Origin of the sequence: Streptomyces sennicomposti (genome assembly GCF_019890635.1) — a bacterium.
Lineage (GTDB): Bacteria > Actinomycetota > Actinomycetes > Streptomycetales > Streptomycetaceae > Streptomyces > Streptomyces sennicomposti.
Genome location: NZ_JAIOAB010000032.1, coordinates 1 through 55320 on the forward strand (window position 1 = coordinate 1; position 55320 = coordinate 55320).

At 74.3% G+C, this 55320-nt stretch carries 52 protein-coding genes, 2 tRNA genes and 1 riboswitch; of the genes, 19 read left to right on the plus strand and 35 right to left on the minus strand.

Annotation, left to right across the window (positions count from 1 at the left end; all coding sequences use genetic code 11):
- The coding region (locus K7787_RS18700; RefSeq protein WP_372456657.1) for an RNA polymerase sigma factor at positions 1-595 on the minus strand (595 nt) is incomplete at its 3' end.
- A gap of 11 nt (positions 596-606) precedes the next feature.
- Positions 607-2046: a S8/S53 family peptidase gene (locus tag K7787_RS18705; RefSeq protein ID WP_223002256.1), complete on the minus strand. Its 1440-nt coding sequence runs from the start codon at positions 2044-2046 to the stop codon at positions 607-609.
- A 150-nt stretch (positions 2047-2196) separates the two neighbouring features.
- On the opposite strand from K7787_RS18705, the gene K7787_RS18710 reads away from it, so the two are divergent.
- Positions 2197-4761, plus strand: coding sequence for a CHAT domain-containing protein (locus K7787_RS18710; protein WP_247721060.1), 2565 nt, complete (start codon positions 2197-2199; stop codon positions 4759-4761).
- A gap of 728 nt (positions 4762-5489) precedes the next feature.
- On the opposite strand, the gene K7787_RS18715 is transcribed toward K7787_RS18710, so the two are convergent.
- The 11 genes from K7787_RS18715 to K7787_RS18765 all read right to left on the minus strand — a co-directional run bounded on the left by K7787_RS18715 (position 5490) and on the right by K7787_RS18765 (position 16657).
- The gene (locus tag K7787_RS18715) at positions 5490-6617 is read right to left on the minus strand and encodes an LLM class flavin-dependent oxidoreductase (RefSeq protein WP_223002258.1); all 1128 of its coding nucleotides are present in this window, start codon (positions 6615-6617) and stop codon (positions 5490-5492) included.
- Between the two features lie 11 nt (positions 6618-6628).
- The gene (locus K7787_RS18720; protein WP_169436308.1) at positions 6629-7783 is read right to left on the minus strand and encodes an LLM class flavin-dependent oxidoreductase; all 1155 of its coding nucleotides are present in this window, start codon (positions 7781-7783) and stop codon (positions 6629-6631) included.
- Entirely contained in the window at positions 7780-9153 is a 1374-nt protein-coding gene (locus K7787_RS18725) for an NtaA/DmoA family FMN-dependent monooxygenase (protein WP_164389816.1), read from the minus strand. Before K7787_RS18725 ends, K7787_RS18720 begins: the two co-directional genes overlap by 4 nt.
- Positions 9154-9173: 20 nt before the next feature.
- Positions 9174-10379 (minus strand): LLM class flavin-dependent oxidoreductase, encoded by a 1206-nt coding sequence (locus K7787_RS18730; protein ID WP_223002259.1) that lies wholly within the window; start codon positions 10377-10379, stop codon positions 9174-9176.
- A 42-nt stretch (positions 10380-10421) separates the two neighbouring features.
- Positions 10422-11447 carry an ABC transporter substrate-binding protein gene (locus tag K7787_RS18735; RefSeq protein ID WP_223002260.1) on the minus strand — a complete coding sequence of 342 codons (1026 nt, stop codon included), beginning with the start codon at positions 11445-11447 and terminating at the stop codon, positions 10422-10424.
- Positions 11448-11531: 84 nt separating this feature from the next.
- Positions 11532-12335: an amino acid ABC transporter ATP-binding protein gene (locus tag K7787_RS18740; protein WP_223002261.1), complete on the minus strand. Its 804-nt coding sequence runs from the start codon at positions 12333-12335 to the stop codon at positions 11532-11534.
- Positions 12332-13351 (minus strand): amino acid ABC transporter permease, encoded by a 1020-nt coding sequence (locus K7787_RS18745; protein ID WP_169436313.1) that lies wholly within the window; start codon positions 13349-13351, stop codon positions 12332-12334. The genes K7787_RS18740 and K7787_RS18745 overlap by 4 nt, the downstream gene beginning before the upstream one ends.
- Before the next feature lie 185 nt (positions 13352-13536).
- The gene (locus K7787_RS18750) at positions 13537-13680 is read right to left on the minus strand and encodes a hypothetical protein (protein ID WP_158694059.1); all 144 of its coding nucleotides are present in this window, start codon (positions 13678-13680) and stop codon (positions 13537-13539) included.
- 34 nt (positions 13681-13714) lie between these two features.
- Positions 13715-13824, minus strand: a riboswitch (SAM riboswitch).
- 75 nt (positions 13825-13899) lie between these two features.
- Complete coding sequence (locus tag K7787_RS18755) at positions 13900-14781, minus strand: glutathione S-transferase C-terminal domain-containing protein (RefSeq protein ID WP_223002262.1); 882 nt, start codon at positions 14779-14781, stop codon at positions 13900-13902.
- 101 nt (positions 14782-14882) lie between these two features.
- The gene (locus K7787_RS18760) at positions 14883-15053 is read right to left on the minus strand and encodes a putative leader peptide (RefSeq protein ID WP_223002263.1); all 171 of its coding nucleotides are present in this window, start codon (positions 15051-15053) and stop codon (positions 14883-14885) included.
- 266 nt (positions 15054-15319) lie between these two features.
- A complete protein-coding gene (locus tag K7787_RS18765; RefSeq protein ID WP_372456658.1) occupies positions 15320-16657 on the minus strand; it encodes an MFS transporter in 1338 nt (445 codons plus the stop codon).
- Positions 16658-16719: 62 nt separating this feature from the next.
- Between K7787_RS18765 and K7787_RS18770 the strand changes: the two genes are divergently transcribed.
- Complete coding sequence (locus K7787_RS18770; RefSeq protein ID WP_223002265.1) at positions 16720-17703, plus strand: GlxA family transcriptional regulator; 984 nt, start codon at positions 16720-16722, stop codon at positions 17701-17703.
- Between the two features lie 43 nt (positions 17704-17746).
- On the opposite strand, the gene K7787_RS18775 is transcribed toward K7787_RS18770, so the two are convergent.
- From K7787_RS18775 to K7787_RS18790, 4 genes are all read right to left on the minus strand, one after another.
- Positions 17747-17986, minus strand: coding sequence for a GNAT family N-acetyltransferase (locus K7787_RS18775; RefSeq protein WP_247721054.1), 240 nt, complete (start codon positions 17984-17986; stop codon positions 17747-17749).
- Positions 17987-18232: 246 nt separating this feature from the next.
- A tRNA-Pro gene (locus K7787_RS18780) sits at positions 18233-18306 on the minus strand.
- 90 nt (positions 18307-18396) lie between these two features.
- A complete protein-coding gene (locus K7787_RS18785; protein WP_169436317.1) occupies positions 18397-18924 on the minus strand; it encodes a MarR family winged helix-turn-helix transcriptional regulator in 528 nt (175 codons plus the stop codon).
- Positions 18925-19190: 266 nt separating this feature from the next.
- Entirely contained in the window at positions 19191-19703 is a 513-nt protein-coding gene (locus K7787_RS18790) for a hypothetical protein (protein ID WP_164389801.1), read from the minus strand.
- Positions 19704-20054: 351 nt separating this feature from the next.
- Between K7787_RS18790 and K7787_RS18795 the strand changes: the two genes are divergently transcribed.
- Positions 20055-20414 carry a cupin domain-containing protein gene (locus tag K7787_RS18795; RefSeq protein ID WP_223002266.1) on the plus strand — a complete coding sequence of 120 codons (360 nt, stop codon included), beginning with the start codon at positions 20055-20057 and terminating at the stop codon, positions 20412-20414.
- Positions 20415-20465: 51 nt separating this feature from the next.
- Here K7787_RS18795 and K7787_RS18800 read toward each other — a convergent pair whose 3' ends face one another.
- Positions 20466-21104 carry a GPP34 family phosphoprotein gene (locus K7787_RS18800; protein WP_203622518.1) on the minus strand — a complete coding sequence of 213 codons (639 nt, stop codon included), beginning with the start codon at positions 21102-21104 and terminating at the stop codon, positions 20466-20468.
- A gap of 259 nt (positions 21105-21363) precedes the next feature.
- Entirely contained in the window at positions 21364-22266 is a 903-nt protein-coding gene (locus K7787_RS18805; protein WP_223002267.1) for a sugar phosphate isomerase/epimerase family protein, read from the minus strand.
- A gap of 327 nt (positions 22267-22593) precedes the next feature.
- On the opposite strand from K7787_RS18805, the gene iolC reads away from it, so the two are divergent.
- The 3 genes from iolC to iolD all read left to right on the plus strand — a co-directional run bounded on the left by iolC (position 22594) and on the right by iolD (position 26572).
- Positions 22594-23640, plus strand: a complete 1047-nt coding sequence (gene iolC / locus K7787_RS18810; protein ID WP_223002268.1) for a 5-dehydro-2-deoxygluconokinase — start codon at positions 22594-22596, stop codon at positions 23638-23640.
- 85 nt (positions 23641-23725) lie between these two features.
- Complete coding sequence (iolB, locus tag K7787_RS18815) at positions 23726-24619, plus strand: 5-deoxy-glucuronate isomerase (protein WP_223002298.1); 894 nt, start codon at positions 23726-23728, stop codon at positions 24617-24619.
- 63 nt (positions 24620-24682) lie between these two features.
- A complete protein-coding gene (gene iolD, locus K7787_RS18820) occupies positions 24683-26572 on the plus strand; it encodes a 3D-(3,5/4)-trihydroxycyclohexane-1,2-dione acylhydrolase (decyclizing) (protein WP_223002269.1) in 1890 nt (629 codons plus the stop codon).
- Positions 26573-26665: 93 nt separating this feature from the next.
- Here iolD and K7787_RS18825 read toward each other — a convergent pair whose 3' ends face one another.
- From K7787_RS18825 to K7787_RS18845, 5 genes are all read right to left on the minus strand, one after another.
- A complete protein-coding gene (locus tag K7787_RS18825; protein ID WP_027758717.1) occupies positions 26666-27529 on the minus strand; it encodes a TauD/TfdA dioxygenase family protein in 864 nt (287 codons plus the stop codon).
- A gap of 192 nt (positions 27530-27721) precedes the next feature.
- Positions 27722-28540, minus strand: coding sequence for an ABC transporter ATP-binding protein (locus K7787_RS18830; protein ID WP_223002270.1), 819 nt, complete (start codon positions 28538-28540; stop codon positions 27722-27724).
- On the minus strand, positions 28527-29576 hold the full coding sequence (locus K7787_RS18835; protein ID WP_223002271.1) for a taurine ABC transporter substrate-binding protein: 1050 nt from the start codon (positions 29574-29576) through the stop codon (positions 28527-28529). Before K7787_RS18835 ends, K7787_RS18830 begins: the two co-directional genes overlap by 14 nt.
- 65 nt (positions 29577-29641) lie before the next feature.
- Positions 29642-30496 carry an ABC transporter permease gene (locus tag K7787_RS18840; RefSeq protein WP_009191704.1) on the minus strand — a complete coding sequence of 285 codons (855 nt, stop codon included), beginning with the start codon at positions 30494-30496 and terminating at the stop codon, positions 29642-29644.
- Between the two features lie 679 nt (positions 30497-31175).
- A complete protein-coding gene (locus K7787_RS18845) occupies positions 31176-32636 on the minus strand; it encodes an MFS transporter (protein ID WP_223002299.1) in 1461 nt (486 codons plus the stop codon).
- A 185-nt stretch (positions 32637-32821) separates the two neighbouring features.
- On the opposite strand from K7787_RS18845, the gene K7787_RS18850 reads away from it, so the two are divergent.
- Positions 32822-33256 carry a winged helix-turn-helix transcriptional regulator gene (locus K7787_RS18850; RefSeq protein ID WP_223002272.1) on the plus strand — a complete coding sequence of 145 codons (435 nt, stop codon included), beginning with the start codon at positions 32822-32824 and terminating at the stop codon, positions 33254-33256.
- 300 nt (positions 33257-33556) lie between these two features.
- Here the strand turns inward: K7787_RS18850 and K7787_RS18855 are convergent.
- Positions 33557-33630 (minus strand) — tRNA-Pro (locus K7787_RS18855).
- Between the two features lie 103 nt (positions 33631-33733).
- On the opposite strand from K7787_RS18855, the gene K7787_RS18860 reads away from it, so the two are divergent.
- Together K7787_RS18860 and cobF are read left to right on the plus strand one after the other, a co-directional pair.
- Entirely contained in the window at positions 33734-34327 is a 594-nt protein-coding gene (locus K7787_RS18860; protein ID WP_223002273.1) for a DUF309 domain-containing protein, read from the plus strand.
- A 91-nt stretch (positions 34328-34418) separates the two neighbouring features.
- A complete protein-coding gene (cobF, locus tag K7787_RS18865) occupies positions 34419-35189 on the plus strand; it encodes a precorrin-6A synthase (deacetylating) (RefSeq protein WP_223002274.1) in 771 nt (256 codons plus the stop codon).
- 191 nt (positions 35190-35380) lie between these two features.
- Here cobF and K7787_RS18870 read toward each other — a convergent pair whose 3' ends face one another.
- The 3 genes from K7787_RS18870 to K7787_RS18880 form a co-directional block, all read right to left on the minus strand.
- On the minus strand, positions 35381-36223 hold the full coding sequence (locus K7787_RS18870; protein ID WP_223002275.1) for a polysaccharide deacetylase family protein: 843 nt from the start codon (positions 36221-36223) through the stop codon (positions 35381-35383).
- A 171-nt stretch (positions 36224-36394) separates the two neighbouring features.
- On the minus strand, positions 36395-37402 hold the full coding sequence (locus K7787_RS18875; protein ID WP_223002276.1) for a DMT family transporter: 1008 nt from the start codon (positions 37400-37402) through the stop codon (positions 36395-36397).
- A gap of 10 nt (positions 37403-37412) precedes the next feature.
- Positions 37413-38261 (minus strand): SDR family NAD(P)-dependent oxidoreductase, encoded by an 849-nt coding sequence (locus tag K7787_RS18880; RefSeq protein WP_223002277.1) that lies wholly within the window; start codon positions 38259-38261, stop codon positions 37413-37415.
- A gap of 291 nt (positions 38262-38552) precedes the next feature.
- On the opposite strand from K7787_RS18880, the gene K7787_RS18885 reads away from it, so the two are divergent.
- Positions 38553-39740 carry an MGDG synthase family glycosyltransferase gene (locus tag K7787_RS18885; protein WP_223002300.1) on the plus strand — a complete coding sequence of 396 codons (1188 nt, stop codon included), beginning with the start codon at positions 38553-38555 and terminating at the stop codon, positions 39738-39740.
- A 115-nt stretch (positions 39741-39855) separates the two neighbouring features.
- Here the strand turns inward: K7787_RS18885 and K7787_RS18890 are convergent, their stop codons facing one another.
- Together K7787_RS18890 and K7787_RS18895 are read right to left on the minus strand one after the other, a co-directional pair.
- On the minus strand, positions 39856-40326 hold the full coding sequence (locus K7787_RS18890) for an RpiB/LacA/LacB family sugar-phosphate isomerase (RefSeq protein ID WP_164391239.1): 471 nt from the start codon (positions 40324-40326) through the stop codon (positions 39856-39858).
- A 185-nt stretch (positions 40327-40511) separates the two neighbouring features.
- On the minus strand, positions 40512-41645 hold the full coding sequence (locus K7787_RS18895; protein WP_223002278.1) for a serine/threonine-protein kinase: 1134 nt from the start codon (positions 41643-41645) through the stop codon (positions 40512-40514).
- 296 nt (positions 41646-41941) lie between these two features.
- Between K7787_RS18895 and K7787_RS18900 the strand changes: the two genes are divergently transcribed.
- Positions 41942-42130, plus strand: coding sequence for a hypothetical protein (locus K7787_RS18900; RefSeq protein ID WP_037726222.1), 189 nt, complete (start codon positions 41942-41944; stop codon positions 42128-42130).
- A 96-nt stretch (positions 42131-42226) separates the two neighbouring features.
- Here the strand turns inward: K7787_RS18900 and K7787_RS18905 are convergent, their stop codons facing one another.
- Together K7787_RS18905 and K7787_RS18910 are read right to left on the minus strand one after the other, a co-directional pair.
- The gene (locus K7787_RS18905) at positions 42227-43735 is read right to left on the minus strand and encodes a long-chain-fatty-acid--CoA ligase (RefSeq protein ID WP_223002279.1); all 1509 of its coding nucleotides are present in this window, start codon (positions 43733-43735) and stop codon (positions 42227-42229) included.
- Between the two features lie 165 nt (positions 43736-43900).
- Positions 43901-45088: a thiolase family protein gene (locus tag K7787_RS18910; RefSeq protein WP_223002280.1), complete on the minus strand. Its 1188-nt coding sequence runs from the start codon at positions 45086-45088 to the stop codon at positions 43901-43903.
- A gap of 183 nt (positions 45089-45271) precedes the next feature.
- Between K7787_RS18910 and K7787_RS18915 the strand changes: the two genes are divergently transcribed.
- The 5 genes from K7787_RS18915 to K7787_RS18935 all read left to right on the plus strand — a co-directional run bounded on the left by K7787_RS18915 (position 45272) and on the right by K7787_RS18935 (position 48194).
- Positions 45272-46087 (plus strand): alpha/beta hydrolase, encoded by an 816-nt coding sequence (locus K7787_RS18915; RefSeq protein ID WP_223002281.1) that lies wholly within the window; start codon positions 45272-45274, stop codon positions 46085-46087.
- A 281-nt stretch (positions 46088-46368) separates the two neighbouring features.
- Positions 46369-46626, plus strand: a complete 258-nt coding sequence (locus K7787_RS18920) for a WhiB family transcriptional regulator (RefSeq protein ID WP_164388582.1) — start codon at positions 46369-46371, stop codon at positions 46624-46626.
- A complete protein-coding gene (locus tag K7787_RS18925) occupies positions 46623-47105 on the plus strand; it encodes a Dps family protein (RefSeq protein WP_019985535.1) in 483 nt (160 codons plus the stop codon). Before K7787_RS18920 ends, K7787_RS18925 begins: the two co-directional genes overlap by 4 nt.
- Positions 47106-47178: 73 nt before the next feature.
- Entirely contained in the window at positions 47179-47526 is a 348-nt protein-coding gene (locus K7787_RS18930) for a DUF3140 domain-containing protein (protein WP_009191693.1), read from the plus strand.
- Positions 47523-48194 carry an HhH-GDP family DNA glycosylase gene (locus tag K7787_RS18935; RefSeq protein WP_009191692.1) on the plus strand — a complete coding sequence of 224 codons (672 nt, stop codon included), beginning with the start codon at positions 47523-47525 and terminating at the stop codon, positions 48192-48194. Before K7787_RS18930 ends, K7787_RS18935 begins: the two co-directional genes overlap by 4 nt.
- 84 nt (positions 48195-48278) lie before the next feature.
- Here the strand turns inward: K7787_RS18935 and K7787_RS18940 are convergent, their stop codons facing one another.
- Positions 48279-49178, minus strand: a complete 900-nt coding sequence (locus K7787_RS18940) for a Cof-type HAD-IIB family hydrolase (RefSeq protein ID WP_223002282.1) — start codon at positions 49176-49178, stop codon at positions 48279-48281.
- A 469-nt stretch (positions 49179-49647) separates the two neighbouring features.
- Here K7787_RS18940 and K7787_RS18945 point away from each other — a divergent pair, with 469 nt between their 5' ends.
- From K7787_RS18945 to K7787_RS18955, 3 genes are read left to right on the plus strand one after another with little or no spacing between them, the layout of a single operon-like run.
- Complete coding sequence (locus tag K7787_RS18945) at positions 49648-51051, plus strand: type I glutamate--ammonia ligase (RefSeq protein WP_223002283.1); 1404 nt, start codon at positions 49648-49650, stop codon at positions 51049-51051.
- A complete protein-coding gene (locus K7787_RS18950; protein WP_223002284.1) occupies positions 51051-52280 on the plus strand; it encodes an amidohydrolase family protein in 1230 nt (409 codons plus the stop codon). Before K7787_RS18945 ends, K7787_RS18950 begins: the two co-directional genes overlap by 1 nt.
- Before the next feature lie 24 nt (positions 52281-52304).
- Positions 52305-52832 (plus strand): NUDIX hydrolase family protein, encoded by a 528-nt coding sequence (locus tag K7787_RS18955; protein WP_019985540.1) that lies wholly within the window; start codon positions 52305-52307, stop codon positions 52830-52832.
- A 194-nt stretch (positions 52833-53026) separates the two neighbouring features.
- Here K7787_RS18955 and K7787_RS18960 read toward each other — a convergent pair whose 3' ends face one another.
- Positions 53027-53731 carry a response regulator gene (locus K7787_RS18960; RefSeq protein ID WP_247721055.1) on the minus strand — a complete coding sequence of 235 codons (705 nt, stop codon included), beginning with the start codon at positions 53729-53731 and terminating at the stop codon, positions 53027-53029.
- The gene (locus K7787_RS18965; RefSeq protein WP_223002285.1) at positions 53728-55161 is read right to left on the minus strand and encodes a sensor histidine kinase; all 1434 of its coding nucleotides are present in this window, start codon (positions 55159-55161) and stop codon (positions 53728-53730) included. The genes K7787_RS18960 and K7787_RS18965 overlap by 4 nt, the downstream gene beginning before the upstream one ends.
- Between the last annotated feature and the right edge of the window lie 159 nt (positions 55162-55320).

The window sequence follows — 55320 nt, forward strand, 5'->3', positions numbered from 1 at the left end:
CCGACACCTCCTGGTAGCTCGGCGGCGGCGAGGCGATCAGCACGCGCAGCAACTGGCGGCAGCGGTCGCCGAGTTCCTCGAACTCCTGCCACAGTCTGCGGATCCGCTCGCTCTGCGCGGCGGCCTCCTCGGACTCCAGCACCGCCTGTTCGGGGGTGCTCTCCTCGCTGACCCGGTCGAGCAGGCGCGGATCGCTGGTCACCGTGAGCCGGCTCAGGCTTCGCAGGGTCCTCAGGCACTCGTTGCGGGCGGTGCTGGCGAGCCAGGAGCCCGCCTTGTCGGGTTCGCGGATGCGTGCGAGGTGCTGGGCGAAGCGGAGCCACACGGTCTGGTAGACCTCGTGCCCGTCGGCGTCGGAGAGCCGGTGCGCGCGCACCACCGACCACACCAGCGGGCTCAGCCCCTCCACCAGCGCTTTCCAGGCCGCCGCGTCGCCGTCGACTGCGGACCGGACGAGCGCGCCGACATCTGCACGGTCCACGGACTCACCTCTCGGGTACGGCAAGCCATCGTACGCCGTGGAGGGGAGGGCTCCGGTCCTCGCGAGGGTGACGGTGCGCGCCGGGCGGGCGGCCGTCATGGCCGTGGTCCTCATGGCCGTGGTCCTCATGGCCGCGGGGCGAGCCGGGCGACGGTGGCCGGGCGCCAGGTCGGCGGGCGCAGCGCGGGCACGTGCGCTCCGCGCACCTCGGCGTACTCGGTGTTGGCGGCCAGGAGTTCACGCCGGGCCGCGCGGGCGTCGCGCTCCCGGTGCGCGGTCATGTGCGCGGCCACCATGCCGGCGGCGACGGGGGTGGCGAAGGAGGTCCCGCTCCAGTGCGCGTACCCCTCGAACATCACCTGGTCCGCCTTGGCGGAGCCGTTGTCCTGTCCCTCGCTCAACAGGCCGGTGTGGCGCGGGGACTGGCAGGTGCAGGCGTAGGCGAAGCCGAACCGGCAGGCGTCGTAGGTGGAGTGCTGGTAGACGTAGGGCACCGGGGCGGTGAAGCCGGTGAGGACTCCGGTGAGCCGCTCGCCGGGGGCGTACGCCGTGACCCAGGCGCCGTGGTTGCTGAAGCAGGCGCCGTGTTCGCCGTCGCCGCGCAGCGCGCCCACCGAGAGCACGGTGTCGGCGTACTCGGGCAGGCCCGCGTAGGCGGCGGGCCAGAACGGGGTGGCGCTGGCGTTGTTGCCGGCGGCGGCGACCAACAGGGTGCCCCGCGCGCGCAGTTCGCGCATGAACGCGTCGATGCCGAGGAGGCCGTCGGTGCGGCCGTTGGAGGTGCCGGCGGAGAGGCTGATGATGTCGGGCCAGCCGTCCGCTTCGACGGCCTCGAAGAGCTTGTGCCCGAACTCGGACTCCAGGATGGCGCCGGCGTCGTTGAGGGTGCCGCGGACGGTGATGTCGGTGTTGGGGGCGACGGCGGCGACGAGTCCGGCGATGAACGTGCCGTGTCCGACGTACTGCTGGAGGACGCCGTGCTCGTCGGTCTCCTGGAGCTGCGCGTCGCCGCGGACGTGGGCGAGCAGCGGGACGGAGCCGTGGTCGCTCATGAGGCCGGTGTCGATGACGAGGACGCCCACGGCGGTGGCGGCGTCGTAGGGGGTGCCGGCGGGCGCGGGGTTGACGCCGCGGCGGCGCGGGGCGGGCACGGGCTCGTCGCCGGGGCAGGCGTTGACCGAGGTGATCGACACGACGTGGTTGCGGCTGACCAGGCGCCGGCCGGCCCGGCCCTCGTGCGGGCGCAGGGCGCGCAGCGCGTGGGCGACGGCGTGGTCGCCGTCGCGGCCGCCCTGGCCGGGGTCGCCGACCTGGATGCGGGTGACGCCGGTGCGGTTGGTGTCCGGGCCGGCCCGGCGCACCCGGTCGGCGGACAGGCCCTCGGTGGCGGTGAAGTGGCCGCGGACGGCGTCCTCGACGAGGCGGGCCTCCTCGCCGTCGCGGGCGAGGACGACGCCCTTCTCGTAGAGGAACTCGGCGGCGTCGTCCGGGCCCATCGCCAGGGGGACGTCGGGCATCGAGCGCTGGATCTGGTCGAACTGCTCGTGGAATCGCTGGGGCGCCATGGAGTGTCCTCCCGGTGGGCGGCGGTCGTCAGTCAGAGTCTGGGACGGCCGGATTGATACAGCTGCGGCCGGTGCGGCGGTGTCGCGCCGACCACTACCATCCGAGGGGTGACAGCGGGAAGCAGCGATTCGGCCCTCGATCTGCTGCCGATGGTGTTCGCCGCCCCCGGCGAGGCGCTGGAGCGGGCCCGCGGCCTGCTGGCGGCCGGGCCGCCGCCGTTGCACGGTTCGGTGGCGCACCAGGTGATCGGCATCTGGCAGCGGGACTTCGGCGACATGCGCCTGGCGCTGCGGCATCTGCGGCGGGCCCGCGATCTGGCCGCCCGGGCCGATTCGGCCGAGCGGGAGGCCGACGTGCTGGCCACGCTCGGGGTGGCGCTGGTGCACGCGGGACGGACCCGGCTGGGCCTCGCGGCGTTCGAGCGGGGGGTGGCGCGCGGCACCGGGCACACCCGGGCGCGGGTGCTGTTCCGGCGGGCGTACGTGTGGTGGGTGCTGGGCCGGCACCGCGAGGCGCTGGAGGACGTACGGCGCGCGGTGCCGGTGCTGCGGCAGGCGGACGACGTGATCTGGACGGCGCGGGCGCTGACCCTGCGGGCCACGGTGCATCTGGCGCTGGGGGCGGTGGAGCGGGCGGACGCCGACTTCACGGCGGCCGAGGCGCTGTGGGACACCACCGGCCAGGAGCACGACAAGGCGGACGCGGTGGAGAGCCGGGGGCTCGCGGCGTTCCGCAAGGGCGACATCCCGGCGGCGCTGCGGCTGCTGGACGAGGCCGAGGAGCGGTACGCGAAGCTGGGCACGCCGACGTTCATGCTGAACATCCGGCGCTGCGAGGTGCTGATGGCGGCCGGGCTGGCCCCCGAGGCGCTGGCCGAGGCGGACGCGGCGATCGCCGAACTGGACCGGCTCGGCGGCCAGTCCACCCGCAAGGCGGAACTGCTGCTGGCGGCGGCGCGGGCGGCCCGCCTCGCGGACGACCCGCACACGGCGACCGCCCGGGCGGCGGTGGCGGTGCGGCTGTTCGCGGGGCAGCGGCGCACCTGGTGGGAGACGCACGCCCGGCTGGTGCTGATCGAGGCGCGGGCCGCGGCCGGGCGCCGTTCGGGGCGGCTGGTCGCGGACGCCGCCGCGGTCGCCGAGGACCTGGCCGCCTTCGGATCGCCGGCCGCTCCCGAGGCGTCGCTGCTGGCGGGCCGGATCGCGCTGGCGCTCGGCCGGTCGGCGGAGGCAGAGCGGCATCTGGCGCGGGCGGCCCGCAGCCGGCACGGCGGTCCGCCGCTGGCTCGGATGACGGGCTGGGCGGCGCAGGCGCTGCGGGCGCGGGCGGCCGGCTCGGGCCGGGGGGTACTGGAGGCGTGCCGGCGCGGTCTCGACGTGCTGGACGACCACCGGATGACGCTGGGCGCCTCGGAGTTGCGGGCGCGGGCGGCCGCGCAGGGCGCCGAGCTGGCCGCGCTGGCGCAGGAGGCGGCGGCCGCCTCGGGGCGGCCGCGGCGGCTGCTGGTGTGGAGCGAGCGGTGGCGGGCCACGGTGCTGTCCGCGCCGCCCACCCGGCCGCCGGCCGACCCCGCGCTGCTGAGCGCGCTGACCGCGTTCCGGGAGATCGCCGCCCGCGCGGAGGCGGCTCGCCGGGACGGGCCGCCGGTGGTGGCGCTGGAGCGCGAACAGCGGCGTTTGGAGCGGGAGATCCGCTCGCGCACCCTGCGGCTGCGCGGGGCCGCGCCCGGCGGCGGCGACCGGTTCGAGCCGGGGCGGCTGCTGGACCGGCTCGGCGAGGCACGGCTGGTCGAACTGGCCGTGCTGGACGGGCGGGTGCACGTGCTGCTGTGCGGGCGCGGCCGGGTACGGCGCTTCACGGCCGGGCGGCTGGCCGACGCGGTGCTGGAGGCCGAGCACGTGCAGGCGGGGCTGCGGCGGCTGGCCCATCCCGGGGCGGCGGCCCGGCTGCCGCTGGTGGAGGCGGCGGGCCGGCGTCTGGAGGAGCTGCTGCTCGGCCCGGCCGTACGGGAGTTGGGCGACGGGCCGGTCGTGGTGGTGCCGCCGGGTTCGCTGCACCGGGTGCCGTGGGCGCTGCTGCCGTCGCTGCGGGAGCGGGTGCTGAGCGTGTCGCCGTCGGCGAGCAGTTGGCTGCGGGCGCGGGAGACCGAACCGCCGCGCTCCGGGCGCCGGGTGCTGGTGCGCGGGCCGGGTCTGGCGACCGGCGGCGCGGAGGTGCCCGAGCTGGCCGGGCGGTACGGCGCTCCGGTCGTCCTGGAGGGCGACGGCGCCCATGCCTCGCGCGTGCTGCGGGAGTTGGACGGGGCGGCGCTCGCGCACATCGCCGCGCACGGCGTCTTCCGCGCGGACAGTCCGCTGTTCTCGTCGCTGGGCATGGCCGACGGTCCGCTGATCGTGCACGACTTCGAACGCCTCGACCGCAGCCCGTACCGGCTCATCCTGTCCTGCTGCGACACGGCCCGGTTCGCGTCGGTCGGCGCGGACGAACTCCTCGGCCTGGTCACGGCGTTGCTGCCGCTGGGCACGGCCGGGGTGGTGGCGTGCAGCGCGCCGGTCAACGACGAGGCGGTGGTGCCGCTGATGTTGGCCCTGCACCAGGGGATCGCCGCGGGTCGCTCGTTGGCCGAGGCCCTGCGCGACGCCCGCGCGGCCCTGCCGGCCGACGCCACCCACTTGGCGACGGGCTGGGCCTTCACAGCCTTCGGCGCGGCCTGAACCACCCGACGGCGGCAGGGCCAGCGGCACGGGGCCGCGACGGGGCATCGCCCACGACGGTCCGCCGAGCGCGCGGGTCGCCGCCGGGCAGGCAGGTCGCCGCCGGGCAGGACGCCGACCGGGCAGGCCACCGGTCGGGCACGACGCCGACCGGCCAGGCACCTACCGGGCACGGCACCGGACGGGCAGACCTCAGCCGGGCAGGGCGCCCGGCCGGGTACCGCGCCGATCGGCCAAGCCACCGACCGGGCACGGCACCGGTCGGGCAGACCATCGGCCGGGCAAGACGCCGACCAGGCAGAGCACCGGCCGGGCACCACCTACCGGCCAGGCCACCTACCGCGCGCGGCACCCGTCAGACAGGCCACCGGCCAGGCAGGACGCCGCCCCGGCGCGGCACCGACCGGACAGACCGCCAGCCGGACAAGACACCGGCCAGGCAGAGCACCGGCCGGACAAGCCACCTACCGGCCAGGGTGCCGGCCGTCAGGCCATCGGCCGGGCAAGGTGCCGTTCGGGCGGGGCGCCCGGCCGGGCGGACGGGGGCGCGACCGCGTGAGGCAGCCCGCCCGGCCGGGAGCGCGCCAGCGCCGGGCGGCTCGTCGGGCCGGGAGCGCGGCCGGTCCGGCGAGTGCGCCCTGCCGGAAGGCCTCGGGCCGGGCAGGCCCGGCCGGGCGGGGAGGGCGGGCCGGGGACCGTCGGTGGTCGCGGTTCCGCCCCGCCGTTCCTCACCGCCTGCTCCACTCCTCGGCCAGGAGTGCGTACGACCGCACCCGGGCGGCGTGGTCGTGGGTGATGGTGGTGACGAGGAGTTCGTCCGCGCCCGTCGCGTCGCGCAGTTGTTCCAGCTGGTCGGCGACGCGGCCCGCGGAGCCCACGAACCGGGTGTCGAGGCGGTCCTGGACCAGCTCCTGATCCTCCTCGCTCCACTCGTGGCCGCGCGCCTCCTCGGGCGTCGGGTACGGGATCGCGCCCTCGGCGGTGCGGATGCTGCGCACCCACAGCCCGTAGCCTGCGGCGAGTTCCCGGGCCGTGGCGTCGTCCTCGGCGACCACCACGTCGGCCGAGACGCTGACGTAGGGCTTGTCGAGGTGGTCGGAGGGCTGGAAGAACGACCGGTAGCCGTCCACCGCCTCCAGCACGGTGGCGGGGCTGACGTGGTAGTTCGCGGCGAAACGCAGGCCCCGGCGGCCCGCGACCCGCGCGCTCTGCCCGCCGCTGCTGCCCAGGACCCACACCTCCACCTCGGCGCCCTCGCCGGGGATCACGTGCGCCTCCACGCCCTCCGGGGAGCGGTAGGCGCCCGCCAGCAGGGCCAGAAGGTCGTCGATCTGCTCGGCGTAGTCCTGGGACTCGGCGCCCGGCAGCTGGAGCAGCCGGCGCTGCAGGGCGATCCGCGGCGAGCCGAGGAGGCGTTCGAAGGAGAACCGGGGCGGGATGAGCAGACCGTTCGGGGCGCGGCCGTCCACGACGGGCGTGACCGTCGCCGGGGTCTCCGTCTCCCCGGACGGACGGCCGCCCGAGCGGCCGAGGCCCAGGTCGAGGCGGCCCGGGTGCAGCGCGTCGATCAGGCCGAACTCCTCGACCGTGGACAGCGCGGTGCGGTGCCCGAGCTGTACGGCGCCGGAGCCGAGCCGGATGGTGGAGGTGGCGGCGGCGGTCAGCGCGAGGAGCACCGCGGGCGAGGTGCCGGCCACGCCCGGGTTGAGGTGGTGCTCGGCGAACCAGTAGCGGGCGTACCCGAGTTGCTCGGCCTGCCGGGCGAGGTCGAGGGAGTTGCGCAGGGCCTCGCCGGCCGTGGCGCCGGACGGGACCGGCACCAGGTCGAGGACGCCGAGGGGGGTGGGGAAGGACAACGCGGGCCTCCTCAGCGGGCGGTGGCGGACAGGGACGCGGGCTGCCGCGAAGCGGCCTCCCCGGACACGGACGCACCGGAGACGGGCTCCTGCGCAGGCGCTCCGGGCTCGGCGGACACCGGCCCCCAGGCGAACGGCGGGTCGGGTATCTCGGTGCGCAGCACGGGCGCGACCTCGCCCTGGAAGAGCTCCAGCGAGTCCCGGTGCTGGGCGTCGGTCAGCCCGCTCGCGTCCGCCTGCACATGCAGCACGGTGTGCCCGAACCGCTCGTGGTAGCGGTGCACCTTCTCGATCACCTGCTGCGGGCTGCCGATCAGCGCGGAGCTGCGTTCCGCGTAGTCCTCCAGCGTCTCGAAGACGACGGGCAGGCCGTGCTCGCGCTGGAACGCCAGGTTGCTCTCGAAGACGGGCCGGTAGGCGTCCAGGGCCTCCTGGGAGGTGCGGGCGACGTAGAGGCCGGCCGAGCCCGCACCGACGGCGATGCGGGCCGGGTCGTGACCGTAGTGCTCCCAGCGCTCGCGGTAGTGGTCGATCAACTCGGCGTAGGGCTCGATGGGGTGGGTGACGTTCGCGGAGAACAGCGGGTCGCCGTAGCGGGCGGCGAGGTCGACGCTCTCCTTGCTGGTCGCACTGCCGTGCCAGACCCGGACCGGCTGCTGGTAGGGGCGCGGCCAGACCTCGGCGTCGGTCAGTTCGGGCCGGAACCGGGTCTTGGCGGTGACCTTGTCCTTTCGCCACAGCTGCCGGAACACCTCGTAGCTCTCGGCGTTGCGGTCCCACTGGTCCTCGGGTGTGACGTGGAACAGCTCGCGCTGGGCGGTGCCGTTGCCCTTGCCGATGATGAGGTCGAGGCGGCCGCCGGAGAGGTGGTCGAGCGTCGCGTAGTCCTCGTAGGCGCGGACCGGGTCGAGCAGGCTCAGGGTGGTGACGGCGGTGAACAGGCGGATGCGCCGGGTGAGCGCGGCGACGTGGCTGAGCACCACCGTCGGCGAGGAGGAGATGAAGGGCCGCTCGTGCCGCTCCCCCACGCCGAAGCCGTCGAAGCCGAGTTCCTCGGCGAGCTGTGCGTTGTCGAGGACTTCCCGGAAGCGTTCGTGGGTGGACTTGAGGACGCCCGTCACGGGGTCGGGGCGGTGCACGATCAGGGTGATGGCGAGGAACTTCACGACGCCACCCGCCGCTCGCGCGCCTCGTCCGGGTGGTCGAGGCCGAGGTGGTCGCGCAGGGTCGTGCCCTCGTAGTCGGCGCGGAAGACGCCCTGTTCCTGCAGGAGCGGGACGACCTTGTCGGCGAACGGGTCGAGGCCGCCGGGGGTGATGTGCGGGACGAGGATGAACCCGTCGGAGACGTCGCCCTGGACGAACTCGTTGATGGTCTTGGCGACGGTGGCGGGCGAGCCGACGAAGGTCTGCCGGTTGCCGGTGTGGATGACCAGGTCGCGGATGGACCAGTTGTTGGCGGCGGCCAGTTCGCGCCACTCCCGGGCGGTGGCCAGCGGGTCCCGGTACATGCGGACCTGGGCGCGACCGCGCGCGATGTGGTCCTCGCCGGTGTCCGGGTCGATGTCGGGCAGCGGGCCCTCCGGGTCGTACGAGGAGAGGTCCCGGTTCCAGACGAACTCCAGGTGCTTGATCGCGGTCGCGCCGCTGACCTGCTGCCGGCGCACCTCGTGGGCGAGTTCCTCGGCCTCGGCGTCGGTGTCGCCGAGCACGAACGTGGCGGCGGGCAGGATGAGCAACTGGTCGTCCCTGCGGCCGTACTTGGCCAGGCGGGACTTGACGTCGCGGTAGAAGGCGCGGCCGTCGTCCCAGGAGGCGTAGCGGCTGAAGATGGCGTCGGCGCCGGAGGCGGCGAACTCGCGGCCCTCCTCGGAGTCCCCGGCCTGGAAGATCACCGGCCGGCCCTGCGGCGAGCGCGGCACGTCGAACTGCCCGTGGATGTCGAACTGCGGCCCCTGGTGGACGAACGCGCCGGCCTTGGCGTCGCGCAGGAAGACTCCGGTCGCCTGGTCGGCGACGATCTCGTCCCCGTGCCAGGAGTCGAAGAGTTCGCCCGCGGTGGCCAGGAACTCCTTGGCGCGCGCGTAGCGTTCCTCCTTCGGCAGGAAGCCGCCGCGCCGGAAGTTCTCGCCGGTGAAGGCGTCCCAGGAGGTGACGACGTTCCAGGCGGAGCGGCCGCCGGAGAGGTGGTCGAGGCTGGCGAACTGGCGGGCCACCTCGTAGGGCTCGTTGAAGGTGGAGTTGATGGTGCCGGTCAGGCCGAGCCGGTCGGTGACGGCGGCCAGCGCGGCGAGGACGGTGAAGGTGTCCGGGCGGCCGACGACGTCCAAGTCGTATATTTTTCCGCCCTGTTCGCGCAGGCGCAGCCCCTCGGCGAGGAACAGGAAGTCGAACTTGGCGCGTTCGGCGGTGCGCGCGAAGTGGGCGAAGGAGCTGAACTCGATATGGCTGCCGGCGGCCGGGTCGCTCCACACGGTGGTGTTGTTGACCCCGGGGAAGTGCGCGGCCAGGTGGATCTGCTTGAGCGGCTTGCTCATGGTCGTCTCTCTCCTCCGGCTCAGACGGTGGCGGCGTAGCGGTTGGCGGGGCGGGTCAGGCCCAGCAGGCCGCGCAGGGTGTCGGCCTCGTAGGCCTGGCGGAAGGCGCCGCGGCGCTGGAGTTCGGGCACCAGCTTCCGGCTGACGGCCGGCAGGTCGTGACCGGCGGCGGCGGGCCGCAGCCGGAACCCGGTCAGCCCGGCCTCCGCCAGCTCCTGGAGGGTGTCGGCCAGTTGCGCCGGGGTGCCGGTGAAGACCGGTGCGTCGCTGCTGTACGGCTCGCCGGCCAGCTCGTCGAGCCGGTCGCGGCGGGCGCTCGCGGTGGCGGCGTCGTCGTCCAGGAAGACGACCAGGTCGCCGAAGACGTGCAGCGGTTCGCCGTCCCGGCCGGCCGCCTCCTGTTCGGCGCGGATCTCGGCGACGATCGCGCGGGCCTCGTCGGCGTCCTGCGGGGTGACGTAGCCGATGTCGGTCTGCCGCGCCACCAGCCGGTAGGGCACGGTGTGGTGGGCGAGGGCGCTGACGGGCGGCTGGCCCTGCGGCGGGCGGGGGGTGATGGAGGGGCCCTTGACGCTGAAGTGGCGGCCCTCGAAGTCGATGTAGTGGAGTTTGTCGCGGTCGATGAAGCGGCCGGTGGCCACGTCGCGTATCTCGGCGTCGTCCTCCCAGCTGTCCCACAGCCGGCGGACGACCTCGACGTAGTCGGCGGCCTCCTCGAAGAGTCCGGCCACCGCCTCCCGGGCGGCGGGCAGATCGTCCAGATCGATCGCCGGGACGGTGCGGCGGCCGAAGTGCGCGGCCTCGTTCGGGCGGGCGTCGACCCGGACGCGCAGTCCGGCGCGGCCGGAGCTGACGTAGTCGAGGGTGGCGATCGCCTTGGAGATGTGGAACGGCTCGGTGTGGGTGACGACGACGGTCGGCACCAGGCCGATGTGCCGGGTCAGCGGGGCGATCCGGGCGGCGGTCAGGACGGCGTCGAGCCGGCCGCGGACCTGGTCGGTGCGCTCGTCGGGTTCGAAGGGGTGGGAGGACTGCAGGCCGAGGCCGTCCTCGAAGGTCACGAAGTCGAGCAGGCCGCGCTCGGCCTCGGCGACCAGAGCGGCCCAGTATCCGGCGGTGAACAGCTCGCGGGGTCGGGAGACCGGCTCCCGCCAGGCGGCCGGGTGCCAGCCGGCGCCGTCGAGGGCCACGGCGAGGTGGAGGGGTGCGGAAGGGGTGGAGGACACGGGTGGGTTCTTCCTTCCTACGGGATCGGGGGGCGCGCCGGGTCAGGAGTTGTCGAGCGGCAGGCCGGGCGGGTTGATCTGCGACTTGGCGACGGCCTCGTTGGAGAGGTTCCAGGCGGCGAGCCACTTGGCGTACGTACCGTCGTCGATCAGGTGGTTGATGGCGTCGGCGACCGGTTTGGCCAGGCCGCTGTCCTTCTTCGCGGTGGCCGCGATCAGGCCCTGGAGCGAGGCGCCGGCCCCGGAGAACGTGCCGGCGGTGCGGGTGGCGCGCGGCGTGTTCGCGACCTGCCGGGTGTGGTAGGCGATGCCGGGGTTGGGGCCGAAGTAGAGGTCGATCTTGCCGCTGGCCAGGGCGAGGTAGATGCTGTTGGAGTCCTGGTAGTACTTGACGGTGAGCTTCTTGCCCTCCTTGGCGAGCTTCGCCTTCCACTCCAGCAGGATCTTCTCCTGGTTGGTTCCGGAGCCGACGGCGACGGTGCGGCCGGCGAGGTTCTCGTAGTCGCCGCCGAAGTTCCAGGTGCTCTTCTTGGGCGCCTCGAAGGCGAGGTTGTCCTGCCGGTAGGAGGCGAACTCGTACTTCTTCTTGCGCTCCTCGGTGTCGGTGACGTTGGAGAAGGCGACGTCGACCTTGCCGCTGTCGACGCCGACGAAGAGGTTCTCCCAGGTGGAGTTGCGCAGTTCGGGCTCAAGGCCGAGGGTGGCCGCGACGAGGCGGCCGAGGTCGGGTTCGGCGCCGGTGAGGGTCTTCTGGTCGCTGCCCACGTAGGCCAGCGGCGGGAAGCCCGCCGGCAGCGCGCCGACGCCGATGACGAGCTTGCCGCTCTTGCGTACGGCGGCGGGCAGTTCGGCGTTGAGGGACTTCACCTCGGACGCCTTGAGGGTGGTCTGCTGTGCGGCGCCGTTGGACAGCTGCCCCACGGTGACCGTGCCGTCCGCGGCGCTTCCGGCGGTGGTGGCCGCGTCGCTGTCGCCGCCGCAGGCGGTGAGGGACAGGGCGAGGGAGGCGACGGCGGCGGTGGCGGCGAGGTGGCGCGGGAACCGGCTGGGGAGGCGGGAGGCGGGCATGGCTGTCCTTGTCGGGGTGTGGCGATGAGGCGTGGGGGGCGCGGCCCGGCGGGCCGCGGTGGGGATGTCGGCGGAGGGCGGAGGTCAGAGGACCTTGCTCAGGAAGTCCCTGGTGCGCGGGTGGCTCGGGTGGTCCAGCACCTGGGCGGGCGGCCCCTGTTCGACGATGCGTCCGCCGTCGAGGAAGACGATCCGGTCGGCGACCTCGCGGGCGAAGCCGATCTCGTGGGTGACGATGACGAGGGTGGTGCCGCCGGCCGCCAGGTCCTTGATGACGGACAGCACCTCGCCGACGAGTTCGGGGTCGAGGGCGGAGGTCGGCTCGTCGAAGAGGATCACGCCGGGGCGCAGCGCGAGGGCGCGGGCGATGGCGACGCGCTGCTGCTGGCCGCCGGACAGCTGCCTGGGATAGGCGCCGGTGCGGTCGCCGAGTCCGACGCGGTGCAGCAGGTTCCGGGCGAGTTCGCGGGCCTCGCCCCGGCCGAGACGGCCGGTGGCGACGGGCGCGGCGGCGACGTTGTCGAGGGCGGTCAGGTGCGGGAAGAGGTTGAAGTTCTGGAAGACGAAGCCGATGCGGCTGCGCTGGGCGAGGATGACCCGCTCGCTCAGCTCCTTCAGCCGCTTGCCGTTGCGGCGTACGCCGATGGGCTCGCCGCCCACGCTGACATGGCCGGCCTCGGGCTTCTCCAGGTGGTTGATCACCCGCAGCAGGGTGGACTTGCCGGAGCCGGACGGGCCGAGGACGACGGTGACCTCGCCGGGCCGGATCGTCAGGTCGATGCCGTTGAGCACCCGGTGGGCGCCGTACCACTTGTGCACGTCGTGCACTTCGACGGCGGCCGGGGCGCTCCGGTCGCTGTCCGCGGGAATCTGGACGTCGGTGCTCATATCGCGGCCTCGCTGCGCAGGCGGGTGCGCGCCGTGGTGAGGGCGGTCCGCAGTCTCTGCAGGGGGGTGGGCGGCAGGGTGCGGGTGGCGCCGCGGGCGTAGTGGCGCTCGACGTAGAACTGGGCGACGGAGAAGAGACTGGTCAGGATCAGGTACCAGACGGTGACCACCAGCAGCAGCGGCACGATGTCGCCGGGGTAGGTGGAGCCCATGGTCTGGGCGGTGCCGAACAGGTCGAGCAGGGAGACGTAGAAGACGAGCGAGGTGGCCTTGACCAGGCCGATGAGCTGGTTGACGTAGTTGGGCACGATGGAGCGCAGGGCCTGCGGGAGGACGATCCGGGTGAAGCGGTAGCCGCGGGGCAGGCCGAGGGCGGCGGCGGCCTCGTGCTGGCCCTGGTCGACGGAGAGGACGCCGCCGCGGACGACCTCGGCTGCGTAGGCGGCCTCGTTGAGGCTGAGTCCGACGACGGCGACGACCATGTCGGTGGCCAGGCGGGACTCGTCGAAGCGGAAGAAGGCCGGGCCGAAGGGGACGCCGACGCTGAGGGTCTGGTAGAGCGCGGAGAAGTTGTAGAGGAAGATCAGGACGACGATCAGCGGGATGGAGCGGAACGCCCACACGTACAGCCAGCCGACCGCGCGCAGGACGGGGCTGCGGGAGAGCCGGGCCAGCGCGAGCAGTACGCCGCCGAGCAGGCCGAGCACGGCGCTGAGGGCGGTGACCTCCAGGGTGACGAGGAGGCCGTCGAGGATGGTCGGGCGGGTGAACCAGTAGGCGAAGCGGTCCCACTGGTAGAACTTGTTGGTCGCCAGCCCGTGGACGAACTGGGCGGCCAGGACGAGGACGACGGCGGTGGCGATCCACCGGCCGGGCCGGCGCAGCGGCTGGACGCGCTGGGCGTGCGCGGGGCGGGCGGGTTCGCCGGCGGCGAGGCCGGTGGCGGCCCCGGCGGACGGATCGGGGATCTTGGCTGCGGCGTCGAGGGACACGACGGCCCCCGGGGGTTCACTCATGGCGGCTCCAGCGGAGTCGGGGACCCGGGACCCGTCGTGGTGGGGCGGCCCACGGCACCGCGGAAACGGGGAAACGTTTCGCGGACGGGGCGGCGCGCCAGGGACGTACGGGACCGGGGGCTGGGCGGACAACGGCACACCGCTCGGGCGGTGTTCGTCGGGGAGCCGGGGGCTGCGGTGGGTCGTCAGCCCCGGCTGCGGCCGGACGCCGTACACAGGGCGCTGTTGACCCGGAGCAGGTCGACGGCGCGGTTGGCGACGAGGAGCTGGGCGGCGGGGGGTACGCAGCCCTGGGGGCGGCGCGGGGCCGTCCGGGGAGCTGCGTACATGTCCGTCACCTGTCACCGTTCCGGCCCCGTGGGGCCCTCGCGCTTACCGAATCGTCGTCCGGTCCGGTCGTCACCTGGGGCACCCCACCGCGGCGCGAGGGTTGCCGGTCAGCGAGCCAGGGCTTGTCGCTGACGCTCATGACCGTTCTGGCGTAAGTAAGTCAGGCGTCCCCGCCGAAGTCAACGGTCGTCCACCTGATGGAACGCCCGATGAGACGATCAGGGCCGGTGGGCGCGTCGGGCGGCGTCGGCGTGGGCGTCCCAGTCCAGGATCTGGACGGCCGAGCCGGCGGCCTCCAGGCCCCGGCAGCCGGCGTGGTGCCGGCGGGCGATGCCGTCGAGGTCGAGGTGGGCGCCGAAGGCGGGGTGGGCGGTGAGCCGGCGGGCGTGCGCCCACAGGGCCGGGTGGTCGGCGACGCGGTGCACGGCGCGGGCGTCGAGGTGATGGCGGTGCACGGTGTCGAGCTGGACCAGCGCCACCCACAACACCACGTCGGCGGCGGTGAGTTGATCGCCCGTCACATACTCGTTCCCGGTGAGCAGCCGGTCCAGTTGGCCCAGTGCGCCGAGCAGTGCCGCCAGCGCCTCGGCGCGCTCTTCGGGCGCGGCGTCGGCCCGGCCGGCGCGCTGCGCGGCCTCGTCGACGTCCTGCGCGCACAGCCGCTCGACGGCGCGGATGCCGGCCGCCGCGGCGGTCGGGTAGAGGGCGGCCCGGCCGTCGCCGAAGTGCTCGTCCAGGTCGCGCATGATGTCGGGGGCGTGGGTGCTGACGATCCGGCCGGACCAGTCGTCGCTGAGCACCGGCGCCAGGGCCGGCCCCTGGTAGCGGTGGGCGCTCGCCTCGTACAGCGGGCGCAGTGCCGTGTGCCCGCCGGGACAGTCGGGGACGGCGGGCAGGAGGGTCACCGGACAGGTGTCGCCGATGCCGAGCAGGCTGTGCGTGACGGCGATGGCCAGCCCCTGCGGGCAGGCGGTGGACAGATGGAGGCGGTAGCGGCGCGGCACGGCGTAGTGGCCGCTGCGCGGGTCCCGGCCGATACGGCCCCGGAAGGCGGGGGCGGTCCGGGCGACGGGGTGGGCGGCCTGCGGTGTGACGGACATGGGTCTCCCCGGGTACGGGCGCGCGGACGCGCGCGCTGCGGAAGCGATGACGGAGTCGTGACGGCCGCGGCGGCCGGGCCGGCGGGGGCGCCGCCCCGCGATCAGCCCAGCGGGATGGCGCTGCAGACGCGCAGCAGATCGATGTGACGGCGGGAGGTGAGCAGGGGCGCGGTGCGCGGGGAGGAGATGCGCGAGGACGCGGTGCGCGGGGAGGAGGGCCGCGCCGTACGGCTGCGGCTCGCACGGCCGGTGACCGGCTCAAGGCGCCCCATGATTCCCTACCTGTTCACTAGGATTCCTCACTGGAGTGTCATGCCGCCCCGGGCGCCAGTCAAGAGGAGCGCACGCCGCCGTCCGGTGGGTGAGACGGGCGCGGGGGCCCGAAGGACGGCTCCCGCAGCGGAACGACCGCAGGCGGCCCGGGGAAAGGCGCGGGGACATGGCTGGAGGCCGCGCCGGATGCTCCGACACGGCCTCTGCATCACGTCTCACTGGTCGGGACGCCGGGAGGTGCGCCTCCAGCCGCCCGCGGCCGCCGTCACTGCCGCGCGGCCGACGACGCGTGCGTCTTCTCGTCGGTCTCGTCCGCGGCCGAGGAGGGCGGTGAGGGCGCGGGGCGGACACGGATGCTCAGGGACAGCAGGGCGGCGGCCGCGCAGGCGGCGCCCAGGGCGAGCCAGACGGGATCGTAGGTGCCGAACGCGTCACGAGCCACACCACCGAGGAAAGATGCCGCCGCCGCGCCGATCTGGTGGGCCGCGTTGGTCCAGCCGAAGACGATGGCGCTGTCGTCGCCGTAGAAGGTCCGGCACAGGGCGATGACCGGGGGCACGGTCGCCAGGTCGAGCAGGCCGAAGGCGGCCACGAAGACCAGCATGGGCGGGCTGACGGTCGCCGTCATGATCAGCGGCAGGCTCACCATGAGCAGGCCCCGCAGCAGGAAGTAGGCGGCGAGGAGCCGGCGGGCGTCCCGTCGGTCGGTGAGCCAGCCGGAGGCGATCGTGCCGACGACGTTGAAGACGCCGATGAACGCCAGCAGGGTGGAGGCCGTGGTGACGGGCATGCCGTGGTCGTGGGCGGCGGGGGCGAAGTGGGTCCACATGATGCCGTTGGTGGACGCTCCGCAGATGGCGAACGTACCGGCGAGCAGCCAGAAGGGCACGGTGCGCGCGGCGTCGCGCAGCACGGTCACGGTGCGGCGGGCGGCGCCGGGAACGGGTTCGGGGCGGGGGACGAAGGTGTCGCCGCCGTAAGGGCGCCGCCCGATGTCGGCGGGGTGGTCGCGCAGGACCAGATGGACCAGCGGGGTGACCGCGACGGCGGCGAGGGCGAGGGTGACGAGGGCAGGCCGCCAGTCGTAGTGGTCGATGGTCCAGGAGAGGGCGGGCAGGAAGACCATCTGTCCCAGGACGCTGCCGGAGGAGAGGATACCGGTCACCAGGCCCCGGCGGGCGGTGAACCAGCGGTTGGTGACGGTGGTGCCGAGGGTCATCGACAGCGATCCGGTGCCGAGGCCGACCAGGAAGCCCCAGAAGAGCGTGAACTGCCAGGCGGCGCTCATCGTCGTGGTGAGCATCGCCCCGGCCGCGACGGTGCCGAGGGCCGCGACGACGACCCGGCGGATTCCGAACCGGTCCATCAGGGCGGCCGCGTAGGGGGCCGTGAGCCCGTAGAGGACCATGTTGGCCGAGGCCGCCAGGCCGATGGAGCCGCGGGACCAGTGGAACTCCTCGCGCAACGGGTCCTGCAGGATGCCCGGCATCGTGGAGAAGGCGCCCGCGACGACGATCGCCACTCCGGCGACGGCGGCTGCCCACCAGGCGCGGTGCCCGGAATCCTTGGTTTGCTGGCCGATCGTGTCATCCATGTGTTCCATCCTTCGGCGAGAGGGGCGCCGGAACCACTGGCCGTCTGGACAGGTAGTGAAAGAATCCGGTCATGACGGTGAGCGATGAGTCTGTGCACAGGGTGGCGGTTCTCGTGCGTTCCGGTCTGCTGCCCATGGAACTGGGGATCGTGCACCGCCTGTTCGGGACCGCGACGGACGCCGACGGCCGGCCTCTGTACTCGGTCGTGACGTGTGCCGTGGAACCGGGCGAGGTCTCCACCGACGCGGACTTCACCGTCAACGTGCCGTATGGGCCGCAGGCGTTGCGCGCCGCGGACACGGTGATCGTGCCCGCGGCGGTCGAGGACTACCGCCCGCAGCGGCGCGGTCGGCTGAGCCCGCTCGTCCGGGCCGCCCTCGCGGAGATCCCCCCGACGGCCCGACTGGCGTCCATCTGCACGGGATCGTTCGTGCTGGCGGCGGCCGGCCTGCTCGCGGGCCGCCGGGCGACCACGCACTGGAAGTCGTGTCCCGAATTGGCCGCCCTGTACCCGGAGATCGACGTCGACCCCGACGTGCTGTACACCGACGACAACGGTGTGCTGACGTCCGCGGGCGTCGCCGCGGGAATCGACCTGTGCCTGCACATGATCCGCGGCGACCATGGCGCCGACGTCGCCAACACCGTCGCGCGCGGCACCGTGGTCCTCCCGCACCGCGAGGGCGGCCAGGCCCAGTACATCGACCGCCCGGTGCCCGAACCCGACGGGAGCTCCACCGCCGCCGCCCGCGCTTGGGCCTTCGAACACCTGGATGAGGCCCTCACCCTGGAGGACCTGGCGTGCCGGGCGGCGACGAGCGTGCGGACGCTGACCCGCAAGTTCCGTCAGGAGACGGGGATGACACCGATGCAGTGGCTCGGCCAACAGCGCCTGCAGTACGCCCGCCGGCTGCTGGAACGCACGGACGAGCCCGTGGACCGGATCGCGGCCGAGGCCGGCTTCGGCACGGGAACGGCGATGCGCCAGCACTTCCGGGAAGCGCTGGGCGTGTCACCGCGCGCGTACCGCAACACCTTCCGCGGAGTGGGGTGAGGCACGCGCGCGGTGAGACCCCCTCGACGGAAACGCTCGCCGCTCAGCCGGGGGTCGGCTCGATCGGGCCGATCCGGTAGGGCACCTCGTCGTGGTGGGCCTCGGGGAAGAGGGAGGCCGGGAACAGCACTTCGGTGTGCACGGGGGCCCGGTACCGCTTGGCGCACTTCTTCAGCACCATGATGATGGCCTTGTTGTCGGCCGACACGGTCGCCTCGATGGAGCGCGCGCCGCGGGCGACCGCACGCTCGGCCGCCCGCTCGAAGAGCTGCACTCCGAGCATGGGGACGCCGTGCCGGGGCTTCGCGGCCTCCTGCCAGACCAGATACGTGTCGGGCTCACCGTCCGCACCACGGGCGCCACAGCCGATCGGCGAGCGGGGCGCACCCGGGCGCCGTAGCGGCGCGCCGGTCCGGCGGGTACCGGCGTGACAGGGCGAGGGCGTCGCCCGGACCACCCTGGCCCCGGGAACGACCGAGGCCGGTTCCGGATGCCTCCGAAACCGGCCCTGATCTGCGACTCTCACGAGTCGGGACGACAGGATTTGAACCTGCGACCCCTTGACCCCCAGTCAAGTGCGCTACCAAGCTGCGCCACGTCCCGATGCGTTCGTGCGGTGAACCGTGCGAACGCGCAGGTAAACCTTACCGCACGCGAGCGGGTGCCCCCGCGCGGGTCACGGCCGGCGGATGCTCAGCGGGGGCTCGCGGTCGGTTCGGGGGCGGGTTCGGACTCCGGGTCCACGTCCTTGGCGTACGCGACGAAGTCGTCGACCATGCGGTGGAACAGGGTGGCGAGTTGGTGCAGTTCGCCGGCCGACCAGCCGGACAGGGCGGCCTCCATGCCGCGGGCGCCCACCTCGCGGATCCGGGCGATGGCGTCCCGGCCCGCCTCGGTGAGCCGGATGCGCTGCGCGCGCCGGTCGTCCGGGTCGGGGACCCGGGTGACGTAGCCGGACTTCTCCAGCTGCTGCACCGTCCGGGTGACATGGGAGGCCTCCACGCCGAGGCGGTTGGCCAGTTCGCCGGGGCGCTGCGGTTCGGAGTCGGCGATCTGGCGCAGCAGCGCCACGGCCGCGCGGTCCAGCGGAACGCCCGCCAGGCCCATCAGCTTCTCGTGCTGCCGGGCCCGCGTGCTCAGATAGGTGATCCGGGTCAGCGCTCGCTCGATCTCGGCCACCTCGGGTGAGACGGGTCCGGTCGGCGATGATGCAATGGGCATGCGTCCCAGCCTACCATATCGTTGCGTTACTCAAGTAGTTTGCGGATGCGCACAGCGTGAGCAGGGTGCCGCCGGCCGTCCCCCTCGGACGGCCGGCGGCACCTGCGGTGTGGCGCCCGGCGGCTGCCGCCTCCAGCGGGGCGATGCCCAACCAAAGGGCGTCGCAGGCCAGTTCGCACCGCACCTTCGGTGTCGCGGATACCCCGTCCGGCACCGTACGCACCACCGGTGGCGCCCTCGGGACCCGGACGCCCCGCGCTCCCCCGCTACTTGATGATCGCGTTGGCCACGACCACGAACAGCCCCAGCAGGGCGTCTCCCACACCCGTCGCCAGCGCGATCGTCCAGCGGCGGCCCGCCCAGCGGGCCGAGAGCAGGCCGAGGACGAACAGCAGGGTGATGTTGAGCGTGAAGGCCGGGTACTCCACGCCGTCGGCCGGCCACCAGCCCCAGCCCGCGCCCGCCAGGATCAGGACGGTGGGCAGCATCGCCGCCACCAGCGGCCACTCGGCGGCCAGGGCGCGCAGGACCTGCCCGCGGCGGTGCGGGCCCCGGTCCGCGATGTAGTGGGCGTAGCCGTGCGCGAGGGCGGACGCGAACGCCGTCACCAGCAGCCAGGCGGCGTCGTAGCGGCGGCTCGCGCCGGACTCGTGGCCGTGGAAGGTGAGCGCGGCGACCATCGCGCTGGCCACCACGGCCCCGTAGACCCCGCCGAACAGCAGCATGGAACGGGCGTCGTGCGCCGGCCGCCGAGCGCCGGCCGCCGTGAGGTCCGCCATGGGCTGCTCTCTTCGCGGGCGTGGCGTGCGGGGACGGTCCCCTCAACGATCACCCGGGCCGCCGACGGCCGCCACTTCGCACGGTCCGCAGCGGCGCACGGCCCGCAGCGGTGCGCCAGCGGTGCGGTGCGTCCGGGCGGCGCGGCAGCGGTGCGGTGCGTCCGGGCGGCGCGACACCGGCGCAGTGCGTCGGGCAGCGAGACGGCGACGTGGCGCGCTCGGCCGCGCGGCAGCGGTGCGGTGCGCTCACTCCGTATCCTCCGAGCGCACGACGAAGTGTCCGTCCCGGTGGCCCGCTCCCCCACACTCTGTCCAGGTCGCGCGGGCGGTGGCCGCCGTTAGGGTCGGCGCATGACCGACAGCTTCCCGCTCGCCAGCTTCTCGCTCCACGTGCCCGACGCCGACCTCGTGCCCGAACCGCTCGACCCGGAGCAGATCGTCTCCGGGGCGCCCGAGGTGACCGGCAAGGTCGTGCACGAGTCGGCGGACGGCCGCCAGGTGCGCGGCATCTGGCAGATCACCCCCGGCGTCGTCACCGACACGGAGGCGGACGAGATGTTCGTGGTGCTCAGCGGTTCGGCGACCATCGAGGTCGAGGGCGGCCCCACCCTGCGCGTCGGGCCCGGGGACCTGGCGGTGCTGCGCGCGGGCGACCGTACGACGTGGACGGTGCACGAGGCGCTGCGCAAGGTGTACGCGATCAGCCTCTGACGGGACTCCGGCGGCGCGCCCGATGCCGCCCGGCGGCCCCGGCGGTCCGGCTCACGCGCCCCGCCACACGTTCGCGAAGGCCGCGGCCTCGAGCGCGCGGCGCTGGCGTACGGCCTCCAGTTCCATCACCGCGTCGTGGACGGCGGCCAGGACTGTGAGGGCCGTGTCGTCGGTGACCGCCGGGTCCGCCGGGGTCAGTTCCTCGCGGATCCCGACGGCCGCGGCCAGCGCGAGCAGCACCGGTTCGTCCGCCGCCCACCGGTACGCCGCCCGCCGCCGGGCCTCGGTGTCGCTGAGCACGGTGCGTCCGCCCCGGAAAGGCAGCCAGCGGCTGCGCTCCCAGGTGATCTGGCCCTCCGCCTCCAGCGCGGCGAGATACGCCGACGACAGGCCGCGGCCGCGCCGCCAGAGCCAGTCCGGCAGCGGCTCGTACGGCTCCTCCCGCACGAGCGCGGCGGCGGCCTCGGCCAGCAGACCGTCCTGCGGGCCGGGAGGGGGCAGGGGCGCGAGACGGTCCGGGCCGGGGCCGGTCAGGGGCGCGAGACGGTCGCCCCGCAGCCGGACGGTCCCGGTCCGGAGCAGGTCGTAGGCCTCGGCGCCGGCCAGGGCGAGCGAGAGGTCTCCGCGTCCCAGGGGCCGGCTGGGCGCCACGTCCAGGGCGACGATCATCAAATCCCGCGGTGTGCTCATGGTGCTCCCCGTCAAAGGGCGTGTCCGACACTGCGCCGCCGGGTCGCCGGCGTGGGACATGGCGCTCGGTTCTCTTACCGGGCCGACTGTAGCGCGGCAAGGTCACGGGCGTAGGGCGGGCGTGAGCGAGCTCGGGCGGGCTCCCCGTCCCGGCGCCGCCTCGCACACGCCCCGCCGGAACCGCCCGCTCACCTCCCGCGAGGCCGCCCGCTCGCACCCTCGCGGAAACCGCCCGCTCACACCTCGCGGGAGCGCCCCCTCACGCCCCGCAGGACCGCAGGAAACGCCGGGTGCGTACGGCGACGGGCAGCGGCCGGTCCGGGTCGCAGGGGTACATGTCCTGCTCCACGATGGCGAACAGGTCCACCCCCAGCCGCTGCGCGGCCACCAGCACCGGCTCCAGCTCCGGTACGCCGGACGGCGGTTCGCACATCACCCCGCGCTGGACGGCCGGCCCGAACGGCAGCCCGTCCGCGACCACTTCGGCGAGGACCGCCGGATCGACCTGCTTGAGGTGCAGATAGCCGATCCGCTCGCCGTAGGTCTCGATCAGTTTGACGCTGTCGCCGCCGCAGTAGGCGTAGTGCCCGGTGTCCAGGCACAGGTTGACCAGTTCGGAGTCGGTGGAGTCGAGGAAGCGTTCGACGTGGTCCTCGGTGTCGATGTGGGTGTCGGCGTGCGGATGGACGACGATGTCGAGGCCGTAGGTCTCCTTGACCTCGTGGCCGAGGCGTTCCATGCCCTTGGTCAGGTGGACCCACTGCTCGGTGGTCAGCTCGGGCGGTTCCAGGATCTCGGCGGTCTTGTCGTCGCGCCAGAAGGAGGGGATGACGACGAGGTGCCGGGCGCCCATGGCCCGGGTGAGGGCGGCGACCCGGCCGACCTGGTCCCAGGTGGACTCCCAGACGGACGGGCCGTGGTGCAGTCCGGTGAAGACGGTGCCCGCCGAGACCTGGAGGCCGCGCCGGGCGACCTCGTCGGCGAGGCGGGCCGGGTCGGTCGGGAGGTAGCCGTAGGGGCCGAGTTCGATCCAGGAGTAGCCGGCCTCGGCGACCTCGTCGAGGAAGCGCCGCCAGGGGATCTGGCGGGGGTCGTCGGCGAACCAGACGCCCCAGGAGTCCGGGGCCGAGCCGACCCGGATGCGGTCGAGTACGGGGGCCATGGCAGCAGTTCCCTTCCGAAGACGCCGGTACGGGTCCGGGAGCCGTCCCGGCGGCCGTCGCGTGGGACGGGTCCGTAGGGGCGGTAGGGGCGGGGAGAGCGGAACAGGACGGGACGGGACGGAGCGGATGCGGGGAGCGGAGGGCGGGACGCGGAGAGCGGTCCATGCTTCCCGCGCCCCGGCATGCCGTCAACCCATCCTTCCCCGGACAGGTCCGTATGTATGTACAAAGCCAAGCATGGACAGGAGTGCGCCGGGGGACCTACACCTGGGAGGCGGCGGCCCCGCGGTCCGGCGCCGCCCCGGTTCGATCGAGGAGCGTCGCGCATGGCCGAGTCAGTCGGGTCCGCCCAGGTCTTCGACCTGATCACCATGGGCCGCATCGGGGTCGATCTGTACCCGCTGCAGTCCGGGGTGCCCCTGGCGCGGGTGGAGACCTTCGGCAAGTTCCTCGGCGGCTCGGCGGCCAACGTGGCCGTGGCGGCCGCCCGGCTCGGCCGGTCCGCCGCCGTGATCACCCGCACCGGCGACGACCCCTTCGGCGCCTATCTGCACGAGGCGCTGAAGGAGTTCGGCGTGGACGACCGCTGGGTCACGCCGGTCGGCGCGCTCCCGACGCCGGTCACGTTCTGCGAGATCTTCCCGCCGGACGACTTCCCGCTGTACTTCTACCGCCGCCCCAAGGCCCCCGACCTGGAGATCCACCCGGGCGAACTGGACCTGGACGCGATCCGCGCGGCCCGGGTCTTCTGGATGACCGGCACCGGGCTGAGCGAGGAGCCCAGCCGCTCGGCCACGCTCGCCGCGCTGGCGGCCCGCGCCCGGGCGGGCACGACGGTCTTCGACCTCGACTGGCGCCCCATGTTCTGGCCGGGCGGCGGCGAAGCCTCCGACGGGTCCTCCCCCGCCGCGCCCGTCCCTCCCGGCGGCGCCGAGCGGGCCCGCCCGCACTACGCCGAGGCGCTGCGCCACGCCACCGTCGCAGTCGGCAACCTGGACGAGTGCGAGATCGCCACCGGGGTGCGCGAGCCGGAGGCCTGCGCGGAGGCGCTGCTGGCGGCGGGAGTGGAGCTGGCCGTGGTCAAGCAGGGTCCCAAGGGGGTGCTGGCGGTGCACCGCGACGGCGCCCGGGTCTCGGTGCCGCCCGTGCCGGTGGAGGTCGTCAACGGGCTCGGCGCGGGCGACGCGTTCGGCGGCGCGCTCTGCCACGGGCTGCTCGCCGGCTGGGACCTGACGACGACGATGCGGTACGCCAACGCGGCCGGCGCGCTGGTCGCCTCCCGCCTCGCCTGCTCGGCCGCGATGCCCACCCGTGACGAGGTCGACGCCCTCCTCGCCCGCTCCGCCGCCAGAACCTCCCAGCCTCCGCCCTGATCACGGCCCCTTCCGAACCCCCGCCCGATACCCCCGGAGTCCCGCCCGCCCGTCGAGGAGGCAGCCGATGACCAGCCCGTACCGGATGACCAGCCCGTACCATCTGCCCGCCGGCCGGGCCGCCGACGGCCCGTACGCCGTGGCCGTCACCCCGGAGCACGCCGGCTGGGGCCACGCCGAGCTGCGCGTCCTGGAACTGCCGGCAGGCGCTTCGCACACCTTCGACACCGGCGACAGCGAGTGGATCGTGCTCCCGCTCGGCGGCGGCTGCACGGTGACGGCCGTGGACGACTTCGGCCACGACACGTTCCGCCTCACCGGCCGCGACAGCGTGTTCGACGGCGTCAGCGACTTCGCGTACGTGCCGCGCGACGCCCGTACGACCGTCTTCGCGCCCGCCGGCGGACGGTTCGCGCTCGCCGGGGCCCGCTGCACCCGGCGGCTGCCCGCCCGCCACGGTCCCGCCGCCGGGGTGCCGGTGGAGCTGCGCGGCAGCGGCGCCTGCTCCCGGCAGGTGAACAACTTCGCGGCGGCCGGGGTGTTCGCCTGCGACCGGCTGATCGCGGTCGAGGTGCTCACACCGGGCGGCAACTGGTCCTCCTTCCCGCCGCACAAGCACGACGAGCACCGCCCCGGCGAGGAGTCCGTGCTGGAGGAGATCTACTACTTCGAGTTCGCCGCGCACGAGGGCGTCCCCGGCCTCGGCTACCAGCGGGTCGCCCCGTCGGGACACGGCCGGGGCACGGACGTGCTGGCCGAGGTGCGCGGCGGCGACGTCGTCCTGATCCCGGACGGCTGGCACGGGCCGTCGATGGCCGTGCCCGGCCACCACATGTACTACCTGAACGTCATGGCGGGCCCGGACCCCGAGCGCGCCTGGCTGATCAGCGACCACCCCGACCACGCCTGGGTCCGCGGCACCTGGCCGGACCAGCCGGTCGACCCGCGGCTGCCCTTGTACACGGCCCCTTCTCCGTAAGCCGCCGAAGCCGCCCAGCGACCCGACCCCCGTGAGACCCCCGATGTCAGTGAGGTACCGACCATGACCGAGCCCAGCGGGCCGACCGCGTCCACGGTCCGGCTGACCGTCGCCCAGGCCCTGGTGCGCTTCCTCGCCGCCCAGCACACCGAGCGGGACGGCGTACGGCACCGGCTCATCGCCGGGATGTGGGGCGTCTTCGGGCACGGCAACGTCGCCGGCATCGGCCAGGCCCTCGTGGAACACGCGGACGTGATGCCGTATCACCAGGGCCGCAACGAGCAGGCGATGGTGCACGCGGCGGTCGGCTACGCCCGTCAGAGCGGGCGGCTGTCCGCCCAGGCGGTCACCACGTCCATCGGGCCGGGCGCGACCAACCTCGTCACGGGCGCGGCGCTGGCCACGATCAACCGCCTGCCGGTGCTGCTCCTGCCCGGCGACTACTTCGCCGCCCATGTCGCCGATCCGCTCCTCCAGCAGCTGGAACACCCCTCGGCCGGGGACGTCTCCGTCAACGACACCCTGCGGCCGGTCTCCCGGTACTTCGACCGGATCACCCGCCCCGAGGCGCTGATCGGGTCCGCGCTCGACGCGATGCGGGTGCTGACCGATCCGGCGGAGACGGGCGCGGTCACCCTCGCGCTGCCGCAGGACGTGCAGGCGGAGAGCCACGACTGGCCGGTGGAGTTCTTCGCCGAGCGGGTGTGGCGGGTACGGCGGCCCGCTCCCGACCCGGCAGAACTCGCCGACGCCGCCGCCGCGATCCGGCGCGCCGCCCGTCCGCTGATCGTGGCCGGCGGCGGCGTCCGGCACAGCGCGGCGGAGGACGCGCTGCGGGCGCTGGCGGACGCCACCGGCATCCCGGTCGCCGTCACCCAGGCGGGCAAGGGGGTGCTGCGCCACGACCATCCGGCCGAGGTGGGCGGCATCGGGCACACCGGCACGGCGGTCGCCGACGAGCTGGCCCGCACCGCCGACCTGGTCGTGGGCGTCGGCACCCGCTACACCGACTTCACCACCGCCTCCGGCACCCTCTTCCAGAACCCGGACGTGCGGTTCGTCAACCTGAACATCACCGCGTTCGACGCCCACAAGCTGGCGGCGGCCCCGCTCGTGTGCGACGCCCGCACCGGGCTGACCGCGCTCGCCGGCGCCCTGGCCGGGCACCGGGTGGCCGCCGCGTACGAGGCCGAGTACCGGGCGGGCAAGGAGCGTTGGGAGCGGGTGGTCGAGGCGGCGTACCGGGCGGCGGACGACAGCGCCGTGCCGAGCCAGACGCAGGTGCTCGGCGCGCTGGACGCGGTGGTGGACGACACGGACGTGGTGATCAACGCGGCCGGCTCGCTCCCCGGCGATCTGCACAAGCTGTGGCGGGCCCGCTCGTCGCGCCAGTACCACGTGGAGTACGGCTACTCCTGCATGGGCTACGAGATCCCGGCCGCGATCGGCGTGCGGCAGGCCGCGCCGGACGTCCCGGTGTGGGCGCTGGTCGGCGACGGGACGTATCTGATGATGCCGACCGAGATCGTCACGGCCGTCCAGGAGGAACTGCCGATCAAGGTGGTGCTGATCCAGAACCACGGCTACGCCTCGATCGGCGGCCTGTCGGAGTCGGTGGGCGCCGAACGCTTCGGCACGGCCTACCGGCGCCGCGCGCCCGACGGCTCGCTGACCGGGGAGCCGCTGCCCGTGGACCTGGCCGCCAACGCCGCCAGCCTCGGCATGGACGTGCTGCGCCCCAAGACCGTGGCGGAGCTGCGCGAGGCCCTGCGCACGGCCCGCGCCGCCACCCGCCCGACGTGCGTGTACGTCGAGACGGACCCGTCCGCGGCCGCTCCCGGACCCGAGGCGTGGTGGGACGTGCCGGTGGCGGAGGTGGCCGCCCGGCCGGCGGCGGTCGAGGCCCGCGAGCGCTACGTCCGCGAGGCCGCGCGGCGCCGCCGCCCGCTGTGAGGGCGGCGGGCCGGGCTGCGGGGCGCGGGTGCGGTGCGGTGGGCCGGGCTCCGGGGGGCGGGTGCGGTGCGGTGGACCAGGTGTCCGTCGTGCCTACGCGCCGCCGGTTCCGGGGTGCGCGCCGGCCGGGCCGACGGGGGTGTCGCCGCGCAGGGTGATGCGGTGCATCACGCGGTGCTGGTCGCCGTAGTCGCGGTTGGCGTAGTGGGCGGTGCTGCGGTTGTCCCACAGGGCGACGTCGCCGCGCTGCCAGCGGTGGCGCACGACGTGTTCGGGCTTGGTGAGGTGGGCGTAGAGGATGTCGAGCAGGCCCCGGCTCTCGTGCTCGGAGACGCCGACGATGTGCGAGGTGAAGCCCGGGTTGACGAACAGGCCCTTGCGTCCGCTCTCGGGGTGCACGCGCACCACCGGGTGTTCCACCGGCTTCAGCTCGGTGAACACCTCGCCCTCCCACAGGTTGCCCCGGCCCTTGCGGCGCTGCGCCAGGTAGTAGCCGAACTCGCGGGAGCCGTCGTGGACGGCGGTGAGGGTGTCGATGTGCGCCCTGAGGCCCGGGGACAGCGACTCGTAGGCGAGCTGGCTGTCGGCCCAGTTGGTGTCGCCGCCGGTGGGCGGCAGCACCACGGCCCGCAGCACGGAGATGGCGGGCGGCCGCGCCACGAACGTCACGTCGGTGTGCCACACGTCGGCGAACCCGTTGTCCTGGCTGTCCAGGGAGTACACCTCGGGCGCCACGTCACCGGAGTCGTGCACCGGGTGCCCGACGGTGACCTCGCCCAGGCGCCGGCCGAACTCGATCTGCGCGGCGTCGTCCAGGGTGTCCTGGCCGCGCACGAACAGCACCTTGTGGCGCACGAGCGCCTCGCGGAGGGCGAGGATCTCGTCGTCGTCGAGGCGGGCGAGGTCGATGCCGTGGATCTCGGCGCCGAAGCTCGGGCCGAGCGGTGTGATCGGCAGTCGCCGTGCCGCGGTGTCCTCGGGCGCCGCGGCCGGTCGGGGTGCGGCGGTCGCCTCGGGTGCGGCGGTCGCTTCGGGCACGGTGGTCGCTTCGGGCCGGTCGCTGACGATGCTCACGTGGGTGTCCCTTCTTCGTCTTCCGGTACGGGTGTGGGGGGCACGGCGTTCCACCCGCCGCGCGGGGCGGCGGGGTCAGGCGGCCGCTGCGGTCTTCACGGCGTGGGAGACCCGCGCCCGCAGTTCGGCGAACTCCCTCGACTCCCGCAGTTCTTCGGCGTCGATGTCGCCGCGCGGCAGGTCGATGGGCAGGTCCAGGGCGACGGTCCCGGGACCCTTGGTCAGCACGACGATGCGGGAGCCGAGGAACACCGCCTCGTCGGCGGAGTGGGTCACGAACACCGTGGTGCTGCCGGTCTGCGCGGCCACCCGGCGGACGTCCTCCTGGAGGCGTTCCCGGGTCAGCGCGTCCAGCGCCGCGAACGGCTCGTCCAGCAGCAGGAGCGGGTTCTCGGCGGCCAGGGCGCGGGCGATGGCGACGCGTTGCTGCTGGCCGCCGGAGATCTCCCAGGTGCGCCGCTTCTCGGTGCCCTCCAGGCCGACCCGGGCCAGCAGCCGCGCCCGGTGCTCGGGCCAGTGGGCGCGCTCGACGCCGGCGTAGCGCAGGGCCACGTCGATGTTGCCCTGGACGGTCCGCCACGGGAACAGCCGCGGGGTCTGGAACACCACCCCGGCACTCGCTCCGGGCCGGGGTGCGGCGCCGGACACCCGCACGGCGCCCTCGGTGGGCCGTTCGAACCCGGCGATCAGGCGCAGCAGGGTGCTCTTGCCGCATCCGGAGGCGCCCACCAGGACCAGGAACTCCCCGGCGGGCACGGTCAGATCGACGGGTCCGACAGCGGTGACGGTCTCGCCGCCGCGGCCGTAGCGGTGCACGACGTGGTCCAGCCGGACGGCGCCTTCGGTGGCGGCGGGCGCACTCGCGGCGGCCGTCTTCGTCTCACTTGAGGACATCGGGCAGCCCCTTGAGGTAGAAGGCCTCGCGGACGGCGTCGGCGGAGGGCGCGGCGTCGATCTGCTTCTGCCGGGCCAGGAACTCGGCGGTGTCGGCGACATAGGTGCGCAGCTTGCCGGGGTCGCCGTCGGCGCCGAGCCAGTCGGCGGAGGTCACCTGCTCGGGGGTGAGGAAGACGCCCTGCTCGATCTGCGCCTTGGCGTCCGCCGCGCTGATGCCGAGTTCGGCGGAGACGGCCTTCACGGCTCCGTCGGGGTCGGACTTGAGGACCCGCAGCGCCTCGGCCTCGGCCTTGCGCCAGGCGTCGATCGCCTTCGGGTCCTTGGCGATGAGGTCGTCCGACACGACGGCCAGGTCCAGGGTGGGCTTGCCCGCGGCGCCGATCTGCTTGCTGCTGGTGAGCTGGGTGCCGGTCTTGCGCAGCTCGTCCAGGGTGGGCAGCCAGACGTAGGCGGCGTCGATGTCCCCCCGCTGCCAGGCGGCGAGGATCGCCTGCGGCTGGAGGTCGACGAGCTTGACGTCGGACGGCTTCAGCCCGGCCGTCTCCAGTGCGGCGAGCAGGCTGTAGTGGGAGGTGGAGGCGAAGGGGGTGGCGACGGTGCGGCCCTTGAGACCGGCGACGTCCGAGATGCCGGTGCCCTTGCGGGCGACGAGCGCCTCGTTGTCCCCGGCCACGTCGAGGATCCAGGCGACCTTGTACGGGATCGGCGAGGGTCCGGCCAATCCGCGGGCGAACGGGCTGGAGCCGAGCGCGGCTATGTCGAGGGACTTGCCGAGGAAGGCCTGGTTGACGCTGGCCCCGGAGTCGAACTTGATCCAGGTGATCTTGTAGTCGGGCAGGGCCTTCTCCAGCAGCTTCCTGTTCTTGACGATCAGGTCGCCGCTGGGGAAGGCGAAGTAGCCGATGCGCAGGCGCTTGGCGCCGCCTGACGATCCGTCACTGTCCGAGGAGCAGCCGGTGAGGGCCGCGGAGGCGACGGCGAGCGCACCGGCGAGCAGCAGGCGGCGGGAGGGGCCTTGGGGAACGCGGGACATGACGGAGCCGTTTCTGTGCAAGGGGCGGGGAAACACGTGGGGCCGACGGGGAGCGGGGAGGCCGGTCACACCCGGCCGCGCCAGGGGACGACGGCGCGTTCCAGACGCAGCAGCAGACCGTCGATGACGAGTCCGGAGACGCCGATGGCGATGATGCCGACGAGGACGACGGGGGTGTTGTTGTAGTTGGCGGCGTCCTTGACCATGCCGCCGATGCCGGGCAGTCCGTTGACCAGTTCGGCGGCGACGAGCGAGGAGTAGGCCACGCCGACGGCCAGCCGGACGCCGGTCAGCGTCTCCGGGAGCGCGGAGGGGACGATGACATCCTTGACGACGTCCCAGCGCGAGCCGCCGAGGGCGCGGGCCGCCTCGACCAGGCTGCTCGGCACGGCGGCCACGGCGGTCGTGGTGGACACCGCCACCGGCGGGAAGGCGGCCACCGCCAGCAGGGTGATCTTCGGCTCCTCGTTGATGCCGAGCCAGATGATGAGGAGCGAGAAGTACGCCAGCGGGGGCAGCGTCCGCAGGAAGGTGATCCAGGGCTCGAACAGCGAGCGGAGCCAGCCGACGGTCCCCATCAGCAGCCCGAACACCACCCCGGCGGCGATGCCGATGCCGGCGCCGAACGCGATGCGCCGCAGACTGATGCCGAGGTGTTCGACGAGATACGTGCCGTTGTAGCCGCGTACGCCGTCGTGGGTGGTGGACACGTCGACGAAGGCGTCCCACACCTTGGCGGGCGGCGGGACCAGCGTCTGGCTCCATGTGCCGCTCGCGGCCAGCAGCTGCCACCCGGCGAGGAACAGCAGGAGCGAGCCGAACGGCAGGGCGACCCGGCGGGCCCGGGACAGGGCGCGCCGGGGGCGCGGCACCGGGACCTTGCCGGTGCCGGTCTCTTGGATACGGGTTGCCGAGGACATGGAGCGGCCTCCAGGGAGCGCCGGAGCATGCGGAGCCGATGCCGGCCGACGTGAGCGGACAGCCCTGGGCGGAGGGGGACTTCGGCGCTGGAGGGGACTCCGGTACCGAAAGGGGCTCAGCACTTCAGGGCGGGGAGAACGGCCCCGGCGCGAACGGCGGGGGCCTGCGTCACCGGCCCGGGCGGGACCGCCGGCCGGTGGTGGGGAGCGTCGGAAGCGTCAGGGACGCGGGTTCAGCGACAACACGGAGCCGCGCGTCGGCACAGGTCGATGACCAGGCGTCGCACCAAGGGCTCGTGATTCATGGGGCCCATTTCTACAGGAGCCACAGCACGGCACCAAGAGGCGTCCCACTCTGTGGACGCGCAGGTGAGACCGTGCGCGGCGCGCGGCGACGCGCACGCCTGCTCCGCCTCACGTCCGCATCGCTGAACTGGGGTTTTTCTCCGGGGGCGTTGAGTGAGGCGATCTCATAGTGTGAACGGGTAGGCCTCGTACGCGACTTGGGATGCGACCGGCGTGCCGGGTGCTGGTGCTGGTGCTGGCACCGGCGGGCCGGGTGCTGGTGCTGGCGTCCGTCGTGCTGGAGCGGTGCCCCGGCGACGGACCGCGACCCGGCGGACGGATGAGGGCCGGTCCCGGACTGCTCCGGAACCGGCCCTCGTCCGTCGCCGATGGGTCAGCGCGGGATGTCCGCCGGTCGCGCCGTTTCCGGCGTACCGGCCGGCTCCGGCAGCGGGCCACTCGCCGGGGCCGGCGCCCCGGCTCCGGCCCGGCCCGGCACGCGGCCGCGCAGGCCGAGGACGCCGACGAGGGCGGCGACGGACGCGGCGACCAGCGGCACGAGGAGCGCGGCGCGGTAGCCGTCCAGCACGGCCTGCGGCCCGGTGCCGTCGGTCGCGGCGGTGAGGACCGCGCCGGCCGACGCCAGACCGAGCGCGGCGCCGAACTGGAAGCAGGTGTACAGCAGTCCGCCGGCCACGCCCTGCTCGTCCTCGCCGACGCCCTCGGTGGCGACGATGGTCAGCGGGCCGTAGGCCAGCGAGAAGGACAGCCCGAGCACGATCAGGCTTGGGAACATCATCGGATACGTCCAGTCGGGCCCCAGGGGCAGCATGAGGGCGTACGACAGCACGGCCAGCAGCAGACCGCCGAGGACGACGCGGGCGTTGCCGAACCTGTGGACCAGCTTCGGGGTGAGGGTGGGCGACAGGACCGCGTCTACGCCGATGACGAGCATCGCGAAACTGGTCTGCAGGGTCGACCAGCCGCGCAACTCCCGCAGGTAGAGCACGACGATGAACTGGAAGCCGAAGAAGCCCGCGGCGAAGAGCAGTCCGGCGAGGTCGGCGCGGACGAGGGCGCCGGTCCGGAGCAGTCCGAGGCGGATCAGCGGCGCGGGCGCCGTGCGCTCGATCCGTGTGAAGAGGAGGAAGAGCGCCAGGCTCGCGGCGAAGGTCGGCGCGGTCTGCACGGCCGGTGCGTGGGTGGCGCGCTCGACGGAGAGGACCAGCAGCAGGATCGCCGCCGTCACGGCGACCGCGCCGGCCACGTCCAGGTTCTGCCGCTTCCGGGCGGGCTCGGCGGTCCTGGGGATCAGGGCGGCGCCGGCGACCAGGACGAGGAAGGAGAGGACCACCGGGGCGAAGAACACCCAGCGCCAGTCGGCCGAGGCGAGCAGCCCGCCGATCACGAGGCCGATGGAGAACCCGCCGGCGGCGGTGCCCGAGTACACGAGCAGGGCCTTGTCGCGCTGCGGCCCTTCCGCGAAGCCGGTGGTGATGACCGACAGACCGGCCGGTGTCATGAACGCGGCGGAGACCCCGGTGACGAACCGGGCGACGATCAGCATCCACCCCTCGGTGGCGAGACCGCCGAGCCCGGAGAACAGCAGGAACACGGTCAGCCAGGTCAGGAACATCCGCCGGCGCCCGAAGAGGTCGGCGGCGCGTCCGCCGAGCAGCATGAAGCCGCCGTAGCCGAGGACGTAGGCGCTCATCACCCATTGGAGCATGCCGGTGGACATGTCCAGGTCGGCCCGGATCGACGGCAGGGCCACATTGAGCATGGCCACGTCGACGCCCTCCAGGAAGATCGCGCCGCACAGCACGAACAGCACGCCCCAGGCGCGTGCGCTCATGCGGTCGGTGCCGCTGTCCGAAGAGGATCGCAATGCGGACACGGAATTGACTCCTCGCTGGAGAAAAGGGAATGACGGAATCGGGGCGACCGCTGAAGTCACCGACTCGCGGACCGGCCATGCGGAAGGAGTCGGAGGCGGTTCCCTCTTGTAACCACTGGAATCATCGGGCAGGCTCCCTGGCCATGGAAGAAGGCACTTTGAAGTCACCGACTGACTGCGCGGATACCGACGACTACGAGGTGATGCAGTGGGACGCCCGTCAGGGCTGTGAGGTGCGGCAGATCCTGGACCGGGTGGCGGACAAGTGGTCCCTGCTGGTGATCGCGCTGCTGGAGCGCCGCACCCTGCGCTTCAGCGAGCTGCGCCGGCTGATCGAGGGGATCAGCCAGCGCATGCTCACCGTGACACTGCGCCAGCTGGAACGCGACGGCCTGGTCAGACGTACCGTGCACCCGGTGGTGCCGCCGCGCGTCGACTACGAGTTGACGCCGCTCGGGACCACGCTGCACGACACGATCCGCAGCCTCGTCGTCTGGACCGAGGAGCATCAGAGCGAGATCGCCGCGGCCCGCGCCGACTACGACCGGCGGGCCGGGGAACAGGCCGCGGCGTCGTGATCCGCCGGGTGGTTCGAGGGGGTCACCGGTCACCGCCTGTTTCCCGCCGGTTTCCCCGTCGAATCACCCGCCGATTCGCTTCGGCCGCCCCTCGGTCACTTCCGCGATTCCTTCCGGCATTCCCGTCGGTTCCGTCGCCGTTCCCCGCCGAGCAATCACCGATGCTCGGCGCGCGACCGAGCAATTTCGGCCAGCCGCGTACGGGATTTCCCCGCCGATCCGAAAACCACCAGCCCGGGAAAAAGCGAAGGCCGGTCTCGGATTTCTCCGAAACCGGCCCTGGACTACGACTCTCACGAGTCGGGACGACAGGATTTGAACCTGCGACCCCTTGACCCCCAGTCAAGTGCGCTACCAAGCTGCGCCACGTCCCGTCGCGGTCACGGCGGGGTGAACCGCGTGATCGCGCGAACGTCACTTTACCGCACGTCCGGGGCCGGGCCGAAAGGGGCGCGGGGCCAGGGGGACAATCGGCGTATGAGCAGCACATCCTCCAGGCGGCCCGACGGCGCGCGGGACCGGGACGGCGAGGGGCGGGCGCGCAACGCCCGGCCGCGCGACGGACTCGGGCGCCCCCTGCCCTACGGCGCCGACGGCGTACCCCGGCAGCCCGAGGGGGTGGTGCGCACGCCTCCGGAGACGGTGGCCGAGGCGCAGGCGCTGCTGGACGCAGGGCGGCCGTTCCACGCGCACGAGGTCTTCGAGGACGCCTGGAAGTCGGGTCCGGAGATCGAGCGCACCCTGTGGCGCGGGCTGGCGCAGCTGGCCGTCGGGCTCACCCACGCGGCCCGCGGCAACACCACCGGCGGCGCCCGGCTGCTGCGGCGCGGGGCGGGAGCGGTGACGCAGTGGACGGCGGAGACCGGGGTGCGCGCTCCGCACGGCATGGACACGGGCGGGCTGGTCGCCTGGGCCCGGGAGCTGGCGGACGCCGTCGAGGACGGCACCGCCGGGACCGTGGACGCGGCCGCGCGGGCGCCCCGGCTGCGCGGCGGCTCGGGCACTTCCGGCGACTCCAGTGGCTCTGGCACTTCCGGCGGCTCCGGCGGCTCCGGCGGCTCCGGCGGCTGACGGTTCCCCCGGGGCCGAGCGGGCGGGAGCGTCTCGCGGTCGGTGCCGCACCGGTGTACGCCCCGTCCGCGCCGTACGGCAGACTCGGGGCGTGCGAAAGATCCATGTCATCGGCATCGGTGCGGGCGACCCCGACCAGCTCACCCTCCAGGCGGTCAGGGCGCTGCGCGACACGGACGTGTTCTTCGTCCTGGACAAGGGCGAGGTGAAGTCGGACCTCGTACAGCTGCGCCGGGACATCCTGGAGGCGCATGTGCCGGCGGGGACGTACCGCGTGGTCGAGGCCCGGGACCCGGAGCGGGACCGGGCGGCGGACGGCGCCGGCTACTCCCCCGCCGTCGGGGACTGGCGCAGCGCCCGCGCGGATGTCTACGAGCGGCTGATCGCCGGGGAACTGGACGCGAACGGGCGCGGCGCGTTCCTGGTGTGGGGCGATCCGTCCCTGTACGACAGCACGCTCGGGATTCTGGAGGAGGTGCTGGACCGGGGCTCGGTGGCGTTCGAGTACGACGTCGTGCCCGGCATCAGCAGCGTCTCCGCGCTGGTGGCCCGGCACCGTACGGGGCTGAACCGGGTCGCCCGGCCGGTGCAGATCACCACGGGACGGCGGCTGGCGGAGGGGTTCCCGGAGGGCGTGGACGACGTGGTGGTGATGCTCGACGCCCACCAGGTCTTCCGGCGGTACGCCGATCAGGACATCGACATCTACTGGGGCGCCTACATCGGCACCCCGGACGAGATCCTCGTCTCGGGGCCGATCGCGGAGGCGGGCCCCCGGATCGAGCGGCTGCGCGCGGAGGCGCGGGAGCGGAAGGGGTGGGTCATGGACACCTATCTGCTGCGCCGTCGGCCGAAGGAGTAACGGCCGGCGGAGTAAAAGGCGTAAGCAGTACGGCGTGGGGACGCGGGAGGGGTAGGGGGCGGGGCGGCCGTCGGGTGCGTGTCGGGTCTTCCGGGGGCCGGAAGCGCCGGACGCGGGTCGGTGGTCGGCTTTCCCTGATGCCGGACGCCGGGCGCGGCCTGGCGGGTGTCTGCTGCGCGTCGCGTCCCGTGTCAGCACGGCTCGGCCGCGGGTGTGGCCGCGTGGGGTGTGTGGTGCTGGATCTCATGCCGGTGCGGCCGCCGGTCGGGGGTCCGTGCGGGCCGGTTCCGGCCGACCTCGTGGTCGGACAGCGGGCCCACCTCCCAGCCGGCGTCGCGGCAGGCGGTCACCAGGGCGGGCAGCGCGCCGAGGGCCGCGTGCCAGCAGCCGGGCGCGGAGGCCCGGTCGGAGTCGTGCAGCAGGACCGTGCCGCCGCCGCGCACGTCCGCACCGAGCGTGGCCTCGACCGAGGCGGGCGTGGCCTCCGCCGTCCAGTCCCGGCCCCAGGCGGTCCACAGCACCGGACGCAGACCGAGCCGCCGGGCCGCCGCCCAGCGGCCGCCGGTGAGGATGCCGTAGGGCGGCCGGTACCAGACCGGGCGGGTCCCCGTGACCTCGTGCACGGCGCGCACCGCCCGCGCGGTCTCCCTGAGGTCGCGGCCGGGTGCGGGCAGCCAGGGGCGGCTGTGGGTCCAGCCGTGCACGCCGAGTTCGTGGCCCCGCCCGGCGATGTCCCGGGTGAGTTCCGGATGGCGGACGGCGCTCTCACCGAGGACGAAGAAGGTGGCGCACACGCCGAGCCGGTCGAGTTCGTCCAGGAAACGGGGCGTGGACGCGGGATCGGGGCCGTCGTCGAAGGTGAGCGCCACATGAGCCGGGTGGCCGAGGCCGGCCAGGCGCGGAAGGCAGACGGAGCGGAAGCGGGGCAGCCAGGTGGCGGCCGGGACGATGTGCGCGGCGATGACGGCGGCGAGCGGCGCCAGGGCCGCCGCGACCGTCCGCGCGGTGCCGCCGCCCGGTGCTGTTCCTCCCACTGTCTGCTCCCCTCTGCTCCGCTCCGGTCGGAGCTTCGCTGTTCCAGTCGGAACTTCACTGCTCCGGTCCGGGCTCTCTGTTCCGGTTTCCGGGCTTCTCTGTTCCGGTCCGGGCTTCTTCGGTGCCGGTCCGGGCTGTTCGGATGTCGTTCAGGTCCGTTCGGATGTCGTTCAGGCCCGTTCGGGTGTCGCTCGGGTGCTCTCGGTCGCGGCCGGTGCTTCGCGGCGTCGTCCGTCCCGCCCGGCCACGGGGCGAGAGGTCGGCGCGGGTCGGGCGTCCCACTCGCCCGAGACCTCGGGGCAGCGGGCCAGGCCGACCGTGCCCGCCGCGATCAGGGCGACGCCGGCCGCCTCGGGCAGGACGCGCGCGCCCAGCGCGATGTGCTCCCCGAACAGCGCCCAGCCGAGCGCCGTGCTGGTCAGCGCGTCCCCCAGGGTGAGCGCGGGCTGGGAGGCGACCAGGGTGCCGGCGCGGAAGGCGCACTGGAGCAGCCCGAAGGCGGCGAGGCCGGTGACGGCGGTGGCGTACGTCGTCCAGTGCGCCGCCAGTGCCGCCGGGCCCTCGGGAATACGTCCCGTGACCTCCTTCAGGAGCGCGGCCGTCGCCGCGAACAGCACGGCGGAGGCCACGCCGAGGACGGCGGCCCGGGGCGCGGCGCGGACGAACCTTGCGACCACGGCCAGGACGAGCACCGCGCATCCCACGCCCACGGCGACCGGGAACCAGCGGGACGCGTCGGCGGTGGCCCGCCCGGCGGACGGGGCGGCGGCGCCGAGAAAGAGGGCGAGGCCTGCGGCCAGCGCCAGGAAGGACAGCCAGGTGGTCCGGCCCGGGCGGCGGTGGAAGGCGGCCCCGCCGATGGCGAGCATGAACAGCAGTTCGCTCGCCAGCAACGGCTGGACGACCGAGAGGCTCCCCACGGCGAGCGCGGCGGCCTGCGCCACGGCGGACCCGGCCAGCAGCCCGGCCCCGGCCAGCCACGACAGCCGCCGATCACGACGGGACGGGCCGGACGGCTCGTCAGCACTGTCCGGACCGTCCGGACCGTCCGGGTCGTCCTTCGGTTCCGTCGCCGCATGCCCCTGCCCCGGCTCCATCGCCGCGCGCCGCATCAGGACCGAGGCGGCGGCGTTGGCGCAGGCGGCGAGCAGGGCGAGGAGGACGGTGAGCGCGTTCACCCCGCTCCTCTCAGCCGAAGCGCGAGGCGAGCCGGCGGTACAGGGCGGGGGCCGCGCCGCGCACCCGGCCGGGGACCCGCGTCCAGCCGGGCACGTACACCTCGTCCCGGCCGCGCGCGACCGCCTCCCACACCGCGTCGGCGACCCGGCCGGCCGGGACGGGCTTGGGCCGGGAGCGCCGGTAGGGCACGCCGCGGCGGTCGAAGAACGGGGTGTCCACGACGCCGGGCACGACATGGCTGATGCCCACCCCGGTGCCCCGCAGTTCGTAGCGCACGGCGTCGGCGAAGGCGCTCAGCGCGGCCTTGGTGGCGGAGTAGACCGCCTCGTCGCGCACCCCGACCGTGCCCGCCAGGGAGCCGATGATGACCACGCGGCCGGCGCCCTGGCCGACCATGGCGGGCAGCAGCAGCCGTACGAGCCGCAGGGTGGCGAGGACGTTGACGTCGAACATCTCGTCGATGGTGTGCTGCGGCATGGTGTGGAACGGTCCGGCCCAGCCGATGCCCGCGCCGGCCACCAGCAGGTCCACCCGGCCGACGCTGTCCAGTGCGAACTCGGCGAGCCGGTGCTCGGCGTCCGGCCCGGACAGATCCGCCGGATAGGCGAGCGCGGAGGTGCCCCGGGCGACTTCCTCCAGTCGGGTGCGGTCGCGTCCGTTGAGGACCAGGTGCCAGCCGCCCTCCGCGGCGAGCCGGCGGGCGACGGCCGCGCCGATCCCTGAGGAGGCGCCGGTCACGAGCGCGCCCCCGCCGAGCGGTGTGCCGTCGGCCGCGTGGCGGCGCGAGGTGCGCGCCGCCGCCGGGGCCTCGACCGGGGTCCTGGAGCCTGACCGGACGCGGGAAGGGGCTTGGGACATCGGAGCGCACCTCTGGGTCGACGGTGACCGTGGGCCGCCGGTGCGGCCCCGGCGGTCCGGGACGGCCGTGCCGGGGGTGAGGTATCCCGGGGGCCGGAACCGAAACGCTGGAACGGTCGGGGTTGCGGGGCTGTTCGTTTGACTGCGCTGGGTGAGGGTTACTCACTTCCAGTGTCGTCCCAAACACCCGCGCCGCCACCCCTGCCCGCCGCCCGGGGCCCCCGGAGGGAACAGGCGTACGACCAGTCGTCCGACTCGGAGGCCGCACGGCTGCTGATCGTCAGCGCGAGCATGGGCTCGGGACATGACACGGTGGCCGCGGAGCTGGCGCGCCGGGCCCGCGCCGCCGGCAAGGAGGCGCAGGTCGTCGATGTGCTGGCCCTGCTGCCGTACGGCCTGGGGGACGGACTGCGCGGTTTCTACCAGACCGCCGTCCGGCACTGTCCATGGGTCTACGCGGGCATCTACGACTTCTTCCTGAGGCCGGGCACCCGCCCCCGGCCGAGCGGCACCCCGCTGGCCCGGCTGGCGAGCGGCCGGCTGCTGCGGCTGGTGCGCGAGACGCGCGCGGACGTCGTCGTGCCCGTCTTCCATCTGGCGGCGCAGCTGACCGGGCATCTGCGGGCCCGCGGGGCGCTGCGGGTGCCCAGTGCGGTGGTCGTGGTGGACTTCGCGGTGCACCGGCAGTGGCTCCATCCGGGCAACGACCTGCATCTGTGCGTCACGGACGAGGCCGCCGACGAGGTGCGCAGCGCGCTCGGCCGACCGGCGGAGGCGCCGGGTCCGGTGGTGGCTCCGGACTTCTTCGGCACCGGGCCGGGGGCGGCCGGGTCGGGTGGTGTCGAGCCGGGGGCGTCGGAGGCTGGGACGGTCGGGTCGGGGGCGGTCGGGTCGGGGGCGTCCTGGGCTGGGGCGGGCGGGTCGTGGGCTGGGGCGGGCGGGTCGGCCGGGTGGCCGGACCGGTTCGAGCGGTTCGGTGGTGGGCGGCCCGCCGTGCTGCTGTCGGCGGGCGCCTGGGGCGCGGGGGCGGATCTGGCGGGCACCGCCCGGCTGCTGGCCGGGCACGGTTTTCTGCCGGTCGTGCTGTGCGGGCGCAACGAGCGGCTGCGCCGCGCCCTGTCCGCCGTGCCCGGCGTCCTCACCCCCGGCTGGGTGACGGACATGCCGGAACTGCTGCGCGCGTGCGCCGCCCTGGTGGACAACGCGGCCGGGCAGACCGCCGTGCAGGCCCTCGCCGCGTCGCTGCCGGTCGTCGGATACCGGCCGCTGCCCGGGCACGGCGCGGAGGGCGTACGCCGGATGGCGGCACTCGGGGTGTCCGACCACGCCCCGGACGAGGCCGCCCTGCTGCGGTCCCTGTCCCGCCTCACGACGGACGGCCCGGAGCGCGCGCGGCGGATCGCGGCCGGGCACGCGCTGTTCCGCGGGGACGCGCTGACCCACGTCGTACGCGCCGGGACGGCCGGCGGACCTTCGTAAATCCGCAAGGACCCGCAAGCCTGTAGCTCCACGGCCCCGCAGGCCCGCCGCCCTCTAGCCCACAGCCCCCCAGCCCCGCAGCCCCGCAGCCCCGCAGCCCCGCAGCCCCAGGACCCTACGAACGCCCCGTACGGTCCTCGTCCCTGCGGGCGTCCATGCGGGCGATCCGGGCGACGTTCTCCCGGTCGTCGCTGTCCTGGCTCGGCTCGGCGGCGAACCAGGCGTCGAGTATCTCGGTCAGCAGCGGCTCGGAGGTCAGACGCAGGCCGAGGGCGAGGACATTCGCGTCGTTCCAGCGGCGTGCGCCGTCGGCCGTGTAGGCGTCGGTGCACAGGGCGGCGCGTATGCCGGGCACCTTGTTGGCGGCGATGGACGCGCCGGTGCCGGTCCAGCAGCAGACCACGGCCTGGTCGGCCCGGCCGTCGGCGACGTCCTGGGCCGCGGCCTGCGAGCACGCCGCCCACTGGGGGTCGGCGCCGGGCCGCAGCGCGCCGTGGGTGATCACCTCGTGGCCGCGTTCGCGCAACCGGGCCACCAGGGCTCGGGCCACGGGTTCGTCCATGTCGGAGGAGACGGAGATCCGCATGTCCCGGAGCGTAACGCCCGACGCCGGGGCGTCGACACCTCTGAACTCCCAGGGTCCGGAGGCGACCAGGCACCGGGCCGGCACAGGACCCGGACCCGTGCAGGAACCGGACCGTTGCAGGAACCGGACCGTTGCAGGACCCGGACCGGCGCAGGACCCGGACCGGCGCAGGACCCGGACCGTTCCTAGAACAGGTTCATGCCGAGGAGCAGCGCGCAGACGAACAGGGCCGCGCCGCCGAGGACGGCGAGGACTCGGAAGTGGCGGCGCACCGAAGTGCGCACGCCCGGGCGGCGCGGGGCCACCCGGTGCACGCTCGTGCTCCAGCCGGTGTCCGGCCCGGACGTCGCGGGCGTGGCGGGGCCTTGGTCCGGGGCGCCCTGGTGGAGCGCCGGTCCGGCGGACGGCTGCTGCGCGCCCCGGTGGCGGCCGGGTCCCGTGTTCCGCCGGCCCGTCTGCCGGTACGGCTCGACGGCGTCCGGCAGCTCCGGCGGCAGCGGTTCGGGTGCGCCGCGCCAGGCGCCGCTGCGGAACCAGTCCGCCGCCTGCCGGGCGGTGGGGCGGTCCTCGGGGCGCTTGGCGAGCATACTCAGCAGATACGCCTCGAAGGCGGGCGGCAGCGCGGCGCCCCGCTGGTGCGGCGGGACGGGCGGGGCGTCGACGTGCTGGTAGAGCAGCGCGGTCGGGGTGTCGGCCTCGAAGGGCGGGTGGCCGACGGCCAGCTGGTAGAGGACGCAGCCGAGCGAGTACATGTCGGAGGCGGAGGACGCCGGGGTGCCGATGGCGCGTTCGGGCGCCAGGTACAGGCCGGTGCCGACGATCTGGCCGGTGGTGGTGAGGCCGGCGGAGGGGTCGTCCACGAAGCGGGCGATGCCGAAGTCGGCTATGCGTATGGTGCCGTGGCGGTCGCTCAGCAGGTTGCCGGGCTTGACGTCGCGGTGCACGATGCCCTGTTCGTGTGCGGCGGCGAGCCCTTCGGCGGCCTCCTGGGCGACCTGGGCCAGCCGGTCGGCGTGCAGCGGGCCGCCGCCGGTCAGCTCGGCGGCGAGGCTGCCGCCGTCGACCAGTTCCATGACGAGGAAGCAGCGGCCTTCCCAGGTTCCGAAGTCGAGGGTGCCGACGACGTTGGGGTGGTTGAGCCGGGCGGAGGTCTGCGCCTCCAGCCGGAACCGCGCCTCGGCCGACGCGTCGGCCACGTCGTTCAGCAGCACCTTGACCGCGACCGGCCGGCCGAGCACCTCGTCCTGGGCGTGCCAGACCTCGCCCATACCGCCGCGCCCGATGACCGTGTGCAGCCGGTACCGATCCGCCACCAGCACCCGTAGACCGCCTCAATCCCCGAAGTCCCACCCTCATGACCGCGCCCCCGGTGACGGGCGCGGCGGCAGCCGGACACCGCTTCCGGGTCGCGGCAACCGGCCCATCTTAACGATCACTTGGCGTGCCGCCGACCGTCGCCTCGCCTCCGGTACGGCGGCCTGCGGGCGTTCGGTGCGCCCCACTGAACCCTTATGAGTGAAAAGCAGGAAGTCGCTTCTCGTACAAATATGTAGAACTGATCATGTATGTCATCGTCGCCGTACCCGCTGATCCGCACGGGAAAGGGAGGACGATCTTGGACCCATTGACCTGGCTGCTCATCCCGTTGGCGACCGTGTTCATGGCGAGCGTGTGGAGTTGCTGCGCCGGGCGCTCGCGGCGTACCGACGTCTGGTCGGACGTGCAGCGCTACGACCAGGTGCGGGCGGCGCTGGAGCGCGCCGCGAACTCCGAGGTGCCGGTGGGCTCCGCCTCGCGCGGCTGAACGGCTGCCGCCCGCCTCGGCGCTCTGTCCCGGGTGCGGGTCCGTGGGGGCCGGGCGCGCGGTTCCCCGCGCCCCTCCCGGGGCGCGGTCACCGCCTCAGGCCCCGTACCTGGCCCGCAGCTCGCGCTTGAGGACCTTCATGCTCGGGCCGAGCGGCAGGGCGTCCACGAACTCCACGCGGCGCGGGTACTTGTGCCGCCCCAGCCGCTCCTTGGACCACGCGGTCACCTCGTCCGGGTCGGCCGGTGCGCCCGGCGCGGGGACGATCACCGCGCACACCTCCTCGCCGTGCAGTTCGTCCGGCAGGCCGATGACGGCCGCCTGGCCGACGCCGGGGTGGCGCAGCAGCACCTCCTCGACCTCGCGCGGATAGACGTTGTAGCCGCCGCGGATGATCACGTCCTTCTTGCGGTCGACGATCCTGAGGAAGCCCTCGTCGTCCTTGGTGCCGAGGTCGCCGGTGCGGAACCAGCCGTCGACCAGCGCCTCGGCTGTGGCCTCGGGGCGGCCGAGGTAGCCGGAGAAGACGTTGTGGCCGCGGATGACGACTTCGCCGAGTTCGCCGGGCGGCAGCAGTTCGACGCGGTCCTCGGTCTCGGCGCGGGCGATCTCCACGTCCACGCCCCACAGCGGGTGGCCGATGGTGCCCGGCTTGGTTCCGAACCAGGGCTGGTTCACGCTGGCCGTCGGGGAGGTCTCGGACAGGCCGTACCCCTCGTAGATCGTGGCCCCGAACGCCGCCTCGAAGCGTTCCAGCACCGCGACCGGCAGAGAGGCGCCGCCGGACACGCACACCCGCAAATCGGGCAGCGTGTCGGCGTCGGCCGCCGCGGCGGCGAGCGAGACGAACATGGTCGGCACGCCGTGGAAGGTGTTGACGCCCTCCTTGACCATCAGCTCGATGGCGCGCGCCGCGTCGAAGCGGGGCAGCAGCACGAGGGTCGCCCCGGCCCGCCAGGTGGAGTTCATGGAGACGGTCTGGCCGAAGGCGTGGAAGAGGGGCAGGGCGCCGAGCGCGATGTCGTCGGGGCGGATGTCGTTGGCGTCGAAGGCGTTGACGGTGGCGTTCATCACCAGGTTGAAGTGGCTGAGCACGGCGCCCTTGGGGACGCCGGTGGTGCCGCTGGTGTAGAAGACGACGGCCGGGTCGTCGGCGGCGCGGGTGAGGTAGGACGGCAGCGGTTCGGCCTCGGCGGCGAGCTTGTCCAGCTCCGCGCCGAGGGTGACGACCCGGACCCCGACGGCGTCCGCGGCGGCGCCGCCCGTGGCCGCCTGGGCCGGGTGGCACAGCAGCAGGCCGGCGCCGCTGTCCTTCAGGACGTGCTCGACCTCCGCCGCCGACAGCAGCAGGTGCACCGGGACGACGACCGCGCCGGCGGCGACGATCGCGTAGTACGCCAGCGGGAACTCGGCGGTGTTCGGGGCCATCAGCGCGACCCGGTCCCCCGGTCGTACGCCGAGTTCCACCAGGGCGCCGGCCTGTGCGCGGGCCCGCCGCCACACCTGGTCGAAGGTGAGCCTCAGATCGCCTTCGACCAGGGCGGTGCGGTCGGGGCGGCGCTTGGCGTTCTCGGCGAGGATCGCGGCGACGGAGAGGGTTGCCATGGAGGGGTACTTCCTTTGGTGCGGCTTCGTTGCGGCTCGTGGTCGTGCTGGTCCTTGTGGGACGCCCCCGTCGGCGTACGTACCCGTGGGTATGGGCTGTACATACTGGTACGTACAGGTCTACATACTGGTACGTACAGGTCCTGTACGTACCAGTATGTGCGGCTAGTGCTGTTCGACGAGTACGGCGGTGCCCTGGCCGACCCCGACGCACATCGTGGCCAGGCCGCGGGCCGCGCCGGTGCGGCGCATGCGGTGCAGCAGCGTGGTCAGGATGCGGGCGCCGGAGCAGCCGAGCGGATGGCCGAGGGCGATCGCGCCGCCGCTCGGGTTGACCAGGTCCTCGGCGATGCCGAGCTGGTCGACGCAGGCCAGGGCCTGGGCGGCGAACGCCTCGTTGAACTCGGCCTCCTCGACGTCCCCGACGCTCCAGCCCGCGCGGGCGAGCGCCTTGCGGGTGGCGGGGACCGGGCCGAGGCCCATCACGTCGGGGTGGACGCCCGCGGAGGCGCCGGCGACGTAGCGGCCGAGGGACTCCAGGCCGAGGTCGTTCAGGGCCTCCTCGCTGACCAGCAGGAGGCCGGCGGCGCCGTCGTTCATCGGGGAGGCGTTGCCCGCGGTGACCGTGCCGCCGGCGCGGAAGACGGGCTTGAGGCGGGCCAGCTTGTCGTAGGAGGTGTCCTCGCGGACGCACTCGTCGCTGTCCACGACGGTGCCGTCGGGGCGCTCGACGGGCAGCAGCTCGTCGTCGAAGTGGCCGTCCTTGCGGGCCTGTGCGGCCAGCCGGTGGCTGCGCAGCGCGAACTCGTCCTGGCGTTCGCGGGCGATGCCGTGCCGGGCCGCCACCTCCTCGGCGGTCTCGCCCATGGCCAGCACGCCGTGCAGGTCCTTCATGGCCGGGTTGACCAGGCGCCAGCCGAGCCGGGTGTCGAACGTCTCCATCCGGTGCGGCAGTGCCTCGTCGGGGCGGGGCAGGACGAAGGGGGCGCGGCTCATGGACTCGGAGCCGCCGGCGAGCACGACGTCGGCCTCGCCCGCCGCGATGGTGCGGGCGGCGGCGGTGACGGCCTCCAGACCGGAGGCGCACAGCCGGTTGACCGTGGCGCCCGGCACGGACTCGGGCAGACCGGCGAGCAGGACGGCCATCCGGGCGACGTTGCGGTTGTCCTCGCCCGCCTGGTTGGCGGCGCCCCAGTAGACGTCGTCGATGCGCGCCGGGTCCAGCGCGGGCACGTCGGCGACCAGCGCGCGGACGACCTGGGCGGCCAGGTCGTCGGGGCGGATGCCGGACAGGGCCCCGCGCAGCTTGCCGATCGGGGTGCGGCGGGCGGCCGCGAAGTGGACGGGGCGCACGACAGAACTCCTCAGACGGCTCACACGGCCTCGCACGGATGATTCACCGGCACTGCCAATCATTAATTAGCACTGCTAGTTTTGGACTATAGACCTCGGACCCGCCCCCTGGGAAGATCCCCCTGTCCGGCCCCTCGGGAAAAGGTCCCTCGCCGGGCGCCCGCCGCGCAGCAGGAGGAAGACATGGCCGACGCCCGCTCGCACGTCCTCGCCGGAACCCGGGGCGCCCTCCACGTCCACGAGTGGCCGCACCCCCGCCCGCGCTACGCCGCCCTCCTCGTCCACGGCTACGGCGAGCACGGCGGACGCTACGCCGGGGTGACCGGCGTCCTCGGGGCGCACGGCGCGGTGGTGTACGCGCCCGACCACACGGGCCACGGCCGGTCGGCCGGTGAGCGGGTGGTCGTGGCGGACTTCGAGGACGTGGTGAGCGATGTGCACACGGTCGCCGACCTCGTCCGGGCCGCGCACCCGGGGCTGCCGCTGGTGCTGGTCGGGCACTCCATGGGCGGGCTGATCTCCGCCCGCTACGCCCAGCGCCACGGCGAGGAGCTGACCGCGCTGGTGCTGTCGGGGCCGGTCGTCGGGAACTGGGAGCTGCCGGGCCGGCTGCTCGCCCTGGACGAGATCCCGGACACGCCCGTCAGCCCGGCCGCGCTGTCCCGGGACCCGGCGGTCGGCGCGGCGTACGCGGCCGACCCGCTGGTGTGGCACGGGCCGATGAAGCGGCCGACGCTGGAGGCGTTCGAGCGGACGCTCGAGACCGTGGCCGCGGGCGGGAGCGTCGGGGCGCTGCCGGTGCTGTGGCTGCACGGCGACGACGACCGGCTGGTCCCGCTCGCCGCGAGCCGGGTCGGCGTCGAGCGGCTGACCGGGGCGGACGGGGACCTGACGGAGCACGTCTATCCCGGCGCCCGGCACGAGGTGTTCGAGGAGACGAACCGGGCCGAGGTGTTCGCGGACCTGACCGAATTCCTGGACCGGGTCCTGCCCCGCTGACACCGGCCGGGGGCCGTACCAGGCCCGGCGCGCTGACATGAGCCGGGGCCGTGCCCGGCCTGCCACGCTGACACCGGCCGGGGCCGTGCGGGGCCCGGCGCGCTGACATGAGCCGGGGTCCGGACTCGGCCTGGCGCGCCCGGCGTCAGTCGGGCCTCCGGCCAGGCCAGGCCTGGTACGTCGGCATGGTCCGGGCGATTCCCCGGCCGGCCCGGCGCGCGGACCGGCGCCGGGCACGTCCGCCCTGTTTGCGGCCGTCGGCACCGGGCACCCGCGCGTCCATGGAGTGGTTGCGCAGTGCCGCCTGCGTGGGCGAGGACCCCGAGCTGTTCTTTCCCGTGGGCGCCGTCGGACCGGCGCGGCGGGAGATCGCCGCGGCCAAGCGCGTGTGTGCCCGCTGCCCCGTGCTCACCCAGTGTCTGTCCTTCGCGCTCGGCAGCGCGCAGACCGCGGGTGTGTGGGGCGGGATGTGCGAGGAGGAACGCGTCGCACTGCTCCGTACCGCCCAAGACGATGCCACAAGGAGAACCACCGTATGACTGTCGTGAAGAGCACGATTTCCGACTCCGCCCTCCAGGTCACCGGGGACGCGTTGCAGAACACCCTCGTGGATCTTCTCGGGCTTTCCCTGATCGGCAAGCAGGCGCACTGGAACATCGTGGGCCCCCGGTTCCGCTCCATCCACCTGCAGCTGGACGAAGTCGTGTCCGCGGCCCGCGAGTTCGCCGACACGGTGGCCGAACGCGCCGCCGCACTCGGCGTCTCCCCCGACGGCCGGCCGGAGACGATCGCCTCGGCGTTCACCCTGCCCGGCCCGAAGGACGGCTGGGTGCGCGACTCCGACGTGGTCCAGGTGATGGTCGAGTCCCTGGAGGCCGCGATCGTACGGCTGCGCGAGCGCATCGAGGCGACCGACAAGCCCGACCCGGTCACCCAGGACCTGCTGATCTCCATCACCGCCGAACTGGAGAAGCAGCGCTGGATGTTCGCGGCCGAGAACGTCTCCCGCGAGGGCTGACGGCGTACCGCGCCCGCCGGTCCGGGCGGGGCGCACGGCCCGTCGCACCGCACCACGAACGAAAGGGGCAGAGATGACCGACGCCCTCGAACTCGACGCGCTGTGGGAGGACTTCCACCGCGTGGTGAACATGACCTCGCAGGAACTGGCCGCCTGGCTCAGGGTCCGGGACGCCGACGAGGACACCGAGCCGCTGCCCGACGACGCGGGCAGTCCCACCGGGCAGCATGTGCTCGCCATTCTCCAGAAGCGGCGCACCGACCTGACCGACGACGACCTCCGGGTGATGCGGAAGGTCGTCGACACGGTCACCTCCCAGGTGGACCTGGAGAACGAGCCCGAGCCCGAGGACGCCGGGGACACCGGCCGCCGGCACCGGCTGATGACCATCGGCCACGACCCGCTCAAGGCGAGCCGGTGACCGAGGGCAGCGACGGCGGCCGCGGGGACCGGAACGGCGGCCGGGTGCTGCACGAGCTGGTCGAGGCGCACGGCGAGACGTTCGCCGAGGAGGCCGGCATCACGCTGAAGGACACCCCGCAGCCGCTGTACCGGCTGCTGGTCCTCGCCGTCCTGCTCAGCGCCCGCATCCGCGGCTCGGTCGCCGTGGCCGCCGCCCGCGAGCTGGCCGAGGCCGGGCTGCGCGATCCGCGCCGCATGGCCGACGCCGACTGGCAGGAGCGCGTGGACGCGCTCGGCCGCGGCGGCTACCGGCGCTACGACGAGCGCACCGCCACCCAGCTCGGCGAGGGCGCCGAGCTGGTCCTGGACCGCTGGGGCGGCGATCTGCGCCGGCTGCACCGGGAGGCGGACGGCGACGTGGGCACGCTGCGCGATCTGCTCCAGGAGGTGCCCGGCCTGGGACCGGCCGGCGCGGACATCTTCCTGCGCGAGGTCCAGGACGTGTGGCCCGAGCCCGCCCCCTATCTGGACGCGAAGGCCCTGTCCGGCGCCGAGCGGCTGGGACTGCCCAAGGACCCCGGCCGGCTCGTCGACCTGGCCGGCGACACCCCGCCCGCCCATCTCGCGGCGGCGCTGGTGCGCGCGGCCCTGGACAAGAAGATCGCCGACTCGGTCGCCTCCGGGTGACCGTTCCCCCTCGCCCGCCTCCGGGTGACCGTCCCTCCTGAGACCGCCTCCGGGTGACCGCTCACCCCGGAGGCGGTGCTGCGCTCAGCGCGGCAGGTCCAGCAGGCGGGCGATCGTGCGCAGGACGCCGTCGTCGTTGTTGGACGGGGCCAGGTGGCGGGCACGGCGGACGACCTCCGGGTGGGCGTTGGCCATGGCGAACGACCACTCGGCGGCGTCCAGCATCTCCAGGTCGTTGAGGTAGTCGCCGAACACCAGGGTCTGCGCGGGCGTGATGCCCGTGGCCCGCTGGAGCCGGCGCAGGGCGGCGCCCTTGTCGGCGGTGCGGTTCATGACGTCCACCCAGTGCTCGCCGGAGACGACGACCTTGTGGGTGGCGGCGAACGGCTCCAGGGCGGGCGCCGTGCTCCGCTCGGCCGGCCCGAAGTCGAAGAGGGCGACCTTGACGACGTCGTCGTCGATCTGGGTCGCGTCGGCCACCACCCGGTGCTCCACGTAGTACTTGCGGACCTCCGCGAGGAAGGCCTCGTCGCCGCGTTCGACGTAGGCGGACCGCTTGCCGCAGACCACGGCGCCCGCGTCCGTGCCGTCCGCCACCAGATCCCGCGCCGCCCGCACCAGGCGCCGCGCGACGGCCGGGTCCATGGGGTCCGAGCTGAGTTCCTCCCCGTCCCGGACGACGTAGGCGCCGTTCTCCGCGATGAACACCATGCCCTCGTCCGCGCCCGCGAACTCCTTGGCGAGCGTCGCGTACTGGCGTCCGCTGGCGGGGCTGAACAGCACCCCGCGGCGGCGCAGCTCGGCCAGCGTGGACCACAGGCCCTCGGGAATCCGCTTGGCGTCGTCGAGGAGGGTGCCGTCCATGTCGGTGACGATCAGCCGGATGTCGGCGGGACCGTCGGGAACCGGGGAGTCGGCGGGCTGCGGGCCCGGGACGGTGGTGGAGGCGGGGCCGGTCAGCAGGGGCGGTGGGGTGCTGGGCATGTCCTGGTCTCTGTGCGGGGCGCGGCGGCGCGCCGGGGGCGGGCGGGGCGGGTCCCGGTGCCGTGGCACGGTCCTCGCCGACCTTCGAGGCAAACACGTCGGACCGCCCGGGGGCAAACGCGTCGGGCCGCCCCGGGCCGGAGCCGTCACCGTCCCGGGGGCGAACGCGTCCGGTCGCGCCGGGTCGGAACCGTCATCGCCCCGGGGCGAACGCGTCCGGTCGCGCCGGGTCGGAACCGTCACCGCCCCGGGGCGAACGCGCCCGCCGGAAAGGCACAGGCCCGGCGGGGTCGAGTCCGCCGATTCCCGGGACACGCTGATCATCGGGCGGCACAATGGGCGGCGTCGGCACGACGGACCCGAGAGCGACGACAGCCACGCGAGCGACGCACGCGAGCAACGACGGACCCGAGAGCACCTGGAGCGCGGACGTGACCGAGAGCCACCCCCTGCCGGGCGGGGAGGACGTATGACCACCCTCGCCGATCCCGTACCCGGCGGCCGTCCCGGCGATGTCGAGCGGGCCACCGCGCTCGGCGGCGAACTGGCCGGACGGGGGGTGCACGGCGTCGTCCTGTCCTACGTCGACACCGCCGGCATCACCCGGATCAAGACGATCCCGGTGGCGAAGCTCCCCGCGGCGGCGGCCTGGGGCGTGGGCATGTCGCCGGTGTTCGACACCTTCCTGGCGAACGACGCGATCGTCGCCACCGACGTCCTCGGCTCCCCCGACGGCGATCTGCGCCTCTACCCGGACCTGGACCAGCTGGTCGCCCTGGCCGCGCAGCCCGGCTGGGCGTGGGCGCCGGTGGACCGGATCACCCAGGACGGCGAGCGGCACCCCGGCTGCTCCCGCACCTTCCTGCGCCGGATCACCGCCGCCGCCGAGGAGCGCCACGGCGTCGCCTTCAAGGCGGCCGTCGAGATCGAGTGGTCCGTCGGCGCGGACACGACGCCGACGGACCGTTTCGAGCCCGTGGCGACGGGACCGGCGTACGGGGCGGCGCGCCAGGTGGAGCTGAGCGACTTCCTCGCCGAACTCCTCGCGGCCTGCGCGGCGCAGGGCGTGGACGTCGACCAGGTCCATCCCGAGTACGCGGCGGGGCAGTTCGAGATCTCGGTCGGTGCGCTGGACCCGGTGGCGGCGGCCGACCGCAGCGTGCTGGTGCGCCAGACCGTCCGGGCCGTGGCCCGGCGGCACGCGCTGCGGGTCTCGTTCGCGCCGGCGGTGCGCGGCGAGGGCGTCGGCAACGGCGGCCATGTCCACCTGTCCGCCTGGCGCGACGGCGCGAACCTGTACTCCGGGGGCGCGGGACGGCACGGGATGACGGCCGACGCGGAGGCGTTCACCGCCGGGGTGCTGGCCCGGCTGCCCGCGCTCACCGCCGTGACCGCGCCGAGCCCGGCCAGCTATCTCCGGCTCAGGCCGTCCCAGTGGGCGGGCGTGTTCACCGCGTGGGGCCTGGAGACCCGCGAGGCGGCGCTGCGCGTCGTCACCGGCACCCGCGGACTGCGCGACCAGGCCGCCAACCTGGAGATCAAGCCGGTCGACCTCGCCGCCAACCCGTACCTGACGCTCGGCTGTCTGATCGCGGCCGGACTGGACGGCATGGCGTCGTCGACGCCGCTGCCCGAGGAGATCACCGGCGACCCGGCGCGGTTCGACGCGGCGGAGGCCGCGAAGCGGGGCGTACGGCGGCTGCCGGTTGGGCTGCCGGAGGCCGTGGCCGCGTTCCGCGAGGACGCGCTGCTGCGGGACGCGCTCGGGCCGGTGCTGGCCGACGCGGTGACCGCCGTGCGGGAGGGCGAGAGCGCGGCCGTGGCCGGGCTGGACGACGAGCAGATCGCGGCGGCCTACCGCTGGAAGTACTGATGGCCGATCCGGTGGACGAGCTGCTCGCCGGGCTGCCGCTGGTGGACCACCACTGCCACGGGGTGGTCACCGCCGACCTCGACCGCACGGGCTTCGAGTCACTGCTCACCGAGGGCGAGGCGTGGCCGGACAGCGGGATCTCGCTGTTCGACACGCCGGTCGGAGCGGCCGTGCGCCGGCACTGCGCCCCGGTGCTCGGCCTGCCCCGGCACGCCCCGGCCGGCGACTATCTCGCCCGGCGGGCGGAGCTGGGGGCGCGCGAGGTGAACCGGCGGTTCCTCGCCGCCGCGGGCGCCGCCGTCCTCTGCGTCGACACCGGCTTCGACTCCGGCCGCCTGACCAGCCCCGCCGAGCTGGCGGAACCGGCCGGGGCGGCGGCGTACGAGGTCGTACGGCTGGAGAGCGTCGCCGAGGCGGTCGCGGCGGGCGGGGTGACGGCCGGGGAGTACGGGGCGGCCGTGCGCGCCGCCGCCGAGGACGCCGTACGGCGGCCGGGCGTCGTGGCGGTGAAGTCGGTGGCCGCCTACCGCACCGGCTTCGCCCTGGACCCGGCCCGCCCCTCGGCCGCCGAGGTCGCGCGGGCGGCGGCCGGCTGGCTCGCCCGCCCCGGCGCCCGCCTGGCCGACCCGGTCCTGGTACGGCACCTGCTGTGGACCGCCGTCGAGCTGGGCCTGCCGCTGCAACTGCACACCGGGTTCGGGGACGCCGACCTGCGGCTGCACCACGCCGATCCGCTGCTGCTGACCGACTGGCTGCGCCTGACGGCGGGCACGGTCCCGGTGATGCTGCTGCACTGCTGGCCCTACCAGCGGCAGGCCGCCTATCTCGCCGCCGTCTTCGAGCAGGTGTACCTCGACGTCGGCCTCGCCCTGCACCACGTCGGTCCCGCCCGGTCCGGCGCCGTGCTGGCGGAGGCCCTGGAGATCACCCCGTTCCGCAAGCTGCTGTACAGCTCCGACGCGTACGGCCTGGCCGAGTTCCACCACCTCGGCGCGGTGGCCTTCCGGCGGGGCCTCGCGGAGCTGCTGGCGGACCGGGTGGCCGCCGACGAGCTGAGCCGGGCCGACGCGGAACGGATCGCGCGGTGGACGGGGCGGGACAACGCGCTGCGGGTATACGGCCTCACGGACCCCGCGGACTCCCGGGGCTCCGGGGGCCTGACGGACTCCGGGGGCCCTGCGGCCACCGCCGCACCCGCCGCACCGGTTCCGCCCATGGAGAACGACTGAAAGTATGATCAAGCAATGTCTGACATGACCGAGACCACGCCCGGTTGGCTGAGCACGGACGAGCTGGAGTCGGCCCGCGCCCGGATGCCGATCCTGTACGTCGAGGCGGTTCCCGTGCGCGTCGACGACAGCGGCGAAGTGACCAGCATCGGCCTCCTGCTGCGCATCGGCCCGGACGGAACGGTCAGCCGGACCCTGGTCTCCGGCCGGGTGCTGCACCACGAGCGGGTGCGGGACGCGCTGCTGCGCCATCTGGAGAAGGACCTCGGTCCGGTGGCGCTGCCCCGCGTGCCCGCCTCGCTGCAGCCGTTCACCGTGGCCGAGTACTTCCCGACGCTCGGCGTCACGCCGTACCACGACCCGCGCCAGCACGCGGTGTCGCTCGCCTACATCGTGCCGGTCACCGGCGACTGCCGGCCCCGGCAGGACGCGCTGGACCTCGTGTGGTTCAGTCCGCAGGAGGCCGTCTCGGAGGCGGTGCAGAGCGAGATGCCCGGCGGGCACGGGGTGCTGCTGAAGCAGGCGCTGGCGCATGTGGGGTGCGTGGGCTGACGGCTGTCGGCGAACGGCTGGGCTGTCGGGGAACGGCTGACGGCTGTCGGCGAGCGGCTGTGCTGTCGGGGAACGGCTGACGGCGAGCGGCTGACGGCTGTCGGCGAGCGGCTGACGGCTGTCGGCGAGCGGCTGACGGCCGTTCGCCGAGACCTCGCCGCGGCTCCGGTAGCCCCCGCGCGCGCCTCCCCCGCTCACGGCAGCAGGCGCTGCTCCTTGGCGACGGCCACGGCGCCCGCGCGGGTGTCGACGCCGAGCTTGTCGTAGATGCGCCCCAGATGGGTCTTGACCGTCGCCTCGCTCAGGAAGAGGGCCTTGGCGATGTCCCGGTTGGTCAGGCCGCGGGAGAGCTGGCCGAGGATGTCGCGCTCGCGGTCGGTGAGCGTGGGGCGCGGGCTGCGCATCCGGGCCATGACCCGGTGGGCGACGGGCGCGGACAGGGCGGTGCGGCCGGCGGCGGCGCTGTGGATCGCCGTGAACAGCTCGTCGGGGCGCTCGGCCTTGAGCAGATAGCCGGTGGCGCCCGCCTCGATCGCGCGGGTGATGTCGGCGTCGGTGTCGTACGTGGTGAGGACCAGTACGTGGACCGAGCCGCCGGAGGCCGCGGTGATCCGGCGGGTGGCCTCGACGCCGTCCATGCCGGGGCCCAGTTGCAGGTCCATCAGCACCACGTCCGGGGCGAGCTTCGCGGCGAGCGCGACGGCCTCCGCCCCGCTGTCCGCCTCCCCCACCACCGCCACGCCCGGATCGCTGCCGAGCAGGGCGCGCAGTCCGGCGCGGACCACGGCGTGGTCGTCGCACAGCACCACCCGTACCGGCGGGGTGGTCTCGGCGGGTACGGCGGGTTCGCCGGGGCCTGTGGGGTCGGTGGGGTCGGTGGGTCCGGTGGTGGGGGTCATGGGGCGGTGGACTCCGGGGTGCTGGGGGCGGCGGGGCGGAGCGGGACGGCGGCCGAGACGACGGTGCCGTCGCCGGGCGCGGACTCGACGGTGAGGGTGCCGCCGAGCCGGCGCACCCGGGCCCGGATCGCGGGCAGGCCGTGTCCGCGGACCCCGGCGGCGCGCTCCGGCAGGGCGGCCGGGTCAAGGCCCCGCCCGTCGTCGGCGATGTCCAGCCGTACCTCGTCCTCCAGGTAGGTGAGGGTGAGGGCGGCCCGGGTGGCGCCGGAGTGCTCGCGGACGTTGGCGAGGGCGCCCTGCGCGATGCGCAGCAGCGCCGACTGGACCCGGTCGGGCAGGCCGGGCGTCCCCGGGGCGCCGTCGATCAGGCAGGTCACGGTGCGTTCGGCCGTGCTCTCCCGGGCGGCCAGGCCGCGCAGCGCCGCGTCCAGGCCGCCGCCTCCGGCGAGGTCGGCGGGCGCCAGGTCGTGCACGAAGCGGCGGGCCTCGGCGAGGCTGCTCTCGGCGATGCCGGCGGCGGTGCCGACGTGGGCCCGCGCGCGTTCGGGGTCGGTCTCCCACACGCGCTCGGCGGCCTGGAGGAGCATCCGCTGGCTGGACAGGCTCTGGGCGAGGGTGTCGTGGATCTCCATGGCCAGCCGCTGCCGTTCGGCGAGGGTGCCCTCGCGGCGTTCGGTGGCGGCCAGTTCGCGGCGGGTGCGCACCAGGTCGCGGATGAGGGCGGCCTGGCGTGCCGCCTGCCGGTCCATGTGGGTGAAGACCGCGGTCGCGAGGACGGCGACGGCCGGCGGACCGACCACCAGGTCCACGTCGAGCCGGTCGGCCAGCCGCAGTTGCGCGACGACCACGAAGACGGTGAACAGCGCGACCAGGGTGTAGGCGGCGCGGGTCGGCAGGGTGCGCAGCGCGGTGTAGAAGAGCGGTACGGCGCACCAGGCGAAGCTGGGGGCGAGGGCGACGAGCACGGCCCATACGGCGACGAGCGCGCCGAGCCGGAGCAGGACGGGGAGGGGCGGGAGCCCTTGGGGTGCCGGGGTGCGGGTATCCGCAGGGTGCGTCGGCGGCAGGGGTGCGCCAGCCGCCGTGCGTCGGCCGATGACGTACAGCGCGGCGAGCGCCCCGGCCAGGGCCAGGACGGCGGGCTCCTGCGGCTGGTCGCCGTGCCGCTGGACGTAGCGGGCCAGGGCGGAGCCGAGCAGCAGGAAGAAGGCGAGGTGGACGACGAAGGCGAGGCGGTGGGCCTCGGCGCCTGCCGGTGACCGGGGCGTCTGGCCGCCTGCCGACGACTGGGGTGTTTGGCCGCCGGCCGGCGACTGGGGCGTCTGGCCGCCTGCCGACGACTGGGGTGTTGCGCCGCGGGCCGGTGGCCCGGGCGCTTCCTCGGCGGCGGTGTGCGGGACGCCCGGGGAGGGGCGGCTCGTGGACGGCATGGGTGCTCCTCCCCGGCCGGGACGTGCGTACGGTCATGGCTGCCGCCCGGCGGCGGCCCCCGGCCGGCGCCGTGGGCGCCTGGTGTGCCGTACGAGCCGGGTGGGCCGGGCGTGCCCTGCCATTGTCGCCCGGGCGCCGGGCCGGGGGGTCAACCGTTC

Coding starts and splice junctions, on each gene's coding strand:
- K7787_RS18705 (WP_223002256.1), bottom strand. CDS start 2,046: ATGGCGCCCCAGCGATTCCACGAGCAGTTCGACCAGATCCAGCGCTCG.
- K7787_RS18710 (WP_247721060.1), top strand. CDS start 2,197: ATGGTGTTCGCCGCCCCCGGCGAGGCGCTGGAGCGGGCCCGCGGCCTG.
- K7787_RS18725 (WP_164389816.1), bottom strand. CDS start 9,153: ATGAGCAAGCCGCTCAAGCAGATCCACCTGGCCGCGCACTTCCCCGGG.
- K7787_RS18735 (WP_223002260.1), bottom strand. CDS start 11,447: ATGCCCGCCTCCCGCCTCCCCAGCCGGTTCCCGCGCCACCTCGCCGCC.
- K7787_RS18740 (WP_223002261.1), bottom strand. CDS start 12,335: ATGAGCACCGACGTCCAGATTCCCGCGGACAGCGACCGGAGCGCCCCG.
- K7787_RS18745 (WP_169436313.1), bottom strand. CDS start 13,351: ATGAGTGAACCCCCGGGGGCCGTCGTGTCCCTCGACGCCGCAGCCAAG.
- K7787_RS18750 (WP_158694059.1), bottom strand. CDS start 13,680: ATGTACGCAGCTCCCCGGACGGCCCCGCGCCGCCCCCAGGGCTGCGTA.
- K7787_RS18755 (WP_223002262.1), bottom strand. CDS start 14,781: ATGTCCGTCACACCGCAGGCCGCCCACCCCGTCGCCCGGACCGCCCCC.
- K7787_RS18760 (WP_223002263.1), bottom strand. CDS start 15,053: ATGGGGCGCCTTGAGCCGGTCACCGGCCGTGCGAGCCGCAGCCGTACG.
- K7787_RS18765 (WP_372456658.1), bottom strand. CDS start 16,657: ATGGAACACATGGATGACACGATCGGCCAGCAAACCAAGGATTCCGGG.
- K7787_RS18770 (WP_223002265.1), top strand. CDS start 16,720: ATGACGGTGAGCGATGAGTCTGTGCACAGGGTGGCGGTTCTCGTGCGT.
- K7787_RS18775 (WP_247721054.1), bottom strand. CDS start 17,986: ATGCTCGGAGTGCAGCTCTTCGAGCGGGCGGCCGAGCGTGCGGTCGCC.
- K7787_RS18785 (WP_169436317.1), bottom strand. CDS start 18,924: ATGCCCATTGCATCATCGCCGACCGGACCCGTCTCACCCGAGGTGGCC.
- K7787_RS18790 (WP_164389801.1), bottom strand. CDS start 19,703: ATGGCGGACCTCACGGCGGCCGGCGCTCGGCGGCCGGCGCACGACGCC.
- K7787_RS18795 (WP_223002266.1), top strand. CDS start 20,055: ATGACCGACAGCTTCCCGCTCGCCAGCTTCTCGCTCCACGTGCCCGAC.
- K7787_RS18800 (WP_203622518.1), bottom strand. CDS start 21,104: ATGAGCACACCGCGGGATTTGATGATCGTCGCCCTGGACGTGGCGCCC.
- K7787_RS18805 (WP_223002267.1), bottom strand. CDS start 22,266: ATGGCCCCCGTACTCGACCGCATCCGGGTCGGCTCGGCCCCGGACTCC.
- iolC (WP_223002268.1), top strand. CDS start 22,594: ATGGCCGAGTCAGTCGGGTCCGCCCAGGTCTTCGACCTGATCACCATG.
- iolB (WP_223002298.1), top strand. CDS start 23,726: ATGACCAGCCCGTACCATCTGCCCGCCGGCCGGGCCGCCGACGGCCCG.
- iolD (WP_223002269.1), top strand. CDS start 24,683: ATGACCGAGCCCAGCGGGCCGACCGCGTCCACGGTCCGGCTGACCGTC.
- K7787_RS18830 (WP_223002270.1), bottom strand. CDS start 28,540: ATGTCCTCAAGTGAGACGAAGACGGCCGCCGCGAGTGCGCCCGCCGCC.
- K7787_RS18835 (WP_223002271.1), bottom strand. CDS start 29,576: ATGTCCCGCGTTCCCCAAGGCCCCTCCCGCCGCCTGCTGCTCGCCGGT.
- K7787_RS18840 (WP_009191704.1), bottom strand. CDS start 30,496: ATGTCCTCGGCAACCCGTATCCAAGAGACCGGCACCGGCAAGGTCCCG.
- K7787_RS18845 (WP_223002299.1), bottom strand. CDS start 32,636: ATGAGCGCACGCGCCTGGGGCGTGCTGTTCGTGCTGTGCGGCGCGATC.
- K7787_RS18850 (WP_223002272.1), top strand. CDS start 32,822: ATGGAAGAAGGCACTTTGAAGTCACCGACTGACTGCGCGGATACCGAC.
- K7787_RS18860 (WP_223002273.1), top strand. CDS start 33,734: ATGAGCAGCACATCCTCCAGGCGGCCCGACGGCGCGCGGGACCGGGAC.
- K7787_RS18880 (WP_223002277.1), bottom strand. CDS start 38,261: ATGTCCCAAGCCCCTTCCCGCGTCCGGTCAGGCTCCAGGACCCCGGTC.
- K7787_RS18885 (WP_223002300.1), top strand. CDS start 38,553: ATGGGCTCGGGACATGACACGGTGGCCGCGGAGCTGGCGCGCCGGGCC.
- K7787_RS18890 (WP_164391239.1), bottom strand. CDS start 40,326: ATGCGGATCTCCGTCTCCTCCGACATGGACGAACCCGTGGCCCGAGCC.
- K7787_RS18905 (WP_223002279.1), bottom strand. CDS start 43,735: ATGGCAACCCTCTCCGTCGCCGCGATCCTCGCCGAGAACGCCAAGCGC.
- K7787_RS18915 (WP_223002281.1), top strand. CDS start 45,272: ATGGCCGACGCCCGCTCGCACGTCCTCGCCGGAACCCGGGGCGCCCTC.
- K7787_RS18920 (WP_164388582.1), top strand. CDS start 46,369: ATGGAGTGGTTGCGCAGTGCCGCCTGCGTGGGCGAGGACCCCGAGCTG.
- K7787_RS18925 (WP_019985535.1), top strand. CDS start 46,623: ATGACTGTCGTGAAGAGCACGATTTCCGACTCCGCCCTCCAGGTCACC.
- K7787_RS18930 (WP_009191693.1), top strand. CDS start 47,179: ATGACCGACGCCCTCGAACTCGACGCGCTGTGGGAGGACTTCCACCGC.
- K7787_RS18940 (WP_223002282.1), bottom strand. CDS start 49,178: ATGCCCAGCACCCCACCGCCCCTGCTGACCGGCCCCGCCTCCACCACC.
- K7787_RS18945 (WP_223002283.1), top strand. CDS start 49,648: ATGACCACCCTCGCCGATCCCGTACCCGGCGGCCGTCCCGGCGATGTC.
- K7787_RS18950 (WP_223002284.1), top strand. CDS start 51,051: ATGGCCGATCCGGTGGACGAGCTGCTCGCCGGGCTGCCGCTGGTGGAC.
- K7787_RS18955 (WP_019985540.1), top strand. CDS start 52,305: ATGACCGAGACCACGCCCGGTTGGCTGAGCACGGACGAGCTGGAGTCG.
- K7787_RS18960 (WP_247721055.1), bottom strand. CDS start 53,731: ATGACCCCCACCACCGGACCCACCGACCCCACCGACCCCACAGGCCCC.
- K7787_RS18965 (WP_223002285.1), bottom strand. CDS start 55,161: ATGCCGTCCACGAGCCGCCCCTCCCCGGGCGTCCCGCACACCGCCGCC.